Source organism: Georgenia muralis (assembly GCF_003814705.1).
In the GTDB taxonomy this organism is placed as follows: domain Bacteria; phylum Actinomycetota; class Actinomycetes; order Actinomycetales; family Actinomycetaceae; genus Georgenia; species Georgenia muralis.
Genome location: NZ_RKRA01000001.1, coordinates 1,370,360 through 1,426,669, shown reverse-complemented (window position 1 = coordinate 1,426,669; position 56,310 = coordinate 1,370,360). Strand labels below are relative to the sequence as shown.

The following is a 56,310-nucleotide window of genomic DNA, read 5'->3' as shown; positions in this document are numbered from 1 at the left end:
GGTCCGCGTCGACGCCGTCGAGGAGGTCCGCCGCAGGTGCGAACGTCCGGGACGTCCCCGGCGCGAGCGGGGTCTCGTCGAGCTCGCCGGTGGCGACCTCCTCACCGTCGGCGGTGAGGGACCAGACGAGCCGGACGTGCGAAGTGTCGCGGAAGGCGTACCGGTTGCGCACGGTCAGCTCGCCCGGGTGCGCCGGGTCGACGTCGACGCGGACCGGGGCGTAGACCGCCGCCATCTCGACCACGCCCGGGGAGGGGGTGCGATCGGGCAGGAGCATGCCGTCGGCGATGAAGGTGCCGTCGTGGAGCTCCTCGCCGAAGTCGCCGCCGTAGCCGGCGAACACGGTGCCGTCGTCGTCGCGGGTGGTGATGCCGTGGTCGATCCACTCCCAGACGAACCCGCCCATGAGCCGGGGGTGGGCGTCGAAGAGGGCGTCGTAGTCGGACAGGCCGCCAGGTCCGTTGCCCATGGCGTGGGCGTACTCGCACTGGACGAACGGCATCGCACGACGACGCGCGTCGAGGCCGCCGTCGGGCAGGGGCGTCTCCTCGCCGCGACCGATAAGGGCGACCTCCTCAGAGGTGGCGTACATCCGGGAGTAGACGTCGACGTGCTCGCACGACCAGTCGCCCTCGTAGTGCAGCGGGCGGGTGGGGTCGAGGTCGCGGATCGCGCGGGCCATGGCGGCGAGGTTGCGGCCCGTGCCCGCCTCGTTGCCGAGGGACCACATGACGATGCTGGGGTGGTGCGCGTCCCGCCGGACCATGCGGGTCACCCGGTCCACGAGCAGCGGCTCCCACTCGGACGCGTCGGTGGGGTTGCCGCGCCAGCCGAGCGGCTCGAAGCCATGGGTCTCGAAGTCGTTCTCGTCGACGACGTAGAGGCCGTGGACGTCGCAGAGGTCGAGGAAGTGCGGGTGCGGCGGGTAGTGGCTCGTGCGCACGGCGTTGACGTGGTGCCGCTTCATGAGGAGCACGTCCTCGAGCATCGTCTCGGGGGTGACGGCGCGCCCGCGGGTGGGCTCGAACTCGTGCCGGTTGACGCCGCGGAGCTTGACCGGGGTCCCGTTGACGGTGAACACGCCGTCGACGATCACGACGCGGCGGAAGCCGACGTCGATGCCCACGGTCTCGGCGCCGGTCGTGACGGTGGCCCGGTACAGCCGCGGCACCTCGGCCGACCACGGCTCGACGGCGACCGTGACGTCCTCGCCCGCGGCGGCGTCGATCCCCAGCTCGGGGACGGTGACCCGGGCGGGACCGCCCTCGACGTCCACCCGCAGTGTGCCGGTGCCGGTGGTGTGGTCGTAGTCGGCGTGCACGCGCACGTGCTCGATCCCGCCGTCGGGGCGGTGCTCGAGTGTGACGGGGCGGAAGATGCCGGCGAGCCACCACTGGTCCTGGTCCTCGACGTACGTCTGGGCCGACCACTGGGTCACCCGCACCGCGAGGAGGTTCTCGCCGGCGCGGACGGCGCCGGTGACGTCGACCTCGGTGGGCAGGCGCGAGCCGTGCGAGCGGGCGAGGACGCTACCGTTGAGCGCGACCTCGAACCACGAGTCGACTCCCTCGAACCGCAGCACCACGCGGCCGCCGGATGTCCAGGCGGCGGGGACGTCGAACGTGCGGCGGTACTCCCCGGTCGGGTTCTCCCGCGGCACGCGGGGCGGGTCGACGGGGATCGGGAAGAGGACGTTGGTGTACGCGGGCCGGCCGTAGGGCCAGGCGTCCGGCGCGCCGGCGAGCTGCCAGTGCCCTGGGACGGTCACGGTGTCCCAGCCGGTGCCGTCGTCGGCGGGGTCTGCGCCGGTCTCCGCCTCCGGGAAGAGGCGGAAGCGCCACTCGCCGTCGAGGCTGCCGGACGGCGCGGACGAGGCGCCGGCGGACGGGCGGAACCGCGCCGGGCGGACGCCCTCGGGGACGTGGACGGACTCGTGCGTCATCGTGGCTCCGGTGGTCGTGGGGTCGGCGGCGGGACTCGTGCTGGCGGCGGGCGTGCGGGGGGCGGGACTCGTGCTGGCGGCGGTGGGGGCGGTGGCGGGGGGTCCGGCGGTCATGCCAGCTCCAGCCGGACGGTGACGTAGGAGTGGGCCGGGACGTCGACGACGAGACCACGCTCGTGCGTCCGCACGCCGTCGTGGTCGCGCGGGGCGACGGCGTCACCGCGCGTGGGCGTGTTGTGGTCGTGCAGGGCCGGGGCGGTGAGGATCCGGGCACGGTGCCCGGTGACGTCCCGGCCGCGCAGGTCGAGGACAACCCGGGTGTCGTCCTGGGCGTCGAGGTTCGTCAGCGACACCAGCGCCGCGCCGTCCTTGGTCGAGGCCGAGACGGAGAGGGTCTCGAGCTCCTCCTCGCCGCGCGGTGTGCACACGGTGCGCGTCGCGACGCCGTCGAGCAGTCGCACGTCGAGCGCCGTCGCGTCGTGGTGACCGGTGTTCATCGCGAACACGTGGTAGCTCGGGGTCAGCACCAGGGCGCCGGACTGCTCGTCGGTGAGGATCATCGCCTGGAGGACGTTGACGGTCTGGGCGATGTTGGCCATGACGAGCCGGTCGGCGTGGCGGTGGAAGGCGTCGAGGTGCACGGCGGCCACAAGGGCGTCGCGCAGGGTGTTCTGCTGGTACAGGAAGCCGGGGTTGGTGCCCGGCTCCACGTTCCACCAGGTGCCCCACTCGTCGAGGATCAGCCCCACCCGCTTCGCCGGGTCGTAGACGTCCATGACGGCGGCGTGGCCCTTGATGACCCGCTCGACGTCGCGCGCCTTCGCCATCGTCTCGTAGTACTCGTCCTCGGTGAACTCGGTCGCGCTGCCCTTGTCCGCCCACTGCCCGTTGAACGTGTAGTAGTGGAAGGACAGCCCCTGGAAGAATTGCTTCGGCTCGCGGGTGCAGCCCAGGCAGCTCACGGCCTTCATGAGCGTCTCGGTCCAGTGGTAGTCGTCGTCGGCGGCGCCGGCGGCGATGCGGTACAGCACGTTGTCGCCGTGGTCACGGCAGTAGGTGCCGTACTGGCGGGCGAGCTCGGCGTACGTCTCGGCACGCATGTTGCCTCCGCAGCCCCACGGCTCGTTGCCGATGCCGAAGAACGGCACCTTCCACGGCTCGTCCCGGCCGTTGGCCCTGCGCAGCGCCACCATCGGGGAGTCGCCGTCGCGCGTGAGGTACTCGACCCACTCGCTCATCTCCCGGACCGTGCCGGAGCCGACGTTGCCGTTGACGTACGGGTCGGCGCCGAGCATCTCGCACAGGTCCATGAACTCGTGCGTGCCGAAGTGGTTGTTCTCCTCGACGTCGCCCCAGTGGGTGTTCACCATGCGGGGGCGGTCCTCACGCGGACCGATCCCGTCCTTCCAGTGGTACTCGTCGGCGAAGCAGCCCCCCGGCCAGCGCAGGTTCGGGATGCGCAGGGCGCGCAGAGCCTCGACGACGTCGAGCCGGATCCCACGCTCGTTCGGGATCTCGGAGTCCTCCCCTACCCAGAACCCGCCGTAGACGCACCGGCCGAGGTGCTCGGCGAAGTGGCCGTAGAGGTGCCGGCTGATCGTGGGCCCGGGGACGTCGAGGTCGATCACGGCGCGGGTGGTGGGGGCCATGGGGGCGCGCTCCTCGTCGAGACGGTGCTGGTCAGGCGTGCACGCTCACGCTATTGAAGATCAGCGGGCGGGGCGAAACGGCGCCCGCCTGTCAGACGGCGCGGTGCAGGCTCGACGGCTCGCGCCGCGTGGGGCTCGCCGCCCCGCGCCACGTGGGGCTCGACGGCTCGCGCCGCGTGGGGCTCGGCGGCTCCGCGTGGTGCTCGACGGGGGGTCGCGTCCGCTGGTCACGCCCGACCAACCGGAGCACGACGACGCCCCGCGGCCTCGTCGGCGGCAGGGCGTCCTCGGTACCTCTGTGGGGTCGGGTCAGAACTCCCAGTCCTCGTCCTGGGTGTCGACGGCCTTGCCCATGACGTAGCTCGAGCCCGAGCCCGAGAAGAAGTCGTGGTTCTCGTCGGCGTTGGGGCTCAGCGCCGAGAGGATCGCGGGGTTGACCGCGGTCGCGTCGGCCGGGAACAGCGCCTCGTAGCCGAGGTTCATCAGCGCCTTGTTGGCGTTGTAGCGCAGGAACGCCTTGACGTCCTCGGTCAGGCCGAGGGGGTCGTAGAGGTCCTCGGTGTACTGCTCCTCGTTCTCGTAGAGCTCGAAGAGGAGCTCGAACGTGTAGTCCTTGAGCTCCTGCTGCCGCGCCGGCGAAGCCTTGGCCACGGCCTGCTGGTACTTGTAGCCGATGTAGTACCCGTGCACGGCCTCGTCGCGGATGATGAGCCGGATGAGGTCGGCCGTGTTCGTCAGCTTGGCCCGGCTGGACCAGTACATCGGCGCGTAGAAGCCGGAGTAGAAGAGGAAGGACTCCAGCATCGTGGAGGCGACCTTGCGCTTCTCGGGGTCGTCGCCGCGGTAGTAGTCCATGACGATCCGGGCCTTGCGCTGGAGGTTCTCGTTCTCCTCCGACCACCGGAACGCCTCGTCGATCTCCTGCGTGGAGATGAGGGTGGAGAAGATCGAGGAGTAGCTCTTCGCGTGCACGGACTCCATGAACGCGATGTTCGTGTAGACGGCCTCCTCGTGCGGGGTGACCGCGTCCGGGATGAGGCTGACCGCCCCGACGGTGCCCTGGACGGTGTCGAGCAGGGTCAGCCCGGTGAAGACGCGCGTCGTCGTCAGCTGCTCGTGCGGGGCGAGCGTGTGCCAGGACTGGATGTCGTTGGACAACGGCACCTTCTCCGGCAGCCAGAAGTTCCCCGTCAGCCGGTCCCAGACCTCGACGTCCTTCTCGTCCTGGACCCGGTTCCAGTTGATCGCCTGGACCCGGCTGACCAGCTTCAGCTTCTCGGACACGTCATTCACTCCATCGCAGATCGTCTTGTCGGTGCGGCGCGGCCGCGGCGGCGCAGGGTGGCCGACGAGCGGCCGGCCACCCGCGGGACGTCGGTCCCGCGGGTGGCGTGGGTCAGAGCATGCAGGAGACGCAGCCCTCGACCTCGGTGCCCTCGAGGGCCATCTGGCGCAGCCGGATGTAGTACAGCGTCTTGATGCCCTTGCGCCAGGCGTAGATCTGGGCCTTGTTGACGTCGCGGGTGGTGACGGTGTCCTTGAAGAACAGCGTGAGCGAGAGGCCCTGGTCGACATGCTGGGTGGCCTCGGCGTAGGTGTCGATGATCTTCTCGGGGCCGATCTCGTACGCGTCCTCGTAGTACTCGAGGTTGTCGTTCGTCAGGTACGGCGCCGGGTAGTACACCCGCCCGATCTTGCCCTCCTTGCGGATCTCGACCTTGGAGACGATCGGGTGGATGGAGGAGGTGGAGTTGTTGATGTAGGAGATCGACCCGGTGGGCGGCACGGCCTGGAGGTACTGGTTGTAGATGCCGTGCTCCTTGACGGAGGCAGCCAGGGCGCGCCAGTCGTCCTGCGTGGGGAGGTGCACCCCGGCCTCGGCGAAGAGCTGCCGGACCCGCTCGGTGCGCGGCTCCCACACCCGGTCGATGTACTTCGCGAAGTACTCGCCCGTGGCATACTTCGACTCCTCGAAACCGGCGAAGGCCCGGCCACGCTCGATGGCGAGCTTGTTCGACTCCGTCACGGCGTGGAACGTCACCGCGTAGAAGTACATGTTCGTGAAGTCGAGGCCCTCCTCGGACCCGTAGTGGATGCGCTCCCGGGCGAGGTAGCCGTGCAGGTTCATCTGTCCCAGTCCGATCGCGTGCGCGGCGTTGTTGCCGTGCTCGATCGAGGGCACCGACCAGATGTGGGTCTGGTCCGACACCGCCGTCAGGGAGCGGATCGCCGTGCCGACGGTCCGGCCGAGGTCCGGGGAGTCCATGGCCTTGGCGATGTTGAGCGAGCCCAGGTTGCACGAGATGTCGTGCCCGACCTCGTTGTACGACAGGTCGTCGTTGTAGGTCGAGGGGGTGGAGACCTGGAGGATCTCCGAGCAGAGGTTCGACATCGTGACCTTGCCCGCGACCGGGTTCGCCCGGTTCACCGTGTCCTCGAACATGATGTACGGGTAGCCCGACTCGAACTGCAGCTCGGCGATCGTCTGGAAGAACTTCCGGGCGCTGAGCTTCTTCTTCTTGATCCGCCCGTCGTCGACCATCTCGCGGTACTTCTCCGAGACGTTCACCTCGGAGAACGGCACCCCGTAGACGCGCTCGACGTCGTAGGGCGAGAACAGGTACATGTCCTCGTTGTTCTTCGCGAGCTCGAACGTGACGTCGGGGATGACCACACCGAGGGAGAGGGTCTTGATGCGGATCTTCTCGTCCGCGTTCTCCCGCTTGGTGTCGAGGAACCGCATGATGTCGGGGTGGTGCGCGTGCAGGTACACCGCTCCGGCACCCTGGCGGGCCCCCAGCTGGTTGGCGTAGGAGAAGGAGTCCTCGAGGAGCTTCATCACGGGGATGACGCCGGAGGACTGGTTCTCGATCTTCTTGATCGGCGCCCCGGACTCCCGCACGTTCGTCAGCGACAGCGCCACGCCGCCGCCACGCTTGGACAGCTGGAGCGCCGAGTTGATGCCGCGCGCGATGGACTCCATGTTGTCCTCGATGCGCAGGAGGAAGCAGCTGACGAACTCGCCGCGCTGCTGCTTCCCGGCGTTGAGGAACGTCGGGGTGGCCGGCTGGAAGCGGCCCGAGATGATCTCCTCGACGAGGTTGTGCGCGAGGGTCTCGTCGCCGGCGGCGAGGGTGAGGGCCACCATGACGACGCGGTCCTCGAACCGCTCGAGGTAGCGCTTCCCGTCAAAGGTCTTCAACGTGTACGACGTGTAGTACTTGAACGCTCCGAGGAAGGTCTCGAAGCGGAACTTCTTGGCATACGCGAAGTCCCACAGCGCGGTGAGGAACTCGAAGGAGTACTGCTCGAGGACAACGGCCTCGTAGTAGCCCTGCTCGACCAGGTAGTCGAGCTTCTCCCGCAGGTTGTGGAAGAAGACCGTGTTCTGGTTGACGTGCTGGAGGAAGTACTGGCGCGCGGCCTCGCGGTCCTTGTCGAGCTGGATCCTCCCGTCGGCGTCGTAGAGGTTGAGCATCGCGTTGAGCGCGTGGTAGTCGAGCTCCGGCGCGCTGGTGACCTCTACGCCGGTACCTGTGAGCGTTGCTGCCAAAACTGCCCCAATCCCTCTCGGACGCGCGTGACGTCCTCAGTCGTTCCCAGTAGTTCGAAGCGGAAGAGGTAGGGCACCTGGCACTTCGCGGCGACGATGTCGCCGGCGATGCAGTACGCCTCACCGAAGTTCGTGTTGCCCGCGGCGATGACGCCACGGATGAGCGAGCGGTTGTGCGGGTCGTTGAGAAACGTGATGACCTGCTTGGGCACGGCACCGCGCCCGTTGCCGCCGCCGTAGGTGGGGACGACGAGCACGTACTCCTGCTCGACCCGCAGCGGTGGGTCCCCGGCCCGCAGGGGGATCCGGGCGGCCGGGAGGCCGACCTTCTCCACGAATCGGTGCGTGTTGTTCGTCGCTGAGGAGAAGTAGACGAGGATGCCCATCACGCCCCCTGAGGACGGCGCCGCCGGCGCCGGTTCGTCGGCGCCGGCCGGCAGCCGGTCACCTTGGTGTTCAGCCGGACCACCGGGTCGCGGTGGTCCGGCTGAAGCTCGTGGATGGCTCAGGCCACGACAGCGTCGGCCGTCTGGGCCGCGAGCGCCCTGATCTTGTCGGGCCGGAAGCCGGACCAGTGGTCACCGCCGGCAAAGACGACCGGGGCCTGCTGGTACCCGAGCGCCTTGATGCTCTCCAGCGCCTCGGCGTCGGTCATGATGTCGACGACCTCGTACGGCAGGCCCTGCTTGTCCAGCGCACGGTACGTGGCGTCGCACTGGACACAGGCCGGCTTGCTGTAGACGGTGATGCTCATCGAGCCGTTCTCCTTCTCCTGGTGCATCGTCACGGCCACGCACCGGATGACAGGCCCGTAATCACAATGATGTGCTTTGGGACGGCGCCGGGATCTGCGTGGTTCCTCGACACTACACCTAGGGGTGGGGCGTGGGCAGTACCCCAAGATGCAGTGTTGGCGTGTCGTGCGGTGGGCGTGTCCTCCACAGCCTGAACCCCTTCTTGTGGACCGGCGACGACGGGTGCGGGGACGGCCTGTGGACAGCCTGTTCCCGTCCCGTCGTGCCTCGTGGCGACTCAGGGCCGACGCTGCCACCGACCACTGACATCGGGGTCGTCGGCGGGCGGTGGACCCGGCCTGTGGACGAGAAGGCGGCCCCGGTGTCCACAGGGTGTGGGTCCAGGGGCCCAGCACGACGAAACTCGTTCTCGCCGGTGCCGGTTGCGGCTCCCCGGCGGGGGCGCGAAGGTGTCGTGGAGGCCCGACCTGCCGGTCGTAGCCGTGTCGGCGCCGTGGCGCCACCGTCGAGAGGGGAACCCGTGAACGAGGAGCCGACGACCGAGGCAGGCCGGCTGGCCAAGGAGGCTCGCGAGCTGGCCGAGCAGGCGGCCGACGAGATCGGTGCGACGCGCGCGGACGACGACGCCGCCGTCGACCAGGACGTCGAGCGCGAGATCGGCCACGACGTCGACCCGCACCCCGGCGGGGACGACGCCCGCGGCAGCGGTCTCACCGGCCCCGGCGCACCGATGCCCTGAGCCTGCCCGCCTGCCGCCCGGCCGGACCACCTGAGGGTCGGGGACGGCGACCTGGAGGTCTGCGAGGAGGGCAGCCGCGGCCAGGTCGGCGCCCCGGTCGTTCTGCGCGATCATGATGGGGTCCACCGCCGCCGCAAGCCCGAGGAGCCCTGTCATGCCGATGAACGTCGAGAGCTTCAACCTCGACCACCGCACGGTGGCCGCGCCCTACGTCCGGGTGGCCGACACCAAGCACCTGCCCGGCGGTGACGTCCTGACCAAGTACGACGTGCGGTTCTGCCAGCCGAACGCCGAGCACCTCGAGATGCCGGTCGTCCACTCCCTCGAGCACACCTTCGCCGAGCACGTGCGCAACCACTCCGGCGACGTCGTCGACTTCTCCCCCATGGGCTGCCAGACCGGCTTCTACCTCCTGCTCGTCGGCGACCACCCCTACGACGACGTCCTCGACCTCGTCGAGACCACGCTGCGCGACGTCGTCGCCGCGACCGAGGTGCCCGCCGCCAACGAGACGCAGTGCGGCTGGGCCGCCAGCCACACCCTGGCCGGGGCGCAGGAGGCCGCCCGCCGGATGCTGGCGCGCCGGGACGAGTGGGCCCAGGTCGAGGCGTGAGGGTCGACGCCGTCGTCGTCGTCGCGATGGAGGAGGAGGCGCGTCCCTTCCTCGAGGCGGCCACCGAGAGCGGCCCGGAGTACGAGGCCGGTCGCGCAGCCGGCCGGGTCCTCACCGTCGGGGACCTCCGGGTGCTCGTCGTGCGCAGCGGCATCGGCCTGGTCAACGCGGCCTCCGCCGCCGTCGACGCCCTCGGCCGGGTGGCACCCGCCGCACTCGTCTCGGGCGGCTCCGCGGGCGGCCTGGCCGCCGACGTGGAGGTGGGGGACGTCGTCGTCGGCGAGCGGGTCACCTACGCCGGGGCGGACGCCACTGCCTTCGGATATGACCGAGGGCAGGTGCCGGGCATGCCGGTCGACTACGCGGCCGACCCGGTCCTGCTCGACGCCGCCCGCACCCTCGGGCCCGTCGTCCCCCGCGTCAGCCAGGGACGGCCGGGGCGGCTGCGGCTGGGCGAGATGGTGGCCGGTGACTCCTTCGTCACCGCCGCCACCGTCGGCGGCGTGCGGGCTGACTTCCCGCGTGCGCTGAGCACCGACATGGAGACGACGGCGCTGGCCCAGGTGGCCCACTCCTACGGCGTTCCCTTCCTCTCGGTCCGGGGCATCTCGGACCTGTGCGGCCCGGCCGCGGACCAGGACTTCCATCTGGCGGTGGACGAGGCCGCGGCGCGCTCGGCCCGCACCGTGACGGCCATCCTCGGGGTGGCCCGCCGACCGGCCTGACACGCCGGCACCGCAGCGAGGTGACGTTCGGCGCGTCGGGGTGCGGGACCCGAGGTGCCACGACGGGGCTCTCCGGTGGCCGAGACCCCCAGGTCGCGGTTCCATGGGGCCATTGCCCGTTACGGAGGGAACCCCATGAACGACAACGTCTGGATCTGGATCGCACTGGGCGTCATCGCCCTGGCGATCGTCATCGCCATCGCGGTCGTGGCGGGCCGCAAGCGGCGCGCGCAGCGGGACGAGGAGCACCGCCGCGAGGCCGCCGAGCTGCGCCGCAGGGGTGAGGCCGAGGACATCGAGGCGCGTCGACGTGCCACCGAGGCCAAGGCCGCCGAGGTCGAGGCCGAGCGTGCCCGCATCGAGGCGGACCGGCTCGAGCACGAGGCCCGCGAGCGGGCCGAGGCCGCCCAGGAGGTCCGCAACCGCGCCGACGAGCACCTCCAGGGCGCCGACAAGCTCGACCCCGGCCACCGCGCCCGCGTGGCGGACGACGCCCGTGACGCCCGGCACGCCGCCGAGACCCGGCGTGCGGACGAGGCCCGGCCCGTCGACGCCCGTCACGTGGACGACGCCCGGCACGTGGACCACGACCGGCACGTCGACACCGACCGGCACGTCGACGACGGCATCGACGGCGAGCACCGGGCCGACGGGCGCCCGGCCGACCACCCGCACGACCACCCGACCCGGTAGGGCAGGGGAGCAGCACGGGCGGCGCCGGACCTGGTGGTCCGGCGCCGCAGGTCGTCTCAGCGTCGCTGCACCGCGCTCGCCCACACCCAGGCGAAACCCTGGCGGCCGTGCTCGTCGAGGTAGCGGATCCGCGCGGCCCGCGGCGTCCACGCCACCGCCTCAGCGGTGACCTGGCGGTGCCCGAGACGGGTGTGCACCCAGGCGGCGACCTCGATGGGGTGGTCCGGGGTCGTCACCGGGTACCCGTGCTGCTCGGGCCCGAGCGAGACGGCGGCGTCACGCAGGGGGATCTGGTCGATGGCCACGCCCGCACGCTAGGAGCCGGCACCCACACCGGGTCACCGCACCGTGCCACCCTGGGTCGATGACGACCCGGCTGCTCCTCCTGGCCGACACGCACCTGCCGCGGCGCGCGAAGGACCTGCCCGTCCCCGTGTGGGACGCCGTCGCGGCGGCCGACCTCGTCGTCCACGCCGGCGACTGGGTCGTCGAGGAGCTCCTCGACGACCTCCTCGCCCGGTCCCGCCGGCTGCTGGGATGCTGGGGGAACAACGACGGTCCGGCCCTCCGGGCCCGCCTCCCCGAGGTCGCCCGCGCCACCGTCGAGGGTCACCGGTTCGCCGTCGTCCACGAAACCGGCCCACGCACCGGGCGCGAGACCCGGGCGGACGTGACCTTCCCCGACACCGACGTCCTCGTCTTCGGCCACAGCCACATCCCGTGGGACAGCCGCAGCCCCAGCGGCCTGCGTCTGCTCAACCCGGGCTCCCCCACCGACCGGCGGCGCGAGCCCACCTGCACCTACATGACCGCGGTGGTCGAGCCGGGTGGCGTCGAGGTGACCCTCCACCGGTTGTGAGACGGGGCCCGCACCACGACCGGCCGGGTCCTGCGGCTGTGAGCGCCGAGCCGTGAAGGCGGCTCAGTGGCTCAGTGGCTGCTGACCGGTGTCCGACAGGACATCGTCCGACGGGACGTCGTCGACGATGTCGACCATCTCGCCGAGGTTGGTCACCTCGAGGAGGAACCGGACGACGTCCGGCGGCTTGATGAAGACCAGGCGGTGCGGGTAGCGGAACGCCAGGCCCGCGAGAGCGGAGACCACCGAGGAGTCCATGAACGTCACGTGCCGCACGTCCACCTCGACCGGCAGGCCGGCGTCCTCGACCTCGGCGACGGAGCGCGTGAGCTCCTCGCCCAGGCTCGTGTCGACCTCGCCGGCCAGGACCAGCCGGGTGCGGCCCGGCAGCAGCAGCACGGAGGCGCTGCCATCACCCTCAGGTGACATGCGCGGTGCGGTGCTCGCCATGGGGCTCCCCTCTCGTCCCGCCGGACCGGCGGTGCAGACCGTGCCACGTGGCGGTGGCACTGTTTACGCCGTAAGTGTACGCCGTAAACTGCACGCGTGGTGCTGACACGCGGCCGGGCCGGCCGCCACGCCCGGTGGCGGTACTCCCCCGGACCGGGGACTACCCTGGGGACTCAGCTCATCACCCCGACCGGGAGGAGCGACGCCGTGGACCCGACCGAGCAGTCCGTACGCGGCCCGTTGACGCGCGACCAGATCGTCGCTTCAGCGCTGCGCCTGGTCGACGCCGACGGCCTGTCCGCCCTGAGCATGCGCCGGCTGGGGGCCGACCTCGGGGTCGAGGCGATGGCGCTGTACCGCCACGTCAACGGCCGTGAGGACCTCCTCGAGGCGATGATCGAGGACGTCACGGCTCGGCTCGAGCTCTCCGAGGACGTCGACCTGGGTCCGCACGGCGGCTGGCAGACCTACCTCCAGTGGCTCGCCCACACGGTGCGGGAGATCGCCATGGAGCATCCGCACGTCTTCCCGCTCATCGCGACACGGCACCCGGCCGCTGCCTGGCTTCGCCCGCCCCTGCGCAGCCTGGAGGTGGTGGAGGACTTCCTCGCCGTGCTCGGGCGGAACGGTTTCAGCGACGACCGGGCCGTCACGGCGTACCGGACGTTCACCAGCTTCCTCATCGGGCAGCTCCTCCTCGACGTCTCCCAGCGAGGCGGCGAGACGGTGCCCGAGGAGACGCTCGACGTCGTCGGTGCGGAGCTCGGTACGGAGGTCGGCTCGAGCGACGCCTCCCTGACCGGCTACCCCCACATCCTCCGGCTGAAGAACAAGCTCTCCGAGGACCGGGGCGAGGAGGAGTTCGAGGCCGCCCTGGAGGCGGTGCTGGACCGGATCGAGAGGCTCGTCTCGAAGTAGACCGGCGGCCGGTGGCGTACCGGCCCGGGCGCGGTGAGTCGTTTCAGGCGACGGCCGTGCACAACCCTTGCGGCGACGGTGAAGCGTAGCTCGCCACCACAGGACGCTCGCGGATACCGTCAGCGTGCGGGCCCTCGTCCGCGAGCCCCCGAACGGATCGACGTGCCGCTTGAGCCTGCCCACCCCATCAGCTTCCCGCCCCGGCGGCCTCCGATCTCGCCGATCCGTGGACGACCCCGGCGCCGTCCGGGCGCTGGAGCGGGTCCGCGAGGCGCAGCGCGAGCTCGACGCGGCCCAGCAGGCGGCCGAGGAGGCGATGGTCCGGCGCAACCTCGCCGTGACGTACGCCCGCGAGGCGGGGGTACCGGCCGCTCTGCTCCAGGCCAGCACGAGCCTGCCGCCGGCAGGGCTGGAGCTCGCGGTCGCCCGCGGTGAGCTCCTCACCGCGGACGGGGTCCGAGCCTTCAGCTGAGGCCGAGCGCGACCAGCGACACGGTCGCCACCAGCGCCCACGACACCAGGGCCAGGACCAGCGGGCGCCCACCGGTGCGCAGCAGCTCTCCGGCCCGGACCGCGCTGCCGAGGCCGAACAGCGCCGCGGTCAGGAGCAGGTCCTGTGCCAGCGCGGCGGCCTCGAGGACACCGGTGGGCACAGCACCCGTGCTGCGCAGGGCGATCATGCCGAGGAACCCGGCGACGAAGAGCGGGACGACCGGGGGCAGCGGGCGCTCGTCGTCCGCACCTCGACGCGCCCGGATCGTCAGGGCGACCCCGGCCACCATGGGCGCCAGCATGAGCACGCGCGTCAGCTTGACGACCACGGCTGCGGCGAGCGCAGCCGTCCCCGCCGTCCCCGCGGTCGCCACCACCTGACCGACGTCGTGGACGCTCGCGCCCACCCAACGGCCGAACGCTTCCGGGGCGAGGCCGAGCGGACCCTGGAGCAGGGGAAGCACGGCGATGGCCAGGGTGCCGCACAGCGTCACGAGCGCCGTCGGCACGACCGTCGTCCGACGGCTCGCCCCCGTCACCGCACCCATCGCGGCGATCGCGGAGGCCCCGCAGATGGAGAAGCCGGTGGCGACGAGCAGACTCTCGTGCCGCGGCAGGCCGAGCACCCGCCCCGCCAGGAGGGTCCCGACGAAGGTGACCAGGACGATGCCGACCACCACGGCGAGGGTGCGCCAGCCCAGCTCGGCCACCTCGCCCAGGCTCAGGCGTAGCCCAAGCAGTACGATGCCGAGGCGCATGAGGCGCTTGCTGGCGACCGCCAGGCCGGGGCCGAGAGCACCGGCCACGAGCCGGGCGGTCTGCGGGAGGTTGGCCGTGAGGATCCCGAGCACGACGGCGACCGTCAGCGCCGGGAGCTGCGGCACCACCCGGTGGACCGCCCCCGCCACCACGACGGCCAGGGCGGCAGCCAGCAGCCCGGGGCCCGCCCGCGCGACGTCCCGGCGCGTCGCTTCGGTCGGTGCCGTCATCTCCGCAGCGCCTCCGTGCGTTCGTGGGTGAGGCCGGCAACCCCGCCGCCGGTCTGCTCCTGCGGCACCTCCTGCGGCACCGGCAACGTGCGCGTGGCCAGCGCAGGGACGGTGAGCTGGAAGACACCGGCCGTGAGGAGCACCACGGCACAGAACAGTGCCAGGCCGGTCAGGCCGAGCGGGTGCAGGCTCGCCCAGGACAGCGTGGTGACCGCGAGCACCACCGCCGCCCCGACGACCGTGGCGCCGCCCCGGCGCCGTCGGGCGGTACCGGCCGACAGCGTCCAGCCGCCCTGGGCGAGGGTGACGGCGAGCAGGACCACGAGGTTGAGGCCCATCCCCACCCACACGGGATGGATGCCCAGGTAGAACGCCGCGGGGTCCCACCCGCCGAGGTGGTACCAGGTCAGACCGGTCGTGAACCCGGCCACCAGCGACGCCAGCGCTGCCCGGCGGGTGGCCACCGGCCAGAAGAGCACGGCGGCGACCGGGGCGAGGGTGGCGCCGTTGCGCAGCGTCCAGGCCAGGACGTTCCACCACGCCGACTGCTCGGTGCGCAGCAGCGCGAAGACCACCATCAGCGCGGTGAGCAGAACGAGGGACCAGCGGGTGTAGCGCACGAGGTCGGCCTCGCTCGCCCGCGGGTTGAGCGCGGCGCCGACGTCGCGGCCGAGGGAGGTCGCGCCGGAGAACTGGCAGGGCCCGCCCCAGCCGATCGCGCACGCCCACAGGCCGAGGAAGAACGCGGCTGCGAGTGGAGCGGGGAGGGCGTCGGTGACGAACCGGGTGACGCCGAGGAGACCGAGGCTCTCGCCGGGGACGGTGACGGCGGCCGCGACGCCGATCGCGACGCCCAGGACGATGAACGGCACCGCCATGACCGCGGCCCAGCCGAGCCCCTTCCGGCCCTCCTCGGGCGTCCGGCACGACAGCGCCATCTGGAACGCGGCCTGGGCCAGCAGGACGTTGACCACGAAGGTGCCGAACCAGGCGACGATGAGGGTCACCCCTGCCGCCGACGGGTCGACGAGCCGGGGATGGGTGGTGGGCAGGTCGGCGAGGGCCCCGAGGCCGGGCCCGACGAGGACCGCGGCCGCGCCGACGGCGAGCATGACCACGAAGACCACGACGTTGGCCGTCTGCGTCAGGGCGACCGACCGCATGCCCCCGCCCCAGAGAAAGGCCAGGAGCAGCAGGGCCGTGGCGATGACCGACCCGTGGATGCTCAGCCCTGTGACCGCGTGCAGGGCGGTCGCGAAGGCGATCGCGGTCGCGACGGACCACATCGGGAACGTGAACGCGGTGATCACCCCGCCGACGGCGCGGGCCGCGCGGCCGAAGCGGTCGCCGATGAGGCCGGTGATGGTGACGACGAGCCGCTTGCGCAGCGGAACCACGAGCAGGGCGGCGATGAGGGTGATCTGGACGATCTCGGCGACGCCGTACCAGACCGCCGAGACGCCGGTGCGGTACGACAGCTCGAGGATGGCGATGAACGAGGACCCCGAGAACAGGCCGGTGATGCAGAACGCCACCGTGATCGGCCGGAAGTTCCGTCCGCCCACGAAGTAGTTGGCGGCGCCGCCGGCCCGCGCGCGGACCGCCCGGCCGGCGAGGACGAGGAAGGCGGTGTAGGCCAGGGCGAGCCCGACCGTCCAGAGGCCGACGGTCGTCATCGGGTCGGCCCCGGGGTGAGGTCCTCGGCGACGCCGGGGGAGACCTGCGTGGTGACGTCCCAGACGTCGTCGACCGGCACGCCGGCCGCGGCGATCAGTCCGTACGCCGGGCACCGGCGCAGGACCTCCCCCCGCAGGGCGGCGACCTCGTCGGCGGTGGCGTCGGTGCGGAGCGCCACGGCGAGGGTGACGTGGGAGAAGTACGGCGGCACGTCCGCCGTGCCGGCGAACCCCCGCACGTCCTGGGTGGCGTCGGTCTCCACGTGCAGGGCATGGATGGTGTGGTCGCGCTCCTGGGCCACCTTCTCGACGACGACGGTCAGGCACGAGGCGAGCGCCGCGGCGACGTACTCCATCGGCGTCGGCCCGCTGTCGTCCCCGCCGAAGGAGCGTGGCTCCGCCGCGACGAAGTCGAAGCCGCGCACGCTCAGGCGGGTCGTGTAGCTCCCGGCCCACTCGCCGCGGGCGCGGACGTGCTTGATCCGGGGCCGGTCGTCGGTGTGTCGGTCGGTGGTCACAGGCATGGGCTCTCCTCCATCGGTCCCGGCGTGAGCACCCGCCCCCGCGAGGCGGGGAGGTTGCTGCGGCGTCGTCGAGCCAGGTCTCTCGGCCGCTCTGGATGGGTGGAGGAAACGTACGAAACGGACGAGGCAGGGCCGGGCCGCGGCCCGCATCGTGAGCCGCGCCCCGCCGGGGCGCTCGCATGGCGAGACGGCTGCCTGCCTGAGGCTGCACCCGGGAGCAGCTGTGGGACAAGGAGCTCGGACCGACCGCCGCCGTTGAGGGCGAGGCCGCAGAAGCAGGGCATCGAGGTCCCGGCGGGCTGACCGAGCGCCGGCCCGGTCAGCAGGGCATCGAGGTTCCGGCGGGCTGACCGAGCGCCGGCCCGGTCAGCAGGGCCGCGCCGAGATCGAGGGTCCCGGGGTGAGGTCGAGGTTCCCGCACTGCTGGCTCACCCCGCCAGGTCCTGAGTCGCCCACCATCTACTGGTTCGACCACACCCGGACGGGCGGCCCCGCCCGGGTCGGCATCGCCCGGTCGACGTCGCCCGCGGCAGGCCAGGGGTGTGACCGGAGAATGCACCGGCCCCACGGCGGATCCCCGGACACGGCGGAGCCCCCGACCCCTCACCTCGTGGCGGGGGCCGGGGGCTCCGGCGAAGTGACTGTGGAACGACGTGCTGCCGTGCTGCGGAACTACCGTGCGTGGCGCCCGGTGCTGGAGACCTGGTGCGTGGCGCGTGGTGCGGGGTGGTCAGACGGTGACCGGGGTGCGGTCCTGGGAGACCACCGGCGCGGCCGGGGCCGTGCGCAGGGTGGTCAGCGCCCACCCGACCAGGATCCACAGCACACCCAGACCCATCACCAGGGCGGCGACACCGTAGGAGACCACCGAGGTGAACAACGACGCCCGCAGGAACGACGCGGTCATCACCGACGTCCGCTGCTCCTGCAGCGCCTGCTGCTCCTCAGAGCCCTCCTCGACCTCCCCCATCGCCGCACCCAGCTCGGCGTACGTGCGACCCTCGGTCCCGGCCAGCGCGTGCTTGTTGATGATCTGCGCCTGCGCGTACGCCGAGAACGGACCATCGACGCGGTCGCCCGGGAGCATCGAGGAGTCCTCCGGCACGGAGATGTTCTCCGCCGCGAGCTGGTTGCTCACGATGCCCCAGGTGACCCCACCAGCGACGATGAAGACGATCCCCGCGATGATCGAGACGATCCCGGCGATCTTGGTAGCGGACTTGCTCATGATTCGATTTCCCGTCTTCGTGCGGGCCACCGATCAGGCGTCCCGCTCCATGTGCTCCGGGCCGGTGCGGGGGGCTCGGGCGTTCTTGTCGGGATAAACGTAGAAGCGACAAACCGGGCGGAGTCAGGACCGAGGTCCCGAAAGGACCGGGACCATCAGCCGCCCGACGCCCGGGCAAAGGTCCCGGTGCGGCCGGACGACGGCCTCCTCACGGGAGCCGTCCGGGCGCAGGCGGGTCGTCAGTGGTCCCCCGGAACCGCCGCGCCGTCCGTGGATGCACCGTTCACCGCGACGGCAGGCAGGGCACCGAGGGAGGCGACGACCTGGGCGAGGTCGATGCCGGAGAGCGCCTTGACCACCTGCTGTCCCTCCCCCAAGACCTGGCCGGCGATCTTCGTCACGGCGCCGGCACCGTCGGTCCCGACGACGGTCAGGTTGTCGATCTGACCGACCGGCTCCGCGGCGGCGCGGATGATCTCGGGCAGCCGCGCGACGACCTGCTGCGCGATGACCGCTGAGCCCTGCTCGGCCAGGGCCTTCGCCTGCGCCTCGGTCGCAGCGGCCTCGGCGAGGCCGCGCGCGCGGATCGACTCGGCGTCGGCCTCGCCACGGGCCTTGATCGCCTCGGCCTCGTTGCGCTGGGCGGAGAGCTCTGCCTCGGCGAGCGCCTGGCGCTCGTAGGCGGCCGCGTCCGTCTCGGCCTTGCGGGCGTCCCGCTCACCCTCTGCCTGCTTGGCGGCGGCGTACGCGGCGGCGTCGGCGGGCTTGCGCACGTCGATGTCGAGCTGCTGCTCGGCCACCCGGGCCTTCTCCTGCAGGGCCTCGCGCTCCTGCGCCGCCACGACCCGTTCCTGCTCGGCGCGGGCGAGCTGGCCGGCGGCGTCCGCCTCGGCGGCGGCCCGGTCCGTCTGGGCCTTGATGGTGGCCTGCTTGAGGGCGAGGTCACGCTGGCGTTCGGCGATCTGCTCCTGCGCGGCGATCTGCGCCGTCTCCGACACCAGCCGGGCCTCGGCCTCCTTGACCTCGGCCTCCTGACGCGCCGTCGCGGCCTGCGCCCGGCCGAGGTTGGCGAGGTAGTCCGAGGCCGGGGTGGAGATGTCGGAGAGGTTCACCAGGTCGATGTGGAAGCCCTGCTGGTACAGGTCCGGCTTGATCGACTCGAACACCCGGTCCTGCAGCGCCTGACGGTCGGAGATGATCTGCTCGACCGTCATCGAGCCCAGGACCGGGCGCAGTGCGCCCTCGAGCGACTGCTGGAGCGGGCCCTCGAGCTTGGCCTGCTGGCTGGTGAACCGCTGCGCCGCGCGCCGGACGCCGTCGACGTCGCCGCGGACCTTGAACAGGACCGAGGCCTTGACCGAGACTGCGATGAAGTTCTTGTCCACACCCTCGACCGTGAGGGAGAGCTGGCGCTGCTCGAGCGAGATCTTCGTGGCGGACTCGACGAAGGGCTTGACGTACGCACGGCCGCCGATGACGACGCGCGGGCCCTTGCCGTCCGTGAGCGTCCCGGCGGGCGGGACGGCGTCGAGGCTGCCGGTGGGCCCCTCCTTGGCGTTGCGGCCGACGATGACGAGGGCCTCGTTGAGGTCCACGGTGCGGATCGACTTCCTGAGCACGACGAAGACGACGACAACAACCAGGACGAGCACGGCGAGCAACGGGATGGAGCCGAGGAGGATGTCCACAGGGCTTCTTTCGGTTTCAGGGGACAGATAGGACTCACGTTATCGGAGGCTGCGGCGCTGACCTGCGCCGATGCACAGGACGGAAAGGTGGGCGCGCGTGCGCACCGGCACGTCGACGAGGGCCGCCCCCACCGTCGAGCGATGGGCCGCGCCGTCAGCGACGGCGGAGCGCGCGGGCCAGCAGCAGGAGTGCCAGCGCTCCGACGACCTGGCCACCGAGGATGACCCGGCTCGGATCCGTGACGGGCTGCCACGTGACCTCACCGGCGCGGATCACGTAGACCCCGAGCGGTCGGACACGCAGGGCGTGGCCCCCACCACCGCCCTCCCCGGCCGCCGGCCCAGCGTCAGGACCACCCGAGCCGTACCCGAGGCCACCGGCGCCGAGCACCGTGGCGACCGGGATGACGGTGGCGCCGTCGGACTCGTGCGCCTCCCCGAACGCCCGCCGGACCGTCGGCGCGTCGCGCAGCGTCTCGGCGAGCGTGCGCAGGTGGGACTCTTCCCTCATGGCTTCCTCCTCGTGGCACGGTCGGCCGCCGGGCCCGTGCGCGCACGCCCAGGATCGCACCGGCGCACCGCGTGGCACCCGGGATTCGCCGGTCGGGTGGGAGGTTCGCTCCCGGCCGGGACCGTGGCGCCTGCTCGTCGTCGTCACCACGGCGGGCCTGCTCGCGGCGTGCGGCGGCGCCGGGGGCGAGGTCGTCTCCGGCGGCGACGTCGCCGTCCTGGTCGGTGCGCGAGCCGACGCCGGCATGGACGCCCTGCTCCCGGGCGAGCTCGAGGTGCTCGGGGGGTGTCTGGGCGCCGGCGGGGCAGTTGTCGTGTGGCCGCACGGGACGACGGTGGCCGGCACCGACCCGTTGACGGTGGACGTGCCCGGCTACGGGACCTTCACGCTCGGTGAGACGGTCGGGCTCGCCGGCGGGTACGTCGTCGAGCACTCCCCCGGTCCGGCGCCGACGGGTCCGTACGACGTCGGCGGCGTCGAGGTCCCCTCCGGCTGCGCCGAGCACGACGTCTTCCTCGCCCACTGACCACGTCTTCCTCGCCCACTGACCAGACGTCCCCTTCGCGGTGGGGCGCCCGCACGACCCCCGCCTGCCCCGCTAGGCGTGGTTGTCGTCAGCGGACGGGACGACCAGGCGCGCCGCTCATGGATGAGGACGTCGCGCATGACGAAGACCTCGGTCATGGACAGCAGCTCGCGCCTCAGCCGCGGAGCTCCTCCACCGCGGCGCCGGGCTGCTCCGTCAGTGCCTCGGCCTCCTGCGTGGCCGCCCAGGAGGCGAGGAGTCTGAGGGCGTCCGCAGTGGGCGACCCGGCGGGGGCGGTGTAGACGTTGAGCACGAGGTCCGGTTCCGACGGCAGCTCCATCGACTCGAAGTCCAGGTCGAGCTCGCCCACGACGGGGTGCCGCGGGCGCTCGCGGCCGCTGCGGTGGAACTGCACGTTGTGAGGCCCATCGCTGCCGGAAGAGCTCGCTGCGGGTCGACAGCTCGCCGACCAGTGCGATGAGCTCCTGGTCGTGCGGGTTGCGGCCGGCCTCGAGGCGGAGCATGGCGGCGGCGCCGTTCGCGATCTGTCCCAGTCCACGAAGAAGTCCCGCGCGGCGGGGTCGAGGTAGACGAACCGGGTGGTGTTCGCCGGGGGTCCGCCAGGACGGGGGCGTGGAGGGCCCGGGCCAGCCGGTTCATCGCCACGATGTCGTGGCGGCCGTTGCGCACCCACGCGGGGGCGTCGGTGATCGCGTCGAGGACCTGCTGGGCGGCCGGCCGCACGGTGGTCGGTACGCGGCGACGCCGCTTCGGCGGCCCTGCCGCGAGGGCGAGGGCGCAGAGGTGCTCCCGCTCGCCACCTCCTCCCGGCGCAGGCCCGCGACGCGCCGGTCCCGCCGTACGCGGGCAGCCCTGGCCCGTTCGGGCATCACGCGCGCCCGACGCGACGCCAGGAACTCCCGGACCTCAGCGCGCCCGGTCTGTCTGTGCCGCGCCCACCTCCGTGTCCCCACCACGGCAGGCGGGTGCGGCCGCCCGGGGGAGGTCCTGGCAGTACCTGGAAGAAGGGGTGCTCCCGGCCGCGCTCCCGAGCGAGTTGGCTGGTTCGGAGGGTTGCTCCGCCTCCGCGCACGCCCCGGCGAACGATGCTGACGCCCGTCTGTCGGGACCCAAGCGGAAGAGTCGGGGAAGGTCGGACGGATCGGGTCACATCCGACGGCCCTCCGCCGCCGATACCTCCCCGGTAAGTGACCCGCTTCGACGCCGACATGCGCGCCAGCGGCGACCGTCCGTGGATCAAGGGAGCGAACCGTGGGCCGTCGCCCGGACCAATGGAGCGAACCGTGGGCCGTCGCCCGGACCAAGGGGAGCCAGCGGCAGCCCGGCGCAGCACGCACCGCTGCGGCAGGCCGAGGATGCACAGCGGCGGGACCCCCGGTTCACCCGGGAATCCCGCCGCCTGCTGCTGTGCGCGAGGGGGGAGTTGAACCCCCACGCCCTTTCGGGCACACGGACCTGAACCGTGCGCGTCTGCCTATTCCGCCACTCGCGCGCGCTGTGAACAGCGGTGGAAACACTAGCACGGGGGCCCGCTGCCGCCCGACGCGCGGGCGCCGGGCCGTGACGTGATCCCGGACACGCGACGGCGTCAGGCAGCGGCCCGGTGGCGCCGTCGACATGGCGCCGCGGCACCGTGCTCGATGCGCCGTGGCAGCGTCGTCGATGCGCCGTGGCACCGTGCTCGATGCGCCGTGGCAACGTTGTCGGTGCGCCGTGGCACCGTGCTCGATGCGCCGTGGCAGCGTCGTCGATGCGCCGTGGCAGCGTCGTTGGTGCGACCACGCACCGGCGGTGCCGCGCCGGGACGCCACGGTGCGCGAAATCCGGGGGCTTCTCGTTACGATCGACCGAGCCGGACCTGTGCCGGTGCCGAGACGTCCGTCCGGGACGTCCGGCCGGCGGGACGACCGACAGCGGGAAGGAGCGGTGCCATGGGTCTGCTGGACCGCTTCGAGAAGGGCGTCGAGCACGTCGTCTCCACCGCCTTCGCCAAGGCGTTCCGCAGCGAGGTCAAGCCCGTGGAGCTCGCCTCGGCGATCCGCCGCGAGATGGACGAGCGCGCCGCCGCGGTCTCCCGCGAGCGCACGGTCGTGCCGAACGACTTCGTCGTGCAGCTCGCCCCCTCCGACCTCGAGCAGATCGACCAGTGGGGCGCCGATGCCCTGGCCGACGAGATGGCCGGCGCAGCCACCGAGCACGCCCAGTCCCAGCGGTACTCCTTCGTCGGCCCGGTCGAGGTGGCGTTCGAGCAGGACGAGGCCCTGACGACCGGCCGCTTCACCGTGCGGTCGGCCACCCGGCGCGGCGCGGTCGCCCCCGCGACGACGACCGCCCCGAGCGCGCGCCACCCCATCGTCGACATCGACGGTCAGCGCTACCTCCTCACCGGGCCCGTCACGGTCGTCGGCCGGGGCAGTGAGGCCGACATCATCGTCGACGACTCCGGTGTCTCCCGGCGCCACCTCGAGATCCGGGTGACCCCCGGGGGCGTCATCGCCACCGACCTGGGCTCGACCAACGGCACCTTCGTCGAGGGCCACCGCATCGACGCGGCCACCCTCGTGGACGGCAACACCATCACGATCGGCCGCACCCGGATCATGTTCTGGACCGGCGCCGACGACGCCGACGACGCCCGGTGAGCCCCGCCGGATGAGCGAGCTCGTCGTCACCCTGCTGCGCGTGGGCTACCTCCTGGTGCTGTGGCTCTTCGTCGTGGCGGCCCTGGTCGTGCTGCGCAACGACATCTTCGGCACCAAGGTCACCCCGCGGGGGCCCGGCCGTGGCCCCCGCCGCCCGTCGCCCCGGCCCTCCCGGCCGGCGGCCCGCAACGGCCCGAGCCGGCTCGTGGTGACCCAGGGCCCCCTCGCCGGCACGACCATCCCGCTGGGCGCCTCGTCGATCCTCGTCGGCCGGGCCGCTGCCTGCACGCTCGTCCTCGACGACGACTACTCCTCCAACCGACACGCCCGCTTCTTCCCCAAGGACGACGGCTGGTGGGTGGAGGACCTGCGCTCGACGAACGGCACGTACGTCAACGGCGAGCGCCTCGACCAGCCCGTGCCGCTGCCGGTCGGCACCCCGGTCCGCATCGGGCAGACCCTCGTCGAGCTGCGCCGGTGAGCCCCGCGATGAGCCTGCAGATGCGCTTCGCCGCCCGGTCCGACGTCGGCCTCGTCCGCGCGTCCAACCAGGACTCGGGCTACGCCGGCCCCCACCTCCTCGTCCTCGCCGACGGCATGGGCGGACCGGCCGGCGGCGACGTCGCGTCCTCGGTGGCCGTCGCGCACCTCGCCGTCCTCGACGACGCCCACGGCGCCGACGATCTCCTGGACCTGCTGCGCGGGGCGGTGGCCTCGGCCCACGCCGAGCTCGTCGAGCGCTCGGACGCCGACGAGGACCTCGCCGGCCTCGGCACGACCTGCACGGCGATCCTGCGCTCGGGCAACAAGCTGGCGATGGTCCACATCGGCGACTCGCGCGCCTACCTCCTGCGCGACGGGACGCTCACCCAGGTCACCACCGACCACACCTTCGTGCAGTACCTCGTCTCGACCGGGCGCCTCACCCCGGAGCAGGCGGAGCGCCACCCGCAGCGCAACGTCATCCTGCGGGCGCTGGGGGACAACGACGGCGAGGTCGAGCTCGACGAGTCGCTGCGCGAGACCCGGGCCGGCGACCGCTGGCTGCTGGCCTCCGACGGCCTCTTCGGCGTCGTCTCCAACGAGACCATCGCCGACACCCTCGCCACGGTCGAGGACCCGGGCACCTGCGCCGACGAGCTCGTCGCCCTCGCGCTGCGCGCGGGCGGCCCGGACAACGTCACGGTCGTCATCGCCGACGTGCTGCCCACCGGGCAGAGCGTGGACACCACCCCGCAGGTGGTCGGCTCCGCGGCGGCCGACCGGCGACGCGCCACCCGGGGCGGGGACGGTCCCGCCGCCCGAGCCGCCGCGCTCGTGCGCGCCGCCTCCCCCGACGCCGCCGAGGCCAACGACGACGACGAGCCGGTCCGCCGGCGCTGGGTCGGCGTCGTGGTCGCGACCCTGCTGATCCTCGCCGCGGTGGCCGGCGGTCTCTGGGCCGCGTGGTCCTGGACCCAGACCCAGTACTTCGTCGCCCCGTCGGGACAGTACGTGGCGATCTACCGCGGCATCCCGCAGGAGCTCGGGTCCCTGCGCCTGGCGACCCTCCACGAGCGCACCGACCTGCGTGTCGGCGACCTCACCCAGGTCGCGCAGGACCGCCTCGACAGCCCCATCACCCGTGACTCCCTCGCCGGTGCCGAGACCGTGGTGGAGAACCTGCGCTCCAGCGTCGTCGAGGAGCCGACCCGACGGCCGGAACCCACCGCGACGACGGAACCCGGCGCGACGACGGAGCCCGGCGCGACCGAGGAACCCGGTCCGAGCGAGTCCGCGACCACCGGGGCAGGCTGATGGCGATCGTCACCGAGCAGCGGGCCCGCACCGGACGAGGTGCGGAGCTCGGGCTGCTCGTCCTCGCGCTGCTCGTCGGGCTCGGCGCCTACGCCCAGGTCGCCCTCGCCGTCACGGGCACGCTGCCCCCGGACCTGCTCACCCGCGGCGGTGCGCTGGCGGGGCTGGCGCTCGTCGTGCACCTCGTGGTGCGCTGGCGCGCCCCGTACGCCGACCCGGTCCTCCTGCCGATCGTCGTCGCCCTCAACGGCATCGGGCTGTCGATGATCTACCGGATCGACCTGGCCCTCGGCGACGGCGGCAACGCGAGCCGGCAGATGCTGTGGACGCTCGTGGGGGCCACCGCCGCGATGGTGGTCCTGTGGTTCCTGCGTGACCACCGGCACCTGCGCCGCTACACCTACACCGCGATGGTCGTCGGTCTGGTGCTCCTGCTGCTGCCGATGCTGCCCGGGCTCGGGGTCAACATCAACGGCGCACGCATCTGGATCCGCCTGCTCGGCATGTCCTTCCAGCCCGCAGAGCTCGCCAAGATCGTCCTCGCGGTCTTCTTCGCCGGCTACCTCGTCTCCAACCGGGACAACCTCGCCCTGGCTGGCCCGAAGCTCCTCGGTCTGCAGCTGCCCCGGCCCCGCGACCTCGGCCCCATCCTCCTGGCCTGGGGCGTCTCCCTGGTCGTCCTCGTGCTCGAGCGCGACCTGGGCACCTCGCTGCTCTTCTTCGGCCTGTTCGTGGCCATGCTGTACGTGGCCACCGAGCGGCTGAGCTGGGTCCTCATCGGCCTGCTCCTCTTCGCCGGTGGCGCCGCGGCGGCCGCGGCCCTGTTCCCCCACGTCGGGGCCCGCGTCGACGTCTGGCTCCACGCGCTCGAGCCCGAGTTCTACAACCGCGACCCCGGCGGCTCGGGCCAGCTGGTCCAGGGCCTGTTCGGCATGGCCTCGGGCGGGCTCATGGGCACCGGCTGGGGCGAGGGCGAGCCGCAGCTCGTGCCGTTCGCGAACTCCGACTTCATCGTCGCCTCCCTCGGGGAGGAGCTGGGCCTGACGGGCCTGCTCGCGATCCTCCTCATGTACCTCGTCCTGGCGCAGCGGGGCATGCGCGCGGCCATCGGGGTGCGCGACGGCTTCGGCAAGCTCCTCGGCTCCGGCCTCGCCTTCGTCCTCGCCTTCCAGGCGTTCGTCGTCGTCGGCGGGATCACCCGCCTCATCCCCCTCACCGGCCTGACGATGCCGTTCCTGGCGCTCGGCGGCTCCTCGCTGGTGTCGAACTGGATCATCCTCGCGCTGCTGCTGCGCATCTCCGACGCCGCCCGCCGCCCCGCACCGCCGCTGCCGGCCGTTCCCGCGGGCGAGGGTGAGGTCATCCCGGTCGGCGGGGCGTCCGCCGGGGGGGCCCGCAGGCCGGGTGCGGGCCGCGCGCCCGGGTCGGACCGGCCCGACGACGGGCAGGCGACCGAGGTGGTGCGCCGGTGAACGACCAGATCCGCCGCCTCGCCGGGGTCGTCGCCGTGATGTTCCTGGCGCTGTTCGTCTCGGTGACCTCGGTGCAGTTCTTCCAGGCGCCCGACCTCAACGCCGACGGGCGCAACGTGCGCACCGTGTACCGCGAGTTCGGCCGGGACCGCGGACCGATCGTCGTCGCCGGCACGCCGGTGGCCACCTCGACGCCGGTCGACGACGTCTACGGGTTCCAGCGCTCGTACGACCCGGGTGCGCCGTACGCCCACGTCACCGGGTACTTCTCCACGGTCTTCAACTCCATCACCGGTCTCGAGCTCGCCGCGAACGACGTCCTGAACGGAACCTCCAGCTCGCTGCTCCTCGAGCGCATCCAGTCCCTCTTCACGGGCGACCAGCCGCAGGGCGGCGCCGTCGAGCTCACCCTCGACCCCGCCGCGCAGGAGGCCGCCATCGCCGGCCTCGGCGACCGGGAGGGCGCCGTCGTCGCCCTCGACCCGGCCACCGGCGCCATCCTGGCGATGGTCTCCACGCCGAGCTTCGACCCCAACGCGCTGGCGACCCGCTCCCGGACCGAGGCCGAGACGGCGTTCGCCGAGCTGAGCGCCGACCCCGCCCAGCCGCTCGTCAACCGGGCCGTCGCGGGCGACCAGTACGCCCCCGGGTCGAGCTTCAAGGTGATCACCGCCGCGGCGATGCTCGAGGCGGGCGCCACCCCCGAGACCATGGTCGAGGCACCCACCGAGCTCGAGCTGCCCCAGTCGACGGCGGTGCTGCGCAACCCCGGGCAGCGGGCGTGCGGCGACGGCTCGGGCGAGGTGACGCTGGTGGCCGCCTTCCGGCAGTCCTGCAACACCCCCTTCGCCCTCGCCGCGATGGACCTGGGCGAGGAGGACCTGCGCGCGCAGGCGGAGGCCTTCGGCTTCGGCGCCGAGCTCGCCGTGCCGCTCGAGGTGACGCCCTCGCGCTACCCCGAGACGGAGAGCCAGGCCGAGCTCGCGATGTCCGGTATCGGCGAGGCGAGCGTCCGGGTGACCCCGCTGCAGATGGCGATGGTCGCGGCGGCCGTCGCCAACGACGGCATCCAGATGCAGCCCTACCTCGTCGCGCGCGAGCTCACGGCCGACCTCGAGGTGGCCTCGACGACCGAGCCCACCGACCTGCGCGAGTCGGTCTCGGCCGGGACCGCCGAGGCGCTGACCCAGATGATGGTCGAGGTCGTCGCCGACGGCACCGGCGGACCCGCACAGATCCCGGGGGTCGAGGTGGCCGGCAAGACCGGCACCGCCGAGAACGCCGAGGGCGTCGACCCCCACGCGTGGTTCATCGGCTTCGCCCCCGCGCAGGACCCGCAGGTGGCGGTCGCCGTCGTCGTGGAGAACGGCGGCGACGGCGGCACGAACGCCGGTCCGATCGCGCGCGAGGTCATGCAGGCGGTGCTCCGGTGAGGCCCGAGGCCGGGCTGGTCCTGGGCGCCCGGTACGAGCTGACCACCCGGATCGCCGTCGGGGGCATGGGCGAGGTGTGGGAGGCCACCGACCGGCGCCTCGGCCGCACGGTCGCGGCCAAGGTCATGCGCGCCGAGCTGGCCGGCGACGAGCTCTTCCTCTCCCGGCTGCGGGCCGAGGCGCGCAACACGGCGGGGCTGCGCCACGAGAACCTCGCGATGCTGCTCGACCACGGCGAGCAGGAGGGCTCGGGCTACCTCGTCATGGAGCTCGTCCGGGGCGAGACCCTCGCCGACCTGCTCGAGCGCGAGCGGAGGATCGCCCCGGCCGACCTCGTGCCGATCCTCGTCCAGGCCTGCCGGGGGCTGCACGCGGCGCACACCGCCGGCGTCGTCCACCGCGACGTCAAGCCCGCCAACGTCCTCATCGGGGCCAGCGGACAGGTCAAGCTCACCGACTTCGGCATCTCCCTCGCCGCCAACCAGGCGCCGATGACCTCCGCCGGCATGGTCATGGGCACCGCCCAGTACCTCCCGCCCGAGCAGGCCATGGGCAAGCCGGCGACGGCGGCCGGGGACGTCTACGCGCTCGGCGTCCTCGCCTACGAGTGCCTCGCCGGGCACCGGCCCTTCACCGGCGAGACGCAGGTCGACATCGCCTTCGCCCACGTCAACACCCCCCTCCCACCGCTGCCCGGCACGGTGCCCGCCCCGCTGCGGGCGGTCGTGGAGCAGATGCTCGCCAAGGACCCCGCCGCCCGACCCGCGTCGGCGCTGGCGTGCGCCCGCGCCCTGGAGACCGTGGCCGCCGACCTGGGCGCCGCACCCACCCGGCGCACCCGGCGCGAGCCGGTCGTCGACCGGGTCCGGCGGTCCCTGCTCGCCCCGCCGACCGGCGCGATGCCCCTGGCCGATCGCGGAGCCCGGGCACCGGAGGACCCCCTGCCCCGTCGACGCGAGATCCACCGGGCCTCCGACCGCTCGCCCCTCACCCCGGGCGGCCGCACGGCCGGGGCGCCGGGGGAGCCGTCGGACTCACGGCGTGGCGGCGGTGAGCGCCCCCTGCCGCCCGGGTCGACGGCGTTCGCCGGCCCACCGTCGTCGACGTCCGTCGCGGGCCCGCCCGCACCGCCGCCGGCGGTCCGCACCGCCGCCGCGGCCCCGCCCGGCGCCTCGCGCACCGCGACCCTCACCCCGCCGTCGGCAGCCCGACGGGCGACGTGGCTCGACGCCCCCGCTCCTCACCCGGACGACCTCGTCATGGTCGGGACGCTGCGGTCCGCGACCACCCCCGCGGCGGCGCACGACCCCGCGCGCACCCGTGCCGGCGCCGAGGACGGCGGGGACCGGGCGGCCACCCGCCGCGCGCTGCGCCGCGCGGCGCAGCGCTCCTGGACCGTCCCGACCTGGACGGAGGTCGCCGCCGACCGCATCTGGCTGCGCGCCATGGCGGTGGTCCTGGCGATCCTCGTGGCCCTGGCCCTCCTGGCCCTCGGTACGCTGGGCCGGGGCGGGAGCTCCGCCGCCGGCCCGCCGGCGACCGAGAGCACGATGCAGATCCGCACGACAGAGAAGGACGACTAGTGGTGGACGAGATCCCGCGCGTTCTTGCCGGCCGCTACGAGGTCGGCGAGCTCATCGGACGCGGCGGCATGGCCGAGGTGCACATCGGCTACGACAGCCGGCTCTCGCGCACCGTGGCGATCAAGGTGCTCCGCAGCGACCTCGCCCGTGACGCCACGTTCCAGGCGCGGTTCCGCCGCGAGGCGCAGTCCTCGGCCGCGCTGAACCACCCCTCGATCGTGGCGGTGTACGACACGGGCGAGGAGCAGGTCACGTCGTCGTCCGGTCGGACCACCACGGTGCCGTTCATCGTCATGGAGTACGTGGAGGGGCACACGGTCCGGAGCCTCCTCTCGGGCGGGGACCCCGTCCCGATCGACGAGGCGGTGGAGATCGTCGCCGGCGTCCTGTCCGCGCTGGAGTACTCCCACCGCGAGGGCATCGTCCACCGGGACATCAAGCCCGGGAACATCATGCTCACCCCCACCGGGGCGGTGAAGGTGATGGACTTCGGCATCGCCCGGGCGATCGCGGACTCGGCCGCGACGATGACGCAGACCCACGCCGTCGTGGGCACCGCCCAGTACCTCTCGCCCGAGCAGGCCCGCGGCGAGGTCGTCGACGCCCGCTCGGACCTGTACTCGACCGGGTGCCTGCTCTTCGAGCTGCTCACCGGCCAGCCGCCCTTCACCGGGGACTCCGCCGTCGCCGTGGCCTACCAGCACGTCCGGGAGATGCCGAAAGCGCCGTCGACCATCACCCCCGACATCCCCGAGGTGCTCGACCGGGTGGTCCTGAAGTCGCTGGCGAAGGACCGCGAGGACCGCTACGCCGACGCCGCCCACATGCGCACCGACCTCCTCGCCGCCGTCCGCGGTGGGCAGGTCCAGGCCCCGACCGCCGCCTTCTGGGCCGCGGGCGCGGCGGCCGGGGCGGCTGCGGCCACGGCACCGCTCGGCGCCGCCGCGGCCACCCGCACGATGACCGCCGCCACGCCCACCACGACCGCCGGAAACGGCAACGGCCTGCCGCCCGAGGACGAGGACCGCCGCGGCTCGCGGTGGTGGGTCTGGCTGCTCGCCCTGCTGGGCGTGGCGGCCGCCGCCGGCATCGTCGCCCTCATCGTCACCCGCGAGGACGAGCCGCCGCCGGTCACCGTGGTCGCCGTCCCGGACCTCACCGGGATGGACCAGGTCGAGGCCCGCCAGGAGCTCGAGGCCGACGGCCTCGTCTTCGCCCTCGGGGAGGCGGTCCAGTCCGACACCGTGGAGGAGGGGCTCTTCGTCGAGGCCACCCCGGCGGTGGGGACCGAGGTCGAGACGGGCGAGACGGTCACCGTCTCGTTCTCGGCCGGCCCGAGCGCGGTCGAGGTGCCGGACGTGCGCGGTCTCGACCAGGACCAGGCCACCGCCGAGCTCCAGCGTGCCGAGCTCGAGCGGGGCCGGGTGACCGAGGAGAACGTCGACGCGTCGGTCGCCGTCGGCGACGTCATCAGCTCCTCACCCGCCGCCGGCGAGGCGGTGCCGCCGGGGACGACCGTGGACCTGGTCATCGCCAGCGCCAACGTCGACCTGCCGGGCCTGACCGGACGGACCGAGGCCGAGGCGTCGCAGATCCTCTCCGACCTCGACCTGGGGGTGCGGATCGTCGAGCAGGAGTCCGGCGACTTCGCGCCCGGGACCGTCCTGGAGCAGTCCCACCCGGAGGGTGTCGTGGAGCGCGGCACGACCGTGACCCTCACGGTGGCGATCGCGCCGCCGGAGCCCGAGCCGACGACGGCGCCGCCGACGACCGAGCCCCCCACGACCGAGCCCCCCACCACGGCCCCGCCCACCACGGCGCCGCCCACGGAGGCGCCGGCGGACGAGGGCTGAGGCTACCTCCGCACGAGGGGGGCCAGTCCCTGCGAGCGGTCCACCGCGTCGTCGTCGCCGGTCGTGGTGAGCCAGTTCGCGAGCAGCCGGTGCCCGCCCTCGGTGAGCACCGACTCGGGGTGGAACTGGACCCCGTGCAGGGGCAGGGTGCGGTGCTGCAGGCCCATGACGATGCCCGAGCCGGTCGCCGCGGTGATGACCAGCTCGTCGGGGACCGTCTCACGGACCACGGCGAGGGAGTGGTACCGCGTGGCGGTGAACGGGCTCGGCAGTCCGTCGAAGACCCCCTCGCCGGTGTGCTCCACGACGGACGTGCTTCCGTGCATGAGCTCGGGGGCATGGGTCACGACGCCGCCGAAGACCTCGCCGAGCGCCTGGTGACCCAGGCACACCCCCAGCATCGGCAGCTCGCGGTCGGCGCACGCCTCGATGACCTCCATCGAGGCGCCGGCCTCCTTGGGGGCCCCAGGTCCGGGCGAGACGAGCACCCCGTCGAAGCCGTCCAGTGCGGGCACCTCGTCGTTGCGCACGACCGTGGTCCGGGCGCCGAGCTGCTGGAGGTAGCCGACGATCGTGTAGACGAAGCTGTCGTAGTTGTCGATGACGAGGATCCTGCTCACTGCTCCGACGTCCTCTCGGGTGGGGTAACCGCGGCGGCGGCGACGGCCGTGCGGTCGGGTGCGGTCATGCGGTGCCCTCCTCGATGACCTCGGCGTGGCGCAGGCTCAGGGATCCGCTGTAGGCGGGGAGCTCGAGCCCGGTCTCCTCGACCGACCAACCCAGGCCGACGGCGTCGACGTACTGGAGGTAGATCTGCACGCCCTCGGCGGAGAGGAGCGACGTGCGCAGCTGTTCGGGGTCGCCGATCGCCTCGACACGGAAGGGTGGTGAGTAGATCCGGCCCTGGATGTGGAGGACGTTGCCCACGCAGCGCACGCCGGTGGTGGAGACGACCCGGTGGCCCTGCACCGCCATCGCCTCGGCGCCGCCCGCCCACAGCGCGTTCATGACGGCCTCGAGGTCCTGCTGGTGGACCACGAGCGCGTCCGGGGGGATGTCGGAGTCCTGGCCGTCGACGGGGGCGTCCCAGAGCTCGACGCGCAGGCCGGGCCCCGCGGCCGTCTCGCTCCCGGCTGCCAGTGCCGCGAGGAAGGCGCCCCCGCCCTCGCTCGTCGGAGCCGGCTCGGCGTCGAGGTAAGGCTGGATAGCGGCACGGAGGCCGGCGTTGTCCTCCTCGAGCTCGAGGAGGCGCTCGGCCTCGTCACGTGCGAGGTCGGTGATGTCCGCGGCGTCGCGTGAGCTGTCGCCGGCGAAGATCTGGGCGCCCGTGGCGAAGAGCAGACCCGCGAGCGCGGCGACCGCGGCGGTCCCGACGGACCCGGCACGCAGGAGGGTGGGGAGGGGCCGTCGCGCCGTGTGGGGGCGCTGCGGCCTCGCGAGCTCCGCGGCGCCGGGCTCGGGCGGATCGCTGTGGTGCTCCACGGCGCCTCCTCCCGGTGCCGCGTGGCCGGGGCCGCCCCGGACGACACGCGTGCGAGACTACGGTAGGCGACGGACCGGCCCCCGCGGGAACGTGTCCGTCGGAAGCGGCCGGGGCACCCGGCATGACAGTGGTGCCCCGTGCGGGGCCGTGAGGAGACGAGCAGTGCCCGAGTCGAGGAAGCGCAAGAAGTCCGGCCACACCGTGGGCAGCACCCCCACGCCGCCCGCCGGCCCCCGCCCGAGCCCGCACTGGTGGGCCCCGACGATGGTGGCGCTGATGGTCCTCGGCCTCGTCTCGGTCGTCCTGACGTACCTCACGCAGGGCAACCTGCCCGTCCCGGGTCTGGGGAACTGGAACCTGGCCATCGGTTTCGGCGTGATGATCACTGGGTTCTTCATGACGATGCGCTGGCGCTGAGACGGCGCCGAGCCTGCGCCGGCACCTGGCGCGCCCGGCAGTTGAGCGGGCCCCGACCACACGGTCGGGGCCCGTCGTCGTTCCCGCGCAGCCCCTGGGGCACTGCTGGCCGGGCCGGCGGTGCCACCGTGCGCTGTGGCCGAGGGATCTCCACAGTCAGCGTCCACTTATCCCCAGCCTGGCCTTGTGGTTCCCCAACCCCGTGCCCAGTCTGTCCACAGCCTTGTCCCCACCTGGGGGAAACTCACAGGCGTGTAACTATTGGACCGTTCCCGGTTAAGTGGACAGTGGGGTCCGTAACGCGAGTTCCCTGAACGAAGGGAGTCGACCGTGGGATCAACCCGTCGCAGCTTTACCCCGGAGTACAAGGCCAACGCTGTTAGTTTGGTCCTGAATGATGGCCGAGCGATCGCCGAGGTGGCGCGGAGCATCGGCGTCCATGAGATGACATTGGGGAAATGGGTGAAGAAGGCCCGGGACGAGGGGAAAGAGCCCGAGCGTCCGTTGAACGAGGACGAGCGGGCCGAGCTCGAGCGCCTGCGCGAGGAGAACAAGCGGCTGCGCATGGAGGCGGAGTTCGCAAAAAAAGTGGCGACCTGGTTCGCGAAAGACCAGCGGTGAAGTTTGCTGCGATCGCGGACTGGGCTGACTCGAATGCGTTCCCGGTGTCGTTCATGTGCGACCAGCTCGGGGTGTCGACCTCGGGGTACTACAAGTGGCGCGGCAAGGCCCCCTCGGCCCGTGAGGTCGCCGACGCCGAGCTGATCGAGTTGATCAAGCACCACTACGACCACCTCAACGGCCGGCCGGGGGTGCGGCGCCTGCGCGCCCACCTGGCGGCCGCCGGCCACAAGGTCTCCCACAAGCGGGTCTGGCGGCTGATGCGCGCCGCGGGCCTGAAGGGCCGCCATCCCAAGGCCTGGAAGCGCACCACGGTGCCCGGCGAGAACCCCGTGGGCGCCCCGGACCTGATCGGCCGGGATTTCACCGCCGCCGAGCCGAACACCCGCTGGTGCGGGGACATCACCTACGTGCGCACCTGGGACGGGTGGGCCTACCTGGCCACCGTCATCGACTTGCACTCGCGCATGGTCATCGGCTGGGCCCTCGCGGACCACATGCGCACCGAGCTGGTCACCGATGCCCTGGAGATGGCCATCGCTCACCGCCGCCCACCCAAGGGGGTGATCTTTCACAGCGACCGCGGCACGCAATACACGTCCAAGGATTTCGACAAATTCTGCCGGCGTCACCATGTCCGCCGCTCGCTGGGCCGGACCGGTATCTGCTATGACAATGCCGTCGCGGAATCATTCTTCGCGACCTACAAGAAGGAACTTATCCACACCCGCCCCTGGCCGGCCATCACTGACCTGAAGAAGGCCACGTTCACCTGGATCGAGGAGTACTACAACCGCGCCCGACGCCACTCCACCCTCGGGTATTTGACACCAGCAGAGTATGAACTAGGATTACGACACATCAACGAACTCGCGGCGTAATTCCCCGAGTCCACTTTTTCGGGAACACTCCACTATCCACCGATGTGCACTCAGGTGTGGATAGTTACACGGTTGTCATCCACATCTGTGCGCATACCTGTGGAGAACTACAGGCATGTAGTTTGTGTGGTCCTGTGGACGGACGCGCCCGCCCGGGCGCGGACGGCCGGGCAGCGATCCAGCGGCGACCATCTGGTCCGCGCGGTCGCCCTGAGCCGGCCTTGGAAGCGTTTGCTCGGATGGAGCAGCGCCTCTGATGTGCGCCCAGAGGTCAACCGCACCGCTATGTGCCGTCCACAGCGGCAGTGGACGCGGCGGCACGCACTCGCGCCGGGCCGGACCGGCAGAACCGTGCCGGGGGTTGGCCAACGCCGGCATCGACTCACGAAAGCTGGGCCGGACGACGGCGGAGCCGGACGACGGACGACACAGCGGCACAACCGCCTCGCGCTGGGGCAACCTACGGGGTGAGAACGACGGCGCAGAGCCGCCGAACCATCCCCACACCGCCACAACCTCCCCGGACAACCGAATCCGCCCGGACCTGCTCGAGCCGAGGGCGGCAGCACGGCCCGGCACACCGGCACACCGGCGCACCGGCGCAACCGCCTCGCGTGGGGCAACCTACGGGGCGACAACGACGGCGCTCGGCCGCCGGATCTTCCCCAGGGCCGAATCATCCAAGACCGGGTCATCCCCAAGGGCCGGATCTTCCGTGAACCGCCGGTCAGGCCACCGTGTACTTCAGGTACGCAGCGACGAGCAGGACGACCGCGACCCCCACCGTGGCGAGCACGCTCACGAGGGTCCGCCGGTCCTTGGGTGCGTAGACGTAGGCCGCGGCGAGGATCGCTCCGATGACGGCGCCGCCCAGGTGCGCCTGCCAGGAGATCGAGCTGATGAAGAACCCGAGGGCGAAGTTCACCCCGATGAGGACGAGGATCTGGGTGGCGTCGCGCCCCAGCCGGCGCATCACGAGGAAGATGGCCGAGAACAGCCCGAAGACCGCCCCGGACGCGCCGACGACCTGGGTGATCCACGAGATGCCCTCGGGGTCGGCCAGGACGAGCACGGCGACCGAGCCGCCGATCGCCGAGAGCAGGTAGAGGGCGATGTAGCGCCATCGACCCAGCGCCGGTTCGAGCACGGACCCCACGATCCACAGGGCGTACATGTTCACCGCGAGGTGCAGGGCACCGCCGTGGAGGAATGCCGAGGTGAGGAACCGGTGGGGTTCCACCCAGCCGATCGACGGCGCGAACACCAGCCGGGAGGTCAGCGCTCCACCGAGCACCATCTGCAAAAGGTACGCCAGGACGCTCAGGCCGATCACCGTCACGGTGATGACCGGCTTGTCGCCGCGCGCGCGACCACCGAGGACCGTGCGGACGACCGGGGCGTTGCGCCGCGCCTCAGCGACGCAGTCGACGCACTGGATCCCTACGGGGGCGGGCCGCTGGCACTGCGGGCAGGTGGGTCGTCCGCAGCGCTGGCATCTCACGTACGCGACGACGTCGGGGTGACGAGGGCAGACCGGCACCTCGGTGCCGGTCTGCCCGGGGTCGTGGCTCATCCGTGCATCACGCTCGTCGAGGGACTTACTCGGAGACGGTGACGGAGGTGATGACGATGTCCTCGACGGGCCGGTCCATCGCGCCGGTGGGGGTGGCACCGATCTTGTCGACGACGGCGCGCGACGCCTGGTCGACGACCTTGCCGAAGATCGTGTGCTTGCCCTGCAACCAGGTGGTGGCCGCGGTGGTGATGAAGAACTGCGAGCCGTTGGTGCCGCGGCCGCCGCGCTTGCCCGCGTTGGCCATCGCCAGGATGTAGGGCTCGGTGAAGCTCAGCTCGGGGTGGATCTCGTCGTCGAACGTGTAGCCGGGACCGCCCGTGCCGTTCCCCAGCGGGTCGCCGCCCTGGATCATGAAGTTGGGGATGACGCGGTGGAAGACCACCCCGTCGTAGAGGGGACGGTCGGTCTCCTCACCGGTCGACGGGTCGGTCCACGTGCGCTTCCCGGTGGCCAGCTCGGTGAAGTTGGCGACCGTCTTGGGCGCGTGGTTGGGGTAGAGCTCGACGACGATGTCGCCGGCGGAGGTGTGCAGAGTCGCTTCCATGGGTCGATCCTCGCACGCACCGCCCACAGGTCGCGCGCGAGCGGTGGGCCGAGGTCGACCGAGGGGGAACCTGCCAAGCGCGGGCGCGTTGGACCGATTGGGGGCAAGATGGATCTGCAGAGGGCGCGGGCGTACGCCGCGCGCCGTTGCACGGACGACAAGTAGGGGAGAGCACATGTCGCGCAAGGTCAAGACCGCTGAGATCGAAGCCGAGCGGATCCGCAAGCAGGCGGCCGAGCTCGCTGCCGTCGTCAGCGAGCAGGCCCACCTGGCGAGCAAGCAGGCGAAGCTTCTCGCCGAGCACGGCAAGGACTGGGCGGGCCCGCGCGTCGAGGCCGCCGGCGCCTGGGCCGGTCCCAAGGCCGAGAAGGCGTGGCGTGACACGGTCAAGGTCGCCGCCCCCAAGGTCGAGGCCGCCACCGAGAAGGTGCGCCCCGCCGTCGACAACGCCTACGAGCGCATCGTCGACGACTACCTGCCGCGGGTCTCGAAGGCGATGCACGACGCCGCGGAGGCCGCCGGGAAGACCGACGGCCTCAGCGCGAAGGCTGCCGTCGCCGGTGAGGCCGCCCGCAAGGCGCTGTCGCAGCCGCCGAAGAAGAGCCACGGCGTGGTCAAGACCCTCGGCTGGGTGCTCGTGGGCACCGCGGCCGCCGGAACCGGCTACCTGCTCTGGCGCCGCAGCCAGCCCATCGACGACCCGTGGGCGGAGGAGTACTGGGACGACACCACGGTCGCCACCCCCGGCTCGAGCGCCACCGCCGGCAGCACCGCCTCGACGTCCGGCGCAGCAGCGGCCGCCGCGAGCGTGGTCGAGAAGGCGAGCGCCGCGGCCAAGAAGGCCGGGGACGCGGCCAAGAAGGCCGCCGAGGCTGCGGGCGGCAAGGCGAAGAACGCCGCCGACAAGGGCTCGGACGCGGTGCAGGACGCGGCCGACGCCGCGGAGAAGAAGGCCGACGAGACGAGCACCGACGACGCGGAGGGCCGCAAGCTCGGCGAGCTCTGAGGCCCGTCCGAGGGCCCCCGGTCGGCAGCGCGCCGCCGGGGCCCTCGCGCGTCCCGGGCCGGCGCGGCAGGATGGCGGTATGCGTATCGCCGTCACCGGGGGCTCCGGGAAGCTGGGCAGGACCGTCGTCACCACGCTGGCCGAGGCAGGCCACAGCGTCGTCAATCTCGACGTCGCCGGGGAGCGGGGTGCGGGCTCCGTGCGGGTCGACCTCACCGACTACGGGCAGGTGCTCGACGCGCTCTCGGGCGTGGACGACCAGCACGACGGCGTCGACGCCGTCGTCCACCTCGGCGCCATCCCGGCGCCCGGGCTGCGCAGCGACGTCGCGACGTTCCACAACAACATGCTCGCCACCTACAACGTCTTCCAGGCGGTGCGCCGGCTGGGGATCACCAACGTCGTCCACGCCTCGTCCGAGACCGTCCTCGGGCTGCCGTTCGACGTCCCGCCGCCGTACGTGCCGGTCGACGAGGAGTACCCGGCCCGCCCCGAGAGCACCTACTCCCTCGTCAAGCACCTCGAGGAGACGATGGCGCGCGAGCTGACGCGCTGGGACCCGACCCTGAAGATCGTGTCGCTGCGCTTCTCCAACGTCATGGACCCGGAGGACTACGCGGCCTTCCCCGGCTTCGACGCCGATCCCGCCGTCCGCCGGTGGAACCTGTGGGGGTACATCGACGCCCGCGACGGCGCCCGGGCGGTCCTGCGCGCCCTCGAGCACGACGCGGTGGGGCACGACGTCTTCGTCATCGCCTCTCCGGACACCGTGATGTCCCGGCCCAACGCCGAGCTGCTCGCCGCCGAGTTCCCCGGCGTGCCCGTGCGCGGTGAGATCGGCGAGCACGACACCCTGCTCTCCATCGCCAAGGCGAGGCGCGTGCTCGGCTACGACCCGGTGCACTCCTGGCGCGACGGGTCATGACGTTCTACGCCGAACAGCCCCTCCGCCGCGCGCTGCAGGTGGCCGGCGACCTCGGCGTCGTGGCGTGGACGGTGGTGTGGGTGCTGCTCGCGCGGGCCGTGCATGGTGCCGTCATGGCCGCGACCGCTCCGGGCCGACGCCTGGCCGACGTCGGGACGACGATCGAGTCGGGCATGACCGACGCCGGGGCAACCGCCGCCGGGGTGCCCGTGGTCGGCTCGCGCCTGCAGGACCCCTTCGACCGGGTCGCCGCCACCGGCGAGCAGCTGCGCCAGGCCGGCGACGGCGTCGTCGACCTCGTCGGGACGCTCGCCGTGGTGCTCGCGCTGCTCGCGGCCCTCGTCCCGGTGCTCGCCGTCGTCGTGCCGTGGGCGGGCCTGCGCCTGCACTACGCCCGTCGCACCGGCAGCGTGCGGCTCCTCGCCGAGTCACCGGGCGGCGCCGACCTGCTGGCCCTACGCGCGCTCGCCCACCAGCCCCCGGAACGCCTGCGTGCCGTAGGTCCGGACCCGTTGCGGTCCTGGCGCGAGGGTGACGCTGCGGTCACCGCGGCCCTGGCGGATCTCGAGCTGGGCCGGTGGGGGCTGCTGCCCCGGCACACGGCCCGTCCGGCGCTCGCCTGAGGCCGGCTGTCGCGTCCGGCCGAGCCTCGACCGGCAGGACCGGCGGTGTCGCCACCGCTCACCGGTGACAAGGTGCTGACATGGCAGGTGGAGCGCGTCCGGACGGTGAGGTCCAAGGTCGAGACCGATCGCCTGCTTCTCCGGCCCTGGCGGGTCACCGAGGCCGCCGTCCATCGTCAGCTCTGGACCGAACGTGGCCCGCGGGTGCCGCCGCACCGCCGGATCGATGCGAACGGACGCCCCACGCTCGGCGAGCTTGAGGACTGGACGCGCGCCAACCACCGTCGACGACCGGCGTGCTCGCGGTCGAGCGGAGGTCAGCCGGCGACGTCATCGGCTACTGCGGGCTGGTGGCCAACGGGCGCGGAGCCGACGACGAGCCGGAGCTGGCCTTCGAGCTGCTCCGCCGGGTCTGGGGTCACGGTTACGCCACGGAGGCCTCGACGGCCGTCCTGGACTGGGCGAGGTCGTCCGGGTTCCGACGTCTGTGGGCCGCGGTCCGGGACTGGAACGCCGCGTCGCGTCGCGTGCTGGCCAAGGTCGGGTCGGTCGAGACCGGCCGCACGGAGCGGGACGCGGTCCACGGCTCCACCTTGTTCACCACGCGCCGGCTCTGACCCTGCACAGGTGACCTTGCCAGGTCCCCGCCCGTGCACGAACCGGGGCTGGTGCCTGCGGTGGAGCCAAGGGGACTCGAACCCCTAACCCCCTGCTTGCAAAGCAGGTGCGCTACCAATTGCGCCATGGCCCCTGGTGCGCCGTCACCGGCGCGGGTGGTGCTAGCGAGCGGGCGGCTCCTCGCCGAAGCTGTCGGTGACCTCGGCCCACAGGTCCCGCTCCTCGCGGTCCTGCTGGACCTTGAGCCAGGCCAGGTAGCCGGCGACGGCGCCGAGCGCGATCAGGAGCTTCCTCTTCACGATGACCTCCGGGCGGTGCGTCCCCGTGACCGGGGTGGTGGGCCTAGCTGGACTCGAACCAGCGACCTCTTCCTTATCAGGGAAGCGCTCTAACCGACTGAGCTATAGGCCCGCGCCCCATCGAGCCAGGGGCCTGCGGGGAGCTGCGCTGTGCGCGCCGGGCAACTCTATCCCAGAGCCGGGGACCGGCCAAAACCTGGGAAGCCCCCCGTGAGCAGTCTCACTCAGTCGTCGGTGAGGGTCATGTGCAGGCCCCCGACCAGCGCCGCGACGATGTTGTACAGGAACGCCCCGATCGTGCCCAGCGCCGTCAGCAGGAGGATGTCGACGACGCCGACGATGGTCGCGAACGACATCACCCGGTCGAACTCGAGGTAGTCCATGAGCTGGAGGAAGTTCTCCGACCCGATGGAGACCAGGAGCTCCTCGACGTCGGAGAAGACACGCATGGAGTCCAGCACGAACCAGACCACGGCGGCGGCGACGACGATCATGACGCCGAGCGCGACGGAGAGCAGGAACGACAGCTTCATCGCCGACCACGGGTCCACCCGCGAGACGGACAGACGCACGCGGCGCGGGCCCGGCGCGGCCGGTCGCGAGGCCGCCGGGCGCGGCGCACGGGCCGCGGACGGCGAGGCGGCCGACGGCGCGGGGCCCGGGCGGGACGGCGCGGCCGGTGCCGAGCCGGCCGACGGAGCCGACGTGCCCGGGCGGGTGGTGACGCGCTCGGTGGCAGGAACGGCGGAGGAGCCCTCGGCTGCCCCCCCGAGGCGCTCGGCCAGGCTGCGCCGCATCGTCGACGTCCTCGCCTCGCCCCTCACGTCCGAGGGGGGTGGCGGCGGGGGCGTGCCTGGGCCGCGGCCGGACGTGCTGCTGCTCATGCGTCTCCTCCAGTGCCGGCGGTGGGCTCGTCAGAGACTACCCCGTCACCCTCGCCGACCTCCGCGGGGCTCTCCGCGGTCGCGCCGGAGAGCAGGTGGGCGTCCTGGGCCACCTTCTGCTCGACGTTCCGGGCCACGGCGATGATGCGGTCGCCCTTGTCGGGCCGGGCGAAGGTCACGCCCTGGGTGTTGCGACCGGTGAGGTTGACCTCGGCGACGGCCGAGCGCACCACCTTGCCGCTGGCCATGATGACGAGGACCTCGTCGTCAGGGTCGGTGATGAGCGCGCCGACGAGGTCGCCGCGCTCCTCGACGAGGTTGGCGACCTTGATGCCGAGCCCGCCGCGGCCCTGGAGCCGGTACTGCCCCACCGCGGTGCGCTTGGCGAACCCGCCCTCGGTGACGACGAAGACCTCGGAGTCGTCACGGACGACGTCCATCGCCAGGAGCTCGTCGTCCCCGCGGAACTTCATCCCCGTCACGCCCGAGGTGGCGCGGCCCATGGGCCGCAGCGCCTCGTCGGTGGCGGTGAACCGGATCGACTGGCCCTTGCGGGAGACGAGGACGAGGTCGTCGTCGTGGTCGACCAGGCGCGCGGCGACGACGCGGTCGGGGTTGCCCTCGGCGTCCTCGCGCAGGTTGATGCCGATGACCCCGCCGGTGCGGTTGGTGTTGTACTCCGACAGCCGGGTCTTCTTCACCAGGCCGCGCTGGGTGGCCAGGACGAGGTACTCCGCCTGGTCGTAGTCGCGCAGCGAGATCACCTGGGCGATCGTCTCGCCCGGCTGGAACGCCAGGAGGTTGGCCACGTGCTGGCCCTTGGCGTCGCGGCCGCCCTCGGGCAGCTCGTAGCCCTTGGCCCGGTATACCCGGCCGAGGTTGGTGAAGAAGAGCAGCCAGTGGTGCGTCGTCGTGACGCCGAAGTGGTCGACGATGTCGTCCTCGCGCAGCTGCGCCCCCCGCACACCCTTCCCACCACGGCGCTGGGAACGGTAGTTGTCCACCCGGGTGCGCTTGGCGTAGCCGCCGCGGGTGATCGTGACGACCACGTCCTCCTCGGGGATGAGGTCCTCGATGCTCATCTCGCCGTCGAACGGCAGGATCGTGGTGCGCCGGTCGTCGCCGTAGCGCTCGACGACGGTGGCCAGCTCCTCGCCGACGATCTCGCGCTGGCGCTCGGGGGAGGCGAGGATGATCTTGAAGCTGATGATCTTGGCCTCCTCCTCCGCGTGCTGGTCGAGGATCTTCTGCCGCTCGAGGGCCGCGAGGCGGCGCAGCTGCATGGTGAGGATGGCCTCGGCCTGGACCTCGTCGATCTCGAGCAGCTCGACGAGCCCCGCCCTGGCCTCGTCCACGGTGGGCGAGCGGCGGATGAGGGCGATGACCTCGTCGAGCGCGTCGAGGGCCTTGAGCAGGCCGCGCAGGATGTGGATGCGCTCCTCGGCCTTGCGCAGCAGGAACCGGGTGCGCCGGACGACGACGTCGATCTGGTGGTGGACCCAGTGCCGGACGAAGCCGTCCAGGCTCAGGGTGCGCGGGACGCCGTCGACCAGGGCCAGCATGTTGGCCGGGAAGTTGTCCTGCAGCTGGGTGTGCTTGTAGAGGTTGTTGAGCACGACCTTGGCGACGGCGTCGCGCTTGAGCACGATGACCAGCCGCTGGCCGGCGCGGCCGGAGGACTCGTCGCGGATGTCCGCGACGCCGGTGATGCGGCCGTCCTTGACGCCGTCGACGATCTTCTGGGAGAGCCGGTCCGGGTTGACCTGGTAGGGCAGCTCGGTCACGACGAGGCACTGCCGGCCCTGGAGCTCCTCGACCTCGACGACGGCCCGCTGGGTGATGGACCCGCGGCCGGTGCGGTACATGTCCTCGATGCCGCGCCGGCCCAGGACCAGCGCCCCGGTGGGGAAGTCCGGGCCCTTGATGCGCAGCATGAGCTCGCCGAGGAGCTCCTCCTTCGAGGCCTCCGGGTGCTCGAGGAACCACCGGACGCCGTCGGCCACCTCGCGCAGGTTGTGGGGCGGGATGCGGGTGGCCATGCCGACCGCGATGCCCTCGGAGCCGTTGACGAGCAGGTTCGGGAACCGGGCGGGCAGGACGACGGGCTCCTGGTTGCGGCCGTCGTAGTTGTCCTGGAAGTCGACCGTCTCGGCGTCGATGTCCCGGACCATCTCCAACGCCAGGGGCGCCATCTTGCACTCGGTGTACCGCGGGGCGGCGGCACCCAGGTCGCCGGCGGAGCCGAAGTTGCCCTGGCCCGCCACCAGCGGGTAGCGCATCGACCACGGCTGGACGAGACGGACCAGCGCGTCGTAGATCGAGGTGTCGCCGTGGGGGTGGTACTGCCCCATGACCTCGCCGACGACGCGGGAGCACTTCGAGAACGAGGAGTCGGGCCGGTAGCCGCCGTCGTACATCGCGTACAGCACCCGCCGGTGCACGGGCTTGAGGCCGTCCCGAACGTCCGGCAGGGCCCGTCCCACGATGACGCTCATCGCGTAGTCGAGGTAGGAGCGCTGCATCTCCAGCTGGAGGTCGACCTGCTCGATCCGGTCGCGGATGACGACGCCGTCGTCGGCCGGGGTGGTGTCCTCGGGTGGCTGGGTCACGTCTGTCCTTCTCGTCGGTAGTTCACCGGGGCGACGGCGCGGGCCGGCCGTCCCGGACGGGGGTGCTGGCTCAGATGTCCAGGAAGCGCACGTCGTGGGCGTTGCGCTGGATGAAGCTGCGGCGGGACTCGACGTCCTCGCCCATGAGGATCGAGAACATCTCGTCCGCGGCCGCGGCGTCCTCGATGGTCACCTGGCGCAGCGTGCGCGTGTCCGGGTTCATCGTGGTGTCCCACAGCTCCTGGTCGTTCATCTCGCCCAGACCCTTGTACCGCTGGATGCCGCCGTCCTTGGGCAGCCGGCGTCCCGCCCGGGCGCCCTCGGCCAGGAGGGCGTCCTTCTCCCGGTCGGTGTAGACGTACTGGTGGGCGGCGTTGGTCCACTTCAGCCGGTACAGCGGTGGCTGGGCGAGGTAGACGTGCCCGCCCTCGACGAGGGGCCGCATGTAGCGGAACAGCAGCGTGAGCAGCAGCGTGGAGATGTGCTGGCCGTCGACGTCGGCGTCGGCCATGAGCACGATCTTGTAGTACCGCAGCTTGGTGACGTCGAACTCCTCGCCGATGCCGGTGCCGAAGGCGGTGATGAGCGCCTGGATCTCCTGGTTGCCCAGGGCCCGCTCCAACCGCGCCTTCTCGACGTTGAGGATCTTCCCGCGCAGAGGCAGGATCGCCTGGTGCTCGGGGTCGCGGCCCTGGACGGCGGACCCGCCGGCCGAGTCGCCCTCGACGAGGAAGATCTCCGAGAGGCGGGCGTCGCGGCTCGAGCAGTCCTTGAGCTTGCCGGGCATGGACGCCGACTCCAGCAGGCCCTTGCGGCGGGTGGCCTCACGGGCCTTCCGGGCGGCCATCCGCGCCGCGGCAGCCTGCTGGGACTTGCGGAAGATGTCCTTGGCCTCGTTCGGGTGGGAGCCGAGCCAGTCCCCGAGGTGGGCGTACATCTGGCTCTGGACGAACGTGCGGGCCTCGGTGTTGCCGAGCTTGGTCTTGGTCTGGCCCTCGAACTGCGGCTCACCCAGCTTGACGGAGATGACCGCCGTCAGGCCCTCGCGGATGTCCTCGCCGGTGAGGTTGTCGTCCTTCTCCTTGAGCAGGCCCTTGTCGCGGGCGTACTTGTTCATCAGCGTCGTCAGGGCCGCCCGGAAGCCCTCCTCGTGCGTACCGCCCTCGGTGGTGTTGATCGTGTTGGCGTAGGTGTGCACCGCCTCGGAGTAGCCCGAGGTCCACTGCATGGCGATCTCCACCGAGATCCGGCGCTCGGTGTCCTCGGCCTCGAGGGAGATGATCTCGGGGTGGACCAGCTCGACCTTCTTGGTCGCGTTGAGGTGGTGGACGTAGTCGCGCAGCCCGTTCTCGTAGAGGTAGGAGACCTCGCGGTGCCCGGTGCGGGCGTCGTCGTCGGTGCCGCCGGCGTCGCCGGTGATCTCGTCGCCGGCGTCGGTGACGCCGGACCGCTCGTCGGTGAGGGTGATCCGCAGGCCCTTGTTGAGGAAGGTCATCTGCTGGAACCGCGCGCGGAGGGTCTCGAAGCTGTAGTCGGTGGTCTCGAAGATGTTCTCGCTGGCCCAGAACGTGACCGTGGTGCCGGTCTCGTCGGTGGGTTCGCCCTTGACGAGGTCGCCGGTGGGCACGCCGTCGACGAAGCCCATCCGCCACGTGAAGCCCTGCCGGCGGACCTCGACCTGGAGGCGGCGGGAGAGGGCGTTGACCACGGAGACGCCCACGCCGTGCAAACCGCCGGAGACGGCGTAGCCGCCGCCGCCGAACTTGCCGCCGGCGTGCAGGACGGTGAGGACCACCTCGACGGCGGGGCGGCCCTCGGTGGGGTGCATGTCGACCGGGATGCCGCGGCCGTTGTCGACGACGCGCACACCGCCGTCGGCGAGCAGGGTGACCTGGATGTGGTCGCAGTAGCCCGCGAGGGCCTCGTCGACGGAGTTGTCGACGACCTCGTAGACGAGGTGGTGCAGACCCCGCTCACCGGTGGAGCCGATGTACATGCCCGGGCGCTTGCGCACCGCCTCGAGGCCCTCGAGGACGGTGATGTTCCCCGCGCCGTACTCCTGGCTCGTCGGTACGGCCCCGGCGTTCGCGATGCCCTGGCCTGACGCCTTCACGTCGGTGGTCGTCTCGGCGTCAGCACTGTGGTCAGCCACGGTCGCGGGCTCTCCTCGGGTAGCGGGCAGGGCGGCCCGCCGCAGCCGTCGCCAGCCTGTGGGAAGGGCCGGGTCCGACCCCTCGGGCGCGCGGGCGCGCCGGTCGGACGGGTCATCGAATTCTACCGTGCCTGAGCCGAAAACCGCGAATATCCACAGGTTTTTTCCACAGGTGGGGGTGGGGCGGCAGGTCCCTCGAGGGCCGTCGGCGTGCTCAGCCGTAGGTGTCCCGCGGACCGCGCCCGCGCACCGCCCGGCGCCCGTGCTTCCAGCTCGGCCCGCCGGGGCCGAGGACGACGATCGCGGTCACGGTGCCCTCGCCCACCTCCTCGGCGAGCCGGCGCTCCAGCTGGGGCAGGAGGAGCCGGATCTGGGTGGCCCACGCGGTCGAGCTCGCCCGGACCACCAGCTCGCCACCGTCGAAGGTCTCGACCTGGCAGTGGTCGGCGAGCTGGTCGCCGACCACCTCGCGCCAGCGCCCCACGACCCCGCCCACGCTCATCGACCGGCGCCACCCGTGCTGGGTGACCACCAGCTCGGTCAGGCCCCCGAGCGGCTGCGGGTCGCGCCTGGACGGTCCCGGGCCGGAGATGCCGTCGCCGAGTCCCGGCCCGCGGCGCCACCCCGTGCCGGTGCCCGTCCCGGTGCTGCCGGCCGTCCCACCTGCCCCGGCGCCCCCGCCGTCGGCCCCGGCCGGCGCCGGCTCCTCGGCGCGGCCGTCGCGCCGGCGCCGCGGGGCGCGGTAGAGACCCTTCCCGCGGGCGACGTCGCGAGCCCGGTTGAGGGCGACGCGAGCAGCGGCGTCGGGGTCCTCGCCGAGGCCCGCGTCGTCCCCGGCACCGTCCGTGGCGGCGCCCGCGGGCCGCTCAACCACGCTCGACCCTCCCCTCGGCAACCTCGTACCGCACGCCCGCGAGCACCGCGGGGACGTCCTCGGGCACGGCGGCGGTGATGAGGACCTGACGTGCGCCGGCCACCATGGTGGCCAGGCGCTCACGACGGCGCGAGTCCAGCTCGGCGAAGACGTCGTCGAGGATGAGCACGGGCTCGCCGTCGCCGTCCCAGGGTGCGCCGTCGTCGTCGCGCAGCACCTCGTAGGAGGCCAGGCGCAGCGCGAGGGCGTAGGACCACGACTCGCCGTGGCTGGCGAACCCCTTGGCCGGCAGGGTGCCCAGGGAGAGGATGAGGTCGTCGCGGTGCGGCCCGACCAGGCACACACCCCGCTCGAGCTCTCGCTCGCGCAGCCGGCCCATCGCGTCGAGGAGCCGTTCCGTGACCGCGGCGACGTCGGTGAGCGCCAGCTCCTGCTCCTCCGCGGCGGCGCGGGCGGCCGCTGCGTCGGTGGTCTCCCCGGCCAGCGCGGACGCATCCGGCGCGGGCAGGTCGTCCGCGACGTCGATGCTGGCGCGGTAGTCGATCCGGGCGGTGCCCTGACCGGCGCTCACCTCGTCGTAGGCGGCCGCCACGGGCCCGCGCAACGTGGCCACGAGGGCGGCGCGCGCGGCGACGATCCGCGCCCCGGCGGCGGCGAGCTGGCCGTCCCAGACGTCGAGGGTGCTCAGGTCCGGGCGCGACCCCCGGCGCCGGGCCGCTCCGGCCGACTTGAGCAGGGCGCCGCGCTGGCGCAGGACCTTCTCGTACTCCGCGCGCACCCCGGCCAGGCGCGGGGTCAGGAGCACCATGAGCTCGTCGAGGAACCGTCGGCGCTGGGCCGGGTCGCCCTTGACGAGCTCGAGGTCCTCGGGCGCGAAGAGGACGGTGCGCACCACGCCCAGGACGTCCCGGGTGCGCGCGGGCGAGCGGTTGAGCCGGGCGCGGTTGGCCTTGCCGGCCACGATCTCGAGCTCGACGAGCGTGGGCCGGTCGCCGTGGACCACCTTGGCCCGCACCACCGCCCCCGGGGCGCCCTGGCGCACGAGGGCGGCGTCCGCGGCGACCCGGTGGCTGGAGAACGTCGAGAGGTAGGCGACCGCCTCGACGAGGTTCGTCTTGCCCTGGCCGTTGCGGCCGACGAACGCGCTCACGCCCGGATCGAGCGCGAGGACGACCTCCCGGTAGGACCGGAAGTCGTTGAGGGCCAGGTCGGAGACGTACACCCGTGCCCTCCTCCGCGCCACCGCCGCCGACCCCAGCGGCCGGCGCGTCCCAGTATCACGCGTGCCGGGCCCGGGCCGGGAACGGGACCGCGCCCGTCGCCGTCCGGCCGGTGCTACTCGTCGGCCGCGGAGTCCCCGGCGGCGGGGCGGGTGGCGTGCCCACCGAACTGCTGACGCAGCGCCGCGACGGCGCGCATCGCCGGCGAGTTGGGCTGCCGGGAGGAGAACCTGGCGAACAGCGCCGCGGAGATCACGGGAACCGGCACGGCGTTCTCGATGGCCTCGAGGATGGTCCACCGGCCCTCACCCGAGTCGTCCACCCAGCCGGAGATGTCGTCCAGGCCCGGGTCGTCCTTGACGGCGTTGACCATGAGGTCGAGGAGCCAGGAGCGCACCACGGTGCCGCGCTGCCAGGCGGCGAACACCGCTCCGACGTCGGTGATGAGGTCGTCGCGGGCCTCGAGGAGCTGGTAGCCCTCGGCGTAGGCCTGCATGAGGCCGTACTCGATGCCGTTGTGGACCATCTTGGCGTAGTGCCCGGCGCCGACCGGCCCGGCGTGGACGAAGCCCTCCTCGCGCGGACCGTCCGGGCGCAGCGCGTCGAAGACCGGCATGAGCAGGGCGATGTCCTCCGCCGCCCCGCCGGCCATGAGGCCGTAGCCGTTGTCGCGGCCCCAGATGCCACCCGAGACGCCGACGTCGACGTACCCGACGCCGCGCTCGGCGAAGGCGGCGGCGTTGGTGCGGTCGGCCTCGAAGTGGGAGTTGCCGCCCTCGACGACGACGTCGCCCTCGTCCAGCAGGCCCGCGAGCTCGTGCAGCGCGTCCTCGGTGGGCGCTCCGGCCGGGACCATGACCCACACCACGCGGCGCGGCGCCGGGAGCGCCGCGACCAGCTCGGCGAGCGAGGTCACCTCGGAGGTCGCCGGGTTGACGTCGTAGCCGGTGACCTCGATCCCGGCCGACCGCAGCCGCTCGGCCATGTTGCCGCCCATCCGGCCCAGGCCGACCATCCCGATGTGCATGGCGTCCCCCATCAGCCGGCGAACCGGATCGGCATGAGCAGGTACCGGAAGGCGGGGTCGTCATCGCCCTCGAGCGAACCCTGACCGGTCATCACGGCCGGCTTGCTCGGGTGGGTGAAGGACATCCGCACGAACGGCGTGGTGAGCGCCCCCAGCCCGTCGAGCAGGTAGTGGGGGTTGAAGGCGGTGGTGATGGGCTCGCCCGTGAGGGCGGCCTCGAGGGCCTCCGACGCCTGCGCGTCGTCACCCTGCCCCGCCTCGAGCACGACCTGGCCCTCGGAGAAGCTCAGCCGGATGGGGGTGTTGCGCTCGGCCACGAGGCTGACGCGGCGGGCGGCCTCGATGAGGGCGTGGGTGCTCACCACGGCATGGGTCGTCGTGGAGTCGGGGAAGAGCCGACGCACCGGCGGGTAGTCGCCCTCCACGAGCAGGGACGTGGTGCGCCGGCCGCCGGCCTCGAAGCCGATGAGAGCCGCGGGACCGTCGTCGGCGAGCGCCACGTCGACCGAGCCCGCGCTGGTCATGGACTTCGCGACGTCGGAGAGCGTGCGGGCCCGCACGAGCGCCACCGAGGAGATCGCAGGTGACTTCGGGTGCCACGAGAGCTCGCGCATCGCGAGGCGGTAGCGGTCGGTGGCGAGCAGTGTGAGCTTCTCACCCTCGATCTCCACCCGGACCCCGGTGAGCAGCGGCAAGGTCTCGTCGCGGCTGGCGGCCGTGGTCACCTGGGCGACGGCCTCGGTGAGGACGCCGGCGTCGATGCTGCCGGTGGTGTCGGGCATCGCGGGCAGCGCCGGGTAGTCGTCGACCGGCATCGTCAGGAGCGTGAAGCGCGACGCGCCGCACGTGAGGATCACCTTCGTGCCGTCGAGGTCGACGTCGACCGGCTTGGCGGGCAGCGACTTGCAGATGTCCGCGAGGAGCCGGCCGGAGACCAGGACCACGCCCGCGCTGTCCACCTCCGCGGGCACCTCGGAGCGGGCCGAGACCTCGTAGTCGAAGCTCGACAGGGTCAGCGTGCCGTCGGCGGTGGCCTCGAGGCGGACGCCGGCGAGGACCGGCACCGGGGGGCGCGTCGGCAGTGAGCGCGCCGTCCAGGTCACAGCCTCGGTCAGGACGTCACGTTCGACCCGGAACTTCACGATGGATGACCTTCTCTCGATGACCGAGCCGCAGGGTGCACGCGGCGCAGGGCAACCCTACGCGAGGCGAACAACCGGCGTGTAGTACTCGGTGGGCGGGTCCCCGTCCGTGCCTCGTTGGTTGTCAACAGCCATCCCATCATCTAGGTGTCATCATCGTCGTAGCACCTGTGGAGACTGTGGAAAGGTCATGTCGTCGCAGGTCACGTGCCGGACGGGGCTGTGAGCGACGTGGTGTGCGCGTCTGTGGGTCGAGGCCGCCGGCAGTGGATCGTCGGAGCGTCCCCAGACCGCGTCCACCGGTCGGGGTGTCGTCGTCCACCGGTCGGCGGGGGGTTCTCCACCGCTGTCCACAGAGTTGTGCACATCTGTGAATCTCCTATACAGGTGACGCGGAGTCCGGGCAAGGGCCAAGAGGCTGGGGCGTCAGTTCCCGCGGGCCTTCTGCTTGATCCGGTTCGTGAGCTCCGTGACCTGGTTGAAGGTCGAGCGCTTCTCCGCCATCTGCTCACGGATCTTGCGGTTGGCGTGCATCACCGTGGTGTGGTCCCGCCCGCCGAAGAGCTGGCCGATCTTCGGCAGCGAGAGGTCGGTGAGCTCACGGCACAGGTACATGGCGATCTGGCGGGCGTTGACGAGCACCCGGGAACGGTCGGCCGAGCACAGCGCCTCGATCGAGACCGAGAAGTAGTTCGCCGTCTGGCCCATGATGAGCGCCGGCGTGATGTCCTCGCCCTCCGGGTCCGTGATGAGGTCCTTGAGGACCATCTCGGCGAGGGAGAGGTCGACCGGCTGACGGTTGAGGTTGGCGAAGGCCGTGACCCGGATGAGGGCGCCCTCGAGCTCGCGGATGTTGGTGGAGATCCGCGAGGCGATGTACTCCAGGACCTCGTCGCTCGCCTGGAGGTGCTCGGCGACCGCCTTCTTGCGCAGGATGGCGATGCGGGTCTCGAGGTCCGGCGGCTGGACGTCGGTGAGCAGCCCCCACTCGAACCGGGAGCGGAGCCGGTCCTCGAAGCCGTTGAGCTGCTTGGGCGGGACGTCGGAGGTGATGACCACCTGACGGTTGTCGTTGTGAAGGGTGTTGAACGTGTGGAAGAACTCCTCGACGGTCTGCTCCTTGCCGCCGAGGAACTGGATGTCGTCGATGAGGAGGACGTCGACGTTGCGGTACCGGCGCTGGAAGTTCTCCGCCTTGTCGTCCCGGATGGAGTTGATGAAGTCATTCGTGAACTCCTCGGAGTTCACGTACCGCACCCGGATGCCCGGGTAGAGGTTGCGGGCGTAGTGCCCGATCGCGTGGAGGAGGTGCGTCTTGCCCAGACCCGACCCGCCGTAGATGAACAGCGGGTTGTAGGCCTTGGCAGGAGCCTCGGCGACGGCGGTCGCCGCGGCGTGCGCGAAACGGTTGGACGATCCGGTGACGAAGGTCTCGAAGGTGTACTTGGGGTTGAGCCGGGAGGAGTCGACGGAGTGGTCCTCCGTGGAGCTGCCCCGGTCGGCCACCGAACGCACCGGCGGCGGGAGGGGTCGGTCGTCGAACGGCACCCGGGCAGGTGTGCGCGCCGAGGGCGCCGTCCGGGGGGCCTCCGCGGTGGGCAGGACCGGGCCCGCCGGCTCGAGCGGGGTCTCCTCGAGCGTGGGGTCGACGGTGACGGCGAACCGCACCGTCCCGCCGATGACCTCGGCGAGGGCGTCGGTGATCGGCTCCCGTGCGCGAGTCTCGAGGAAGTCCTTGGCGAAGTCGGAGGGGACCGCGAGCAGGATCGTCCCGTCGATGACGCCCAGCGGGCGGGTCATCCGGACGAACGCCAGCTGGGCGCCCCCGATCTCGCCCCGGGAGCTGAGGAGCTCGACGGCCTGGGTCCAGCTCTCCGTGATCGGTTGTGTCTCAGGCAACGAGGGTCCCCTTGGCGCGGTGGTCGGGCAGACGACGAGTGTGGCACGTCCGCACGTCGTCCACATACTTATCCACAGAGTGTGGGTAGAACCTCCCGGCGCAGGCTCGACGTTTCGCCCGGAGGCCGACCGGTTCAGCACCCCCCGCGGACGGGTGCTGGATCCACAGCTGTGGGCAGGGGTGGGGAGGACGGGTGTGACGCATGTGGCGCCCGGGCCGGATTGACCGTGCCGGACGTGCTCACGTACCGTGGGTTGGTCGTCCTGACCGTCGCTGGCGTGTGCCCTCACGAGGGTACGTCGGAGGTCGGGACGGGCCACCGAGCACTGCCAGGACGTGGCGGGGCCCTTGTTGATCTACACCGACCGTTTTGGAGTACTGCCGTGAGCAAGCGGACTTTCCAGCCGAACAACCGGCGCCGGGCCAAGGTGCACGGCTTCCGTCTGCGCATGCGGACCCGCGCCGGGCGCGCGATCCTCGCGGCACGTCGCCGCAAGGGGCGTTCCGAGCTCTCCGCCTGAGCTCTCGGTGCTGCCGCCCCGGCACCGGATGCGTCGAGCGGAGGACTTCTCCGACGCGGTGCGCAGAGGTGTGCGCGGTGGCACCAGCCTCCTCGTCCTGCACCTGAGCGAGGGTGACACCGACAACGGGCCGACGGGCGCCCGCACCACGGGTGCGGCGCTCGTCGGCTTTGTCGTGCCCAAAGCCGTCGGAGGTGCGGTCGAGCGCAACCGGGTGAAGCGGCGCCTGCGCGCGCTACTGAGGGACCGGTCGGCGGAGCTCCAGCCGGGCAGCCGCCTGGTCGTCCGGGCACTGCCCCCCTCGGCGTCGGCCACGAGCGCCGAGCTCGCCCGGGACCTCGACATCGCGTTCGGCTCGGCGCGGCGCAAGCAGCGCCGTCGGGGTGGGGGGACCCCGTGAGCGCGGCCGACCGCCGTCACGACCACCCGGCCGGTGAGGAGCTGCCCGAGGAGAAGCCGCGGAACCCGTTGACCTGGCTCGTCATCGCGATCGTGCGTGGCTACCAGGCCGTCGTCTCGCCGTGGCTGCCGCCCTCGTGCCGCTACTACCCCTCGTGCTCGGCCTACGCAGTGACGGCGCTGCGGCGCCACGGTGCGCTCAAGGGCAGCGTCCTCGGCGCCTGGCGGGTGCTGCGCTGCAACCCGTGGACCCTCGGCGGGGTGGACCACGTCCCGCCACGGGGCCGGTGGCGCAACGACCGGGCGGCGGGAGACGGTGGCCGCGGGCCGTCGGAGGCAGGAAAACCACGTACCCTCGGACCAGACACACGGGGGGCGCGGTCCGCCGCGCCGAAGGACCACTAGGAGCACAGGCACCATGGGCTTTTTCGACACCATCCTGTCCCCGATCATGTACGCGGTCGCGTGGATCATGGTCCGGGTGCACGACCTGCTCGTGCTCCTGGGGATGGCGGGCGGTTCGGGGTGGGCCTGGATCCTGTCCATCGTCGGTCTGACGATCGTCATCCGGGTCCTGCTCATCCCCCTGTTCTTCAAGCAGATCAAGGCGTCTCGCGGGCTGCAGATCGTCCAGCCCGAGATGCAGGCCCTGCAGAAGAAGTACAAGAACAAGACCGACCCTGCGTCGCGCCAGAAGATGCAGGAAGAGATGATGGCGCTCTACCGGAAGCACGGGACCAACCCGTTCTCCTCGTGCCTGCCGCTGCTGCTGCAGATGCCCATCTTCTTCGCGCTCTTCCGGGTGCTCAACAGTCTCGGGCCCATCTCGCGGGGGGAGATGGACCCCATCGGTCCGCTCTCGCTCGAGCTCGCCGCTCAGGCGGAGAGCTCGATGCTGCTGGGCGCGCCCATCTCGGAGACGTTCCTGTCGTCGGACCTCACCACGGTCAAGATCGTCACGGTGCTGCTCATCATCGCCATGTCCGCGACGACCTTCATCACGCAGAAGCAGCTGACGATGAAGAACATGCCGGCGTCGGCGCTGGACCCGAGCAACCCGATGGCTCGGCAGCAGAAGCTCCTGCTGTACATCCTGCCGCTGGTCTTCGCCTTCTCCGGCGTGAACTTCCCGATCGGTGTCCTCATCTACTGGACCGTGTCGAACCTGTGGTCGATGGGCCAGCAGTACTACACGATCCGGCGCCAGCCGGCACCGGGCTCGGAGGCGTACAAGGCCCTGGAGGAGCGCAAGGCACGCAAGCGCGCGAAGAAGGGCCTCCCGCCGGAGGAGGAGTCCGCGACCACGGTCGAGCCGGAGCCGACGCCGGGCCAGCGCGTCCAGCCCAAGCGCAAGGACCGGGCGAAGAGGACCGGGCCGGCCGGTGCCGCCGCTGCGGTGCCCGGGAGCGGCGGGGCCGAGGAGGCCGCGGCCGAGGAGCAGGAGAGCGAGACGGCTGCGCCGCCCGAGGACGACGGAGAGGTCCGGGGCAAGGACGGACTCACCGCGGCCGAGCGCGCGCAGAAGCGGTACGAGGAGCGCGCCGCCCAGCGCCGCGCCGCGGCCGCCAAGCGCCAGGCCCAGGCCAAGAAGGGGCACAACCCCGGCAGGAAGAAGTAGCGCGCCGCCCGACGGCCCGACTTCCCAGATCCCGGTCCGCGACGACGGACCCGCAACCGAGATGAGGACCAGCGTGAGCGAGGACGAGAAGGTGACCCCGCAGCGGGGCGCAGCGCCCGAGACGATCAAGCGGCTCGAGGACGAGGGTGAGGTCGCCGCGGACTACCTCGAGGAGCTTCTCGACATCGCCGATCTCGACGGCGACATCGACATCGACGTGGACCACGGGCGGGCGGCGGTCGACATCGTCTCCGAGGAGGACGGCGGCCGGTGGCTCAAGCGCCTCGTGGGTGACGACGGCGAGGTGCTCGACGCGCTGCAGGAGCTGACCCGTCTGGCCGTGCAGGCCAAGACCGGCGAGCGGAGCCGCCTCATGCTCGACATCGCCGGGTACCGCAAGGCCCGCAAGGCCGAGCTCACGGCCGTCGGCAACGACGCGGTGGCCCGGGTGCGGGCGTCGGGCGAGAGGGTGTCCCTGCCCGCGATGAACCCGTTCGAGCGGAAGGTCATCCACGACGTCGTTGCCGCCGCCGGCCTGGTCAGCGACTCGGAGGGCGTCGAACCGAACCGGTACGTCGTCATCCGTCCCGCCTGAGCTCCCGAGCATGTCGGAACAGGTCGAGGAGGCCGAGGGAGCGACCGACGAGCTGAGGGCGTTCTTCGGCCTCGCGTGGGCGCCGATCGAGCACTTCGCCCAGATGCTCGTCGCCGAGGGTGAGCTCCGGGGCCTCATCGGCCCGCGCGAGGTGCCGAGACTGTGGTCGCGGCACCTGCTGAACTCCGCCGCCGTCTCGGCGTTCGTCCCGAGCGACGCCGAGGTGGCCGATATCGGCACTGGAGCGGGGTTCCCGGGCGTCGTGCTGGCGATCATGCGGCCGGACACCACGGTGCACCTCGTCGAGCCGATGGAGAGGCGGGTCGCGTGGCTGGACGACGTGGCCGAGGAGGTCGGCCTGGACAACGTGAGGATCCATCACGCCAGGGCGGAAGAGCTTCACGGCCGGCAGACCTTCGACGTGGTGACGGCACGTGCAGTGGCCGCGCTGGAGAAGCTGGCGCGGTGGGCGATGCCGTTGGTCCGTCCAGGCGGTGAGCTCCTCGCTCTCAAGGGCAGACGCGCCGAGGAGGAGCTGCACGAGGCGCGGTACGTCCTGCGCAAGCTGGGCGCGAGCTCGACACGGGTGGAGACGGTGACCGGCCTGCCGCTCGAGGCGACGGCGAGGATCGTTCAGGTCACCAGGAGTAGTTGAGAATCATTCGCATTTAGCCCGGACCCTGAGCGGTAACCTCAGGCCAGCATCGGACAGCCAATGGCGGCTCGACCGGCCTACCCGTCACGGTTTCATGTGAAATGCGCGTCAGGGCAGGTGGGTCGTGTTCGGTCAGGTCCCCGTCGCAGGCCGGTTCTGCGGGAGGGTCAGTCAGGTGCGGCTCGCTGCGGCACGAAGATGAGCACGCCGGTCGACGCGCGGAGCTGGTAGCAGCCGATCTGGAGGATGCAGTTCCCCGATCGATCCGACCATAGCTGGTCGGTTCGCCTGCGGCGGTCCCCGGCGTTCGTCCGCAGGTGCACCGCGGCCGCGACGCTGTTCCTGCGAGCGGGCGCACCGCCACCCGATCGTTACACCGCGCCGAGCCGG

General features: G+C 72.1%; 55 protein-coding genes, 3 tRNA genes, 1 pseudogene and 1 riboswitch (1 of these 60 running past the window's edge). Of the genes and pseudogenes, 28 read left to right on the top strand and 31 right to left on the bottom strand.

The features are described from left to right. The 6 genes from EDD32_RS06310 to nrdH all read right to left on the bottom strand — a co-directional run. A protein-coding gene (locus EDD32_RS06310; protein ID WP_246006010.1) for a glycoside hydrolase family 2 TIM barrel-domain containing protein crosses the window boundary here: on the bottom strand, window positions 1-2,056 show its 5' portion. The gene continues 1,079 nt to the left of window position 1, outside the view; 2,056 of the gene's 3,135 nt are visible here — the first part of the coding sequence; it begins with the start codon at window positions 2,054-2,056; its stop codon lies off the left edge, out of view. After that, window positions 2,053-3,591: an alpha-N-arabinofuranosidase gene (locus EDD32_RS06305; RefSeq protein WP_123915929.1), complete on the bottom strand. Its 1,539-nt coding sequence runs from the start codon at window positions 3,589-3,591 to the stop codon at window positions 2,053-2,055. Before EDD32_RS06305 ends, EDD32_RS06310 begins: the two co-directional genes overlap by 4 nt. Window positions 3,592-3,900: 309 nt before the next feature. Continuing rightward, complete coding sequence (gene nrdF / locus EDD32_RS06300) at window positions 3,901-4,875, bottom strand: class 1b ribonucleoside-diphosphate reductase subunit beta (protein ID WP_123915927.1); 975 nt, start codon at window positions 4,873-4,875, stop codon at window positions 3,901-3,903. Between the two features lie 112 nt (window positions 4,876-4,987). Further along, a complete protein-coding gene (nrdE, locus tag EDD32_RS06295) occupies window positions 4,988-7,069 on the bottom strand; it encodes a class 1b ribonucleoside-diphosphate reductase subunit alpha (RefSeq protein ID WP_447925945.1) in 2,082 nt (693 codons plus the stop codon). 44 nt (window positions 7,070-7,113) lie between these two features. Further along, window positions 7,114-7,530: a class Ib ribonucleoside-diphosphate reductase assembly flavoprotein NrdI gene (gene nrdI, locus EDD32_RS06290; protein WP_123915923.1), complete on the bottom strand. Its 417-nt coding sequence runs from the start codon at window positions 7,528-7,530 to the stop codon at window positions 7,114-7,116. Window positions 7,531-7,649: 119 nt separating this feature from the next. Next, window positions 7,650-7,898, bottom strand: coding sequence for a glutaredoxin-like protein NrdH (gene nrdH, locus EDD32_RS06285; protein WP_123920249.1), 249 nt, complete (start codon window positions 7,896-7,898; stop codon window positions 7,650-7,652). A gap of 521 nt (window positions 7,899-8,419) precedes the next feature. Here nrdH and EDD32_RS06280 point away from each other — a divergent pair. From EDD32_RS06280 to EDD32_RS06265, 4 genes are all read left to right on the top strand, one after another. Beyond that, a complete protein-coding gene (locus tag EDD32_RS06280) occupies window positions 8,420-8,638 on the top strand; it encodes a hypothetical protein (protein ID WP_123915921.1) in 219 nt (72 codons plus the stop codon). A 154-nt stretch (window positions 8,639-8,792) separates the two neighbouring features. Then, on the top strand, window positions 8,793-9,251 hold the full coding sequence (locus tag EDD32_RS06275; RefSeq protein WP_123915919.1) for an S-ribosylhomocysteine lyase: 459 nt from the start codon (window positions 8,793-8,795) through the stop codon (window positions 9,249-9,251). Continuing rightward, complete coding sequence (gene mtnN, locus EDD32_RS06270; RefSeq protein ID WP_246006009.1) at window positions 9,248-9,976, top strand: 5'-methylthioadenosine/S-adenosylhomocysteine nucleosidase; 729 nt, start codon at window positions 9,248-9,250, stop codon at window positions 9,974-9,976. Before EDD32_RS06275 ends, mtnN begins: the two co-directional genes overlap by 4 nt. A 135-nt stretch (window positions 9,977-10,111) precedes the next feature. Continuing rightward, window positions 10,112-10,669: a hypothetical protein gene (locus EDD32_RS06265; RefSeq protein WP_123915917.1), complete on the top strand. Its 558-nt coding sequence runs from the start codon at window positions 10,112-10,114 to the stop codon at window positions 10,667-10,669. A 56-nt stretch (window positions 10,670-10,725) separates the two neighbouring features. Here EDD32_RS06265 and EDD32_RS06260 read toward each other — a convergent pair whose 3' ends face one another. After that, a complete protein-coding gene (locus tag EDD32_RS06260) occupies window positions 10,726-10,974 on the bottom strand; it encodes a hypothetical protein (RefSeq protein ID WP_123915915.1) in 249 nt (82 codons plus the stop codon). A gap of 59 nt (window positions 10,975-11,033) precedes the next feature. Between EDD32_RS06260 and EDD32_RS06255 the strand changes: the two genes are divergently transcribed. Then, window positions 11,034-11,528: a metallophosphoesterase family protein gene (locus tag EDD32_RS06255; RefSeq protein WP_123915913.1), complete on the top strand. Its 495-nt coding sequence runs from the start codon at window positions 11,034-11,036 to the stop codon at window positions 11,526-11,528. Window positions 11,529-11,591: 63 nt separating this feature from the next. Here EDD32_RS06255 and EDD32_RS06250 read toward each other — a convergent pair whose 3' ends face one another. Further along, complete coding sequence (locus EDD32_RS06250; protein ID WP_246006008.1) at window positions 11,592-11,978, bottom strand: STAS domain-containing protein; 387 nt, start codon at window positions 11,976-11,978, stop codon at window positions 11,592-11,594. A gap of 96 nt (window positions 11,979-12,074) precedes the next feature. On the opposite strand from EDD32_RS06250, the gene EDD32_RS06245 reads away from it, so the two are divergent. Together EDD32_RS06245 and EDD32_RS06240 are read left to right on the top strand one after the other, a co-directional pair. Continuing rightward, a complete protein-coding gene (locus tag EDD32_RS06245) occupies window positions 12,075-12,896 on the top strand; it encodes a TetR/AcrR family transcriptional regulator (protein WP_246006007.1) in 822 nt (273 codons plus the stop codon). Between the two features lie 226 nt (window positions 12,897-13,122). Further along, the gene (locus EDD32_RS06240; protein ID WP_123915911.1) at window positions 13,123-13,368 is read left to right on the top strand and encodes a hypothetical protein; all 246 of its coding nucleotides are present in this window, start codon (window positions 13,123-13,125) and stop codon (window positions 13,366-13,368) included. Here EDD32_RS06240 and EDD32_RS06235 read toward each other — a convergent pair. The 6 genes from EDD32_RS06235 to EDD32_RS06210 form a co-directional block, all read right to left on the bottom strand. Continuing rightward, a complete protein-coding gene (locus tag EDD32_RS06235) occupies window positions 13,361-14,377 on the bottom strand; it encodes a YeiH family protein (RefSeq protein WP_123915909.1) in 1,017 nt (338 codons plus the stop codon). The genes EDD32_RS06240 and EDD32_RS06235 overlap by 8 nt on opposite strands. Next, complete coding sequence (locus tag EDD32_RS06230; protein WP_123915907.1) at window positions 14,374-16,053, bottom strand: sodium:solute symporter family protein; 1,680 nt, start codon at window positions 16,051-16,053, stop codon at window positions 14,374-14,376. Before EDD32_RS06230 ends, EDD32_RS06235 begins: the two co-directional genes overlap by 4 nt. Beyond that, window positions 16,050-16,577 (bottom strand): OsmC family protein, encoded by a 528-nt coding sequence (locus EDD32_RS06225; protein WP_123915905.1) that lies wholly within the window; start codon window positions 16,575-16,577, stop codon window positions 16,050-16,052. Before EDD32_RS06225 ends, EDD32_RS06230 begins: the two co-directional genes overlap by 4 nt. Before the next feature lie 7 nt (window positions 16,578-16,584). Further along, window positions 16,585-16,679: riboswitch (SAM riboswitch) on the bottom strand. A 628-nt stretch (window positions 16,680-17,307) separates the two neighbouring features. Then, window positions 17,308-17,805 carry an aromatic ring-opening dioxygenase LigA gene (locus EDD32_RS06220; protein WP_123915903.1) on the bottom strand — a complete coding sequence of 166 codons (498 nt, stop codon included), beginning with the start codon at window positions 17,803-17,805 and terminating at the stop codon, window positions 17,308-17,310. Between the two features lie 239 nt (window positions 17,806-18,044). After that, window positions 18,045-19,493: an SPFH domain-containing protein gene (locus EDD32_RS06215; protein ID WP_123915901.1), complete on the bottom strand. Its 1,449-nt coding sequence runs from the start codon at window positions 19,491-19,493 to the stop codon at window positions 18,045-18,047. A 154-nt stretch (window positions 19,494-19,647) separates the two neighbouring features. Continuing rightward, complete coding sequence (locus tag EDD32_RS06210) at window positions 19,648-20,004, bottom strand: spore germination protein GerW family protein (protein ID WP_123915899.1); 357 nt, start codon at window positions 20,002-20,004, stop codon at window positions 19,648-19,650. Here EDD32_RS06210 and EDD32_RS06205 point away from each other — a divergent pair. Next, complete coding sequence (locus tag EDD32_RS06205) at window positions 20,003-20,530, top strand: hypothetical protein (RefSeq protein WP_123915897.1); 528 nt, start codon at window positions 20,003-20,005, stop codon at window positions 20,528-20,530. The genes EDD32_RS06210 and EDD32_RS06205 overlap by 2 nt on opposite strands. A gap of 175 nt (window positions 20,531-20,705) precedes the next feature. Here EDD32_RS06205 and EDD32_RS20100 read toward each other — a convergent pair. Continuing rightward, window positions 20,706-21,420 (bottom strand): annotated as a pseudogene (locus EDD32_RS20100) (MmyB family transcriptional regulator). Between the two features lie 539 nt (window positions 21,421-21,959). Then, window positions 21,960-22,043 (bottom strand) — tRNA-Leu (locus tag EDD32_RS06195). A 439-nt stretch (window positions 22,044-22,482) separates the two neighbouring features. On the opposite strand from EDD32_RS06195, the gene EDD32_RS06190 reads away from it, so the two are divergent. Genes EDD32_RS06190 through pknB form a run of 7 tightly spaced genes read left to right on the top strand, consistent with a single transcriptional unit; the run spans window position 22,483 to window position 31,331 of the window. Next, on the top strand, window positions 22,483-23,193 hold the full coding sequence (locus EDD32_RS06190; RefSeq protein ID WP_123915895.1) for an FHA domain-containing protein: 711 nt from the start codon (window positions 22,483-22,485) through the stop codon (window positions 23,191-23,193). 10 nt (window positions 23,194-23,203) lie between these two features. Beyond that, window positions 23,204-23,674 (top strand): FHA domain-containing protein FhaB/FipA, encoded by a 471-nt coding sequence (locus EDD32_RS06185; RefSeq protein WP_123915891.1) that lies wholly within the window; start codon window positions 23,204-23,206, stop codon window positions 23,672-23,674. Between the two features lie 8 nt (window positions 23,675-23,682). Continuing rightward, on the top strand, window positions 23,683-24,990 hold the full coding sequence (locus EDD32_RS06180) for a PP2C family protein-serine/threonine phosphatase (RefSeq protein WP_123915888.1): 1,308 nt from the start codon (window positions 23,683-23,685) through the stop codon (window positions 24,988-24,990). After that, on the top strand, window positions 24,990-26,462 hold the full coding sequence (locus EDD32_RS06175) for an FtsW/RodA/SpoVE family cell cycle protein (RefSeq protein ID WP_123915885.1): 1,473 nt from the start codon (window positions 24,990-24,992) through the stop codon (window positions 26,460-26,462). Before EDD32_RS06180 ends, EDD32_RS06175 begins: the two co-directional genes overlap by 1 nt. Further along, complete coding sequence (locus EDD32_RS06170) at window positions 26,459-27,895, top strand: peptidoglycan D,D-transpeptidase FtsI family protein (protein ID WP_123915882.1); 1,437 nt, start codon at window positions 26,459-26,461, stop codon at window positions 27,893-27,895. The genes EDD32_RS06175 and EDD32_RS06170 overlap by 4 nt, the downstream gene beginning before the upstream one ends. Further along, entirely contained in the window at window positions 27,892-29,478 is a 1,587-nt protein-coding gene (locus EDD32_RS19100; protein WP_211338747.1) for a serine/threonine-protein kinase, read from the top strand. The genes EDD32_RS06170 and EDD32_RS19100 overlap by 4 nt, the downstream gene beginning before the upstream one ends. Window positions 29,479-29,480: 2 nt before the next feature. Further along, window positions 29,481-31,331, top strand: coding sequence for a Stk1 family PASTA domain-containing Ser/Thr kinase (gene pknB, locus EDD32_RS06160; RefSeq protein ID WP_211338746.1), 1,851 nt, complete (start codon window positions 29,481-29,483; stop codon window positions 31,329-31,331). 2 nt (window positions 31,332-31,333) lie between these two features. Here pknB and EDD32_RS06155 read toward each other — a convergent pair whose 3' ends face one another. Both EDD32_RS06155 and EDD32_RS06150 read right to left on the bottom strand, forming a co-directional pair. Then, entirely contained in the window at window positions 31,334-31,951 is a 618-nt protein-coding gene (locus tag EDD32_RS06155; protein ID WP_123915878.1) for an aminodeoxychorismate/anthranilate synthase component II, read from the bottom strand. Between the two features lie 64 nt (window positions 31,952-32,015). Continuing rightward, a complete protein-coding gene (locus EDD32_RS06150) occupies window positions 32,016-32,813 on the bottom strand; it encodes a DUF881 domain-containing protein (RefSeq protein ID WP_123915876.1) in 798 nt (265 codons plus the stop codon). A 163-nt stretch (window positions 32,814-32,976) separates the two neighbouring features. On the opposite strand from EDD32_RS06150, the gene EDD32_RS06145 reads away from it, so the two are divergent. From EDD32_RS06145 to EDD32_RS06140, 3 genes are all read left to right on the top strand, one after another. Continuing rightward, window positions 32,977-33,231, top strand: a complete 255-nt coding sequence (locus EDD32_RS06145) for a cell division protein CrgA (protein ID WP_123915874.1) — start codon at window positions 32,977-32,979, stop codon at window positions 33,229-33,231. A gap of 330 nt (window positions 33,232-33,561) precedes the next feature. Beyond that, window positions 33,562-33,852 carry a transposase gene (locus EDD32_RS19095; RefSeq protein WP_123914217.1) on the top strand — a complete coding sequence of 97 codons (291 nt, stop codon included), beginning with the start codon at window positions 33,562-33,564 and terminating at the stop codon, window positions 33,850-33,852. Next, window positions 33,849-34,733, top strand: a complete 885-nt coding sequence (locus EDD32_RS06140; RefSeq protein WP_211338698.1) for an IS3 family transposase — start codon at window positions 33,849-33,851, stop codon at window positions 34,731-34,733. The genes EDD32_RS19095 and EDD32_RS06140 overlap by 4 nt, the downstream gene beginning before the upstream one ends. 727 nt (window positions 34,734-35,460) lie before the next feature. On the opposite strand, the gene EDD32_RS06135 is transcribed toward EDD32_RS06140, so the two are convergent. After that, on the bottom strand, window positions 35,461-36,306 hold the full coding sequence (locus EDD32_RS06135) for a rhomboid family intramembrane serine protease (protein ID WP_123915871.1): 846 nt from the start codon (window positions 36,304-36,306) through the stop codon (window positions 35,461-35,463). Window positions 36,307-36,331: 25 nt separating this feature from the next. Next, complete coding sequence (locus EDD32_RS06130; RefSeq protein WP_123915869.1) at window positions 36,332-36,853, bottom strand: peptidylprolyl isomerase; 522 nt, start codon at window positions 36,851-36,853, stop codon at window positions 36,332-36,334. Window positions 36,854-37,028: 175 nt separating this feature from the next. On the opposite strand from EDD32_RS06130, the gene EDD32_RS06125 reads away from it, so the two are divergent. From EDD32_RS06125 to EDD32_RS19415, 4 genes are all read left to right on the top strand, one after another. Further along, the gene (locus EDD32_RS06125; protein ID WP_123915866.1) at window positions 37,029-37,859 is read left to right on the top strand and encodes a hypothetical protein; all 831 of its coding nucleotides are present in this window, start codon (window positions 37,029-37,031) and stop codon (window positions 37,857-37,859) included. Window positions 37,860-37,938: 79 nt separating this feature from the next. Next, window positions 37,939-38,784 (top strand): NAD-dependent epimerase/dehydratase family protein, encoded by an 846-nt coding sequence (locus EDD32_RS06120; protein WP_123915864.1) that lies wholly within the window; start codon window positions 37,939-37,941, stop codon window positions 38,782-38,784. Next, window positions 38,781-39,407: a hypothetical protein gene (locus EDD32_RS06115; protein ID WP_123915861.1), complete on the top strand. Its 627-nt coding sequence runs from the start codon at window positions 38,781-38,783 to the stop codon at window positions 39,405-39,407. Before EDD32_RS06120 ends, EDD32_RS06115 begins: the two co-directional genes overlap by 4 nt. A gap of 296 nt (window positions 39,408-39,703) precedes the next feature. Further along, complete coding sequence (locus EDD32_RS19415; protein ID WP_246006005.1) at window positions 39,704-40,024, top strand: GNAT family N-acetyltransferase; 321 nt, start codon at window positions 39,704-39,706, stop codon at window positions 40,022-40,024. 61 nt (window positions 40,025-40,085) lie between these two features. Here EDD32_RS19415 and EDD32_RS06105 read toward each other — a convergent pair. The 11 genes from EDD32_RS06105 to dnaA form a co-directional block, all read right to left on the bottom strand. Beyond that, window positions 40,086-40,158: transfer RNA gene (locus tag EDD32_RS06105), tRNA-Ala, on the bottom strand. A 28-nt stretch (window positions 40,159-40,186) separates the two neighbouring features. After that, the gene (locus EDD32_RS18785; protein ID WP_170175231.1) at window positions 40,187-40,324 is read right to left on the bottom strand and encodes a DLW-39 family protein; all 138 of its coding nucleotides are present in this window, start codon (window positions 40,322-40,324) and stop codon (window positions 40,187-40,189) included. A 35-nt stretch (window positions 40,325-40,359) separates the two neighbouring features. Then, window positions 40,360-40,436, bottom strand: a tRNA-Ile gene (locus tag EDD32_RS06100). 112 nt (window positions 40,437-40,548) lie between these two features. Further along, a complete protein-coding gene (locus tag EDD32_RS06095) occupies window positions 40,549-41,121 on the bottom strand; it encodes a DUF3566 domain-containing protein (RefSeq protein ID WP_123915857.1) in 573 nt (190 codons plus the stop codon). Window positions 41,122-41,204: 83 nt separating this feature from the next. Next, entirely contained in the window at window positions 41,205-43,817 is a 2,613-nt protein-coding gene (gene gyrA / locus EDD32_RS06090) for a DNA gyrase subunit A (RefSeq protein WP_123915854.1), read from the bottom strand. A 70-nt stretch (window positions 43,818-43,887) separates the two neighbouring features. Next, window positions 43,888-45,909: a DNA topoisomerase (ATP-hydrolyzing) subunit B gene (gene gyrB / locus EDD32_RS06085; RefSeq protein ID WP_246006253.1), complete on the bottom strand. Its 2,022-nt coding sequence runs from the start codon at window positions 45,907-45,909 to the stop codon at window positions 43,888-43,890. Between the two features lie 274 nt (window positions 45,910-46,183). Then, window positions 46,184-46,843 (bottom strand): DciA family protein, encoded by a 660-nt coding sequence (locus EDD32_RS19410; protein ID WP_246006004.1) that lies wholly within the window; start codon window positions 46,841-46,843, stop codon window positions 46,184-46,186. Beyond that, on the bottom strand, window positions 46,836-48,065 hold the full coding sequence (gene recF / locus EDD32_RS06075; protein ID WP_123915851.1) for a DNA replication/repair protein RecF: 1,230 nt from the start codon (window positions 48,063-48,065) through the stop codon (window positions 46,836-46,838). Before recF ends, EDD32_RS19410 begins: the two co-directional genes overlap by 8 nt. Before the next feature lie 113 nt (window positions 48,066-48,178). Then, window positions 48,179-49,102: a phosphogluconate dehydrogenase (NAD(+)-dependent, decarboxylating) gene (gene gnd, locus EDD32_RS06070; protein WP_454777555.1), complete on the bottom strand. Its 924-nt coding sequence runs from the start codon at window positions 49,100-49,102 to the stop codon at window positions 48,179-48,181. Then, window positions 49,102-50,232, bottom strand: coding sequence for a DNA polymerase III subunit beta (gene dnaN, locus EDD32_RS06065; RefSeq protein WP_123915846.1), 1,131 nt, complete (start codon window positions 50,230-50,232; stop codon window positions 49,102-49,104). The genes gnd and dnaN overlap by 1 nt, the downstream gene beginning before the upstream one ends. Window positions 50,233-50,658: 426 nt before the next feature. Next, a complete protein-coding gene (gene dnaA / locus EDD32_RS06060; protein ID WP_246006003.1) occupies window positions 50,659-52,131 on the bottom strand; it encodes a chromosomal replication initiator protein DnaA in 1,473 nt (490 codons plus the stop codon). Window positions 52,132-52,515: 384 nt separating this feature from the next. Here dnaA and rpmH point away from each other — a divergent pair, with 384 nt between their 5' ends. From rpmH to rsmG, 6 genes are all read left to right on the top strand, one after another. Beyond that, a complete protein-coding gene (gene rpmH, locus EDD32_RS06055; protein ID WP_096382907.1) occupies window positions 52,516-52,653 on the top strand; it encodes a 50S ribosomal protein L34 in 138 nt (45 codons plus the stop codon). 7 nt (window positions 52,654-52,660) lie between these two features. After that, the gene (gene rnpA, locus EDD32_RS06050; RefSeq protein WP_123915839.1) at window positions 52,661-53,053 is read left to right on the top strand and encodes a ribonuclease P protein component; all 393 of its coding nucleotides are present in this window, start codon (window positions 52,661-52,663) and stop codon (window positions 53,051-53,053) included. Between the two features lie 68 nt (window positions 53,054-53,121). Beyond that, the gene (yidD, locus tag EDD32_RS06045) at window positions 53,122-53,457 is read left to right on the top strand and encodes a membrane protein insertion efficiency factor YidD (RefSeq protein ID WP_123920237.1); all 336 of its coding nucleotides are present in this window, start codon (window positions 53,122-53,124) and stop codon (window positions 53,455-53,457) included. Between the two features lie 13 nt (window positions 53,458-53,470). After that, window positions 53,471-54,670, top strand: coding sequence for a membrane protein insertase YidC (yidC, locus tag EDD32_RS06040; RefSeq protein ID WP_123915836.1), 1,200 nt, complete (start codon window positions 53,471-53,473; stop codon window positions 54,668-54,670). 61 nt (window positions 54,671-54,731) lie between these two features. Next, on the top strand, window positions 54,732-55,265 hold the full coding sequence (locus EDD32_RS06035) for a Jag family protein (RefSeq protein ID WP_123915832.1): 534 nt from the start codon (window positions 54,732-54,734) through the stop codon (window positions 55,263-55,265). 10 nt (window positions 55,266-55,275) lie between these two features. Next, the gene (gene rsmG / locus EDD32_RS06030) at window positions 55,276-55,920 is read left to right on the top strand and encodes a 16S rRNA (guanine(527)-N(7))-methyltransferase RsmG (protein ID WP_123915829.1); all 645 of its coding nucleotides are present in this window, start codon (window positions 55,276-55,278) and stop codon (window positions 55,918-55,920) included. The last annotated feature ends 390 nt before the right edge of the window (window positions 55,921-56,310 follow it).

Coding starts and splice junctions, on each gene's coding strand:
- EDD32_RS06305 (WP_123915929.1), bottom strand. CDS start 3,591: ATGGCCCCCACCACCCGCGCCGTGATCGACCTCGACGTCCCCGGGCCC.
- nrdE (WP_447925945.1), bottom strand. CDS start 7,069: ATGCTCAACCTCTACGACGCCGACGGGAGGATCCAGCTCGACAAGGAC.
- nrdI (WP_123915923.1), bottom strand. CDS start 7,530: ATGGGCATCCTCGTCTACTTCTCCTCAGCGACGAACAACACGCACCGA.
- nrdH (WP_123920249.1), bottom strand. CDS start 7,898: ATGAGCATCACCGTCTACAGCAAGCCGGCCTGTGTCCAGTGCGACGCC.
- EDD32_RS06275 (WP_123915919.1), top strand. CDS start 8,793: ATGCCGATGAACGTCGAGAGCTTCAACCTCGACCACCGCACGGTGGCC.
- EDD32_RS06265 (WP_123915917.1), top strand. CDS start 10,112: ATGAACGACAACGTCTGGATCTGGATCGCACTGGGCGTCATCGCCCTG.
- EDD32_RS06255 (WP_123915913.1), top strand. CDS start 11,034: ATGACGACCCGGCTGCTCCTCCTGGCCGACACGCACCTGCCGCGGCGC.
- EDD32_RS06250 (WP_246006008.1), bottom strand. CDS start 11,978: ATGGCGAGCACCGCACCGCGCATGTCACCTGAGGGTGATGGCAGCGCC.
- EDD32_RS06235 (WP_123915909.1), bottom strand. CDS start 14,377: ATGACGGCACCGACCGAAGCGACGCGCCGGGACGTCGCGCGGGCGGGC.
- EDD32_RS06230 (WP_123915907.1), bottom strand. CDS start 16,053: ATGACGACCGTCGGCCTCTGGACGGTCGGGCTCGCCCTGGCCTACACC.
- EDD32_RS06225 (WP_123915905.1), bottom strand. CDS start 16,577: ATGCCTGTGACCACCGACCGACACACCGACGACCGGCCCCGGATCAAG.
- EDD32_RS06220 (WP_123915903.1), bottom strand. CDS start 17,805: ATGAGCAAGTCCGCTACCAAGATCGCCGGGATCGTCTCGATCATCGCG.
- EDD32_RS06205 (WP_123915897.1), top strand. CDS start 20,003: ATGGCTTCCTCCTCGTGGCACGGTCGGCCGCCGGGCCCGTGCGCGCAC.
- EDD32_RS06210 (WP_123915899.1), bottom strand. CDS start 20,004: ATGAGGGAAGAGTCCCACCTGCGCACGCTCGCCGAGACGCTGCGCGAC.
- EDD32_RS06190 (WP_123915895.1), top strand. CDS start 22,483: ATGGGTCTGCTGGACCGCTTCGAGAAGGGCGTCGAGCACGTCGTCTCC.
- EDD32_RS06185 (WP_123915891.1), top strand. CDS start 23,204: ATGAGCGAGCTCGTCGTCACCCTGCTGCGCGTGGGCTACCTCCTGGTG.
- EDD32_RS06180 (WP_123915888.1), top strand. CDS start 23,683: ATGAGCCTGCAGATGCGCTTCGCCGCCCGGTCCGACGTCGGCCTCGTC.
- EDD32_RS06175 (WP_123915885.1), top strand. CDS start 24,990: ATGGCGATCGTCACCGAGCAGCGGGCCCGCACCGGACGAGGTGCGGAG.
- EDD32_RS06135 (WP_123915871.1), bottom strand. CDS start 36,306: ATGAGCCACGACCCCGGGCAGACCGGCACCGAGGTGCCGGTCTGCCCT.
- EDD32_RS06130 (WP_123915869.1), bottom strand. CDS start 36,853: ATGGAAGCGACTCTGCACACCTCCGCCGGCGACATCGTCGTCGAGCTC.
- EDD32_RS06125 (WP_123915866.1), top strand. CDS start 37,029: ATGTCGCGCAAGGTCAAGACCGCTGAGATCGAAGCCGAGCGGATCCGC.
- EDD32_RS06120 (WP_123915864.1), top strand. CDS start 37,939: ATGCGTATCGCCGTCACCGGGGGCTCCGGGAAGCTGGGCAGGACCGTC.
- EDD32_RS06115 (WP_123915861.1), top strand. CDS start 38,781: ATGACGTTCTACGCCGAACAGCCCCTCCGCCGCGCGCTGCAGGTGGCC.
- EDD32_RS06095 (WP_123915857.1), bottom strand. CDS start 41,121: ATGCGGCGCAGCCTGGCCGAGCGCCTCGGGGGGGCAGCCGAGGGCTCC.
- gnd (WP_454777555.1), bottom strand. CDS start 49,102: ATGGGGGACGCCATGCACATCGGGATGGTCGGCCTGGGCCGGATGGGC.
- yidC (WP_123915836.1), top strand. CDS start 53,471: ATGGGCTTTTTCGACACCATCCTGTCCCCGATCATGTACGCGGTCGCG.
- EDD32_RS06035 (WP_123915832.1), top strand. CDS start 54,732: ATGAGGACCAGCGTGAGCGAGGACGAGAAGGTGACCCCGCAGCGGGGC.
- rsmG (WP_123915829.1), top strand. CDS start 55,276: ATGTCGGAACAGGTCGAGGAGGCCGAGGGAGCGACCGACGAGCTGAGG.